Raw genomic sequence first — 57671 nt, forward strand, 5'->3', positions numbered from 1 at the left:
CACGTGGTGGGCGCGGAGGTGACCAGGCTGACCGGCGGCGACTGGTGGGCGTCGTGTCTGCGCGTCCACGGAGACAAGATCGGCTTCATCGCCGACCGGGGCGACGACCGCGACCCCCACCCCCAGGTCCACGAGGTCACCCTGAGCGGCGAGGTGACCCAGCGCACCAGCCTGACCGGCCCGGTCCTCCGCTTCACCTACACCGAGGAGGGCGACGTCGTCGCCGTCGCACCCCCGGTACGCCGCCCCACCGACTGGGACCCGGAAACCGTCTGGCACGAGACCGAGCCGCTGACCGCCCATCTGGACCGCTTCGCCGGCCAGGCCCCCACCACCGACGAACGCCTGACGGTCGTCTGCGACGACGGCCGCGAATACGCCCGCGACCTGCGAACCGGCCGCGACCTCACCCCACGGGAGCTGGACCCGGTGGTGCACGCCCTGGCGGAGGGCGGCGGCGTCGTCTGCGCCATCGCGTCGTTCGGCGGCGCCGCCCGCCCCGACCTCTACCGCCTCGACCCCCTGAAGCGACTGATGCCCTCGGGCTCGGTCTGGCTCGCTCGGCACCCGGCCCCCGTCCAACGGGAGATCGAGATCGACGGCGTCCAGGTCTTCCTGACCGCCCCGCCCGGCACCGACCTCGACACCGCCCGCGGCCTCCCCACGGTCCTGGCCCTGCACGGCGGCCCGGCGTGGGCCTGGCCGGTGGCCCCCGACTCCGACGCGCTGCTGCTGGCGTCGGCGGGCTACCTGGTCGTGCGTCCCAACATCCGGGGATCCTTCCACCGGGGCCGCGCCTGGGGCGACGCGCTCGGCGCGAACTGGGGCGGCCCGGACGCCGACGACTGCCACAGCGTCGTCGACCACCTGACGGAGTCGGGCCTGGCCGGGAAACTGGCCTGCTACGGCAACTCCTACGGAGGCTTCCTGGTCAACTGGCTCATCGGCACGAGCGACCGCTTCGCGGCGGCCATCAGCCAGAACGGGGTGACGAACCAGGTGTCGGGCTTCGCCGCCTGCGACCTCGGAGCCGTCTACGACGTGGACTCGGGCCTGGGCGACACCTGGACGGAAGAGGGGGTGAACCACCTCTGGAAGATCAGTCCCCTGCGCAACGTGGCGAGGATCAGCACACCGCTGCTGCTGTTGCAGGGAGAACAGGACTACCGCTGCCCGCCGTCGGACGCGGAGCAGATGTTCGTGGCACTGCGACGGCTGAGGAGGGAGGTGGAATACATCCTCTATCCGGACTCGGGCCACTCGATGACCCACGACGCCCGCCTGGATCGACGCATCGACCGCTCAGAGAGAATGCTCCACTGGCTCAACCGCCACCTGCGCTAGACGAACAGTTCGGCCGCGTCGTCGACCAGCGCCGCCCGGACGACCAGATCGCTGAGGTGTTCGGGCTCGGCGCACTCGGTGATGCGGGCGCGCTGCTCGTCGGTGAGCGCGATCTTCCGCGCTTCGAGCACCGCCAGCACGTCGGCGACGCCCTGCTCGACCCTGCCCACGCCGACGTACTTCTTGCCGGTCGGGCTGTTGACCGGCCAGTTGGTGAGCATGAACTCCTCCATGTTCGCCTTCACCGCCAGAGCGGCGAGTTGATGGGTGTATTCATAGTACGACGCAGCGTCACCAGGGGGCAGGTCCTTGAACCCGCGCATGATGTCGGCCACGACCTCGCGGTCGGCGCCGTGGGCCATCAGCGAGAGCACCGCGAGATGCGGGTTCTCCGCCGCCTGCACCCGACCGACCACCGGAATGCTGTCAGGCCCGACGGCGAGGGGGTCGATGTAGAAGGTCTCGAGCTCGGTGGGCATGCGGCTGGCGGCCCAGCGGGCCGTGCGCCTGTCGGGGCAGACGACCACGACGTGGACGGGACAGTCGAGGTGCAGCCACACCGCGGCCGCGTAGCGCGGTAGCTGGCGGGCCTTCGCCTCCGAGGGCTGCAGCTGCATCTCGACGATCAGCGCGGCGTAGGGCTCCCGCTCGGGACCGAGCGTGAGCAGCAGGTCGGGACGGAGCTCCTTGGAGACGCGGTCGCTCAGTTCGAGCTGGTGTGCCCGGACGGGGAGACCGTCGGGCACCTCCAGCAGTTTGGCCCGCCTGACCAGGTCGAGGGCGAGCTGAGGCCGTTCTCGGAAGAGCTGGTTGAGTGAATCGTGTTGTGTTGTGGGCACGCGTCAGGAAGTTACCGACCGATTACCGTCCGCGCATCCGATTCAGTAGAACAGGCACTCGAATTTCACAACGCCTGATAGTCAAACCAGGCAAAATGCGCCGAATTCGAGCTCTCCCGCCCCTCCGACGTCGCGTAGAGAGCGATCATGGCCCCGATGAAGCCCCCCGCCACCGTCGAGCTCAGGATGCGGCCGTCGAGCGGCGGGCCCAACGGACGCCACTCGCCCGGTGAGAGGGCGTAGCGGGCCTGGTAGTCCTGACCGTGGGCCTCGAAGCTCAGCCACACGCGGCCCCCGGTGGCGTCGGCCCACCCGGCCAGGGTGTCGACGCCTTCGGCGCGGTGGATGAGTTCGAGGCCGTCGGGCCGCCGGGACAGGCGGATGTGGAAGTCGTCGTTCTGGATCAGGGCCAGGCCCGCGTGCTCGCCCGGCCCCGGGGTGAAGGTGAGTTCGGTGTGGACGGCGAAGTCGATGTGGGCCTGCGGGCGGGCCACCAGGCTGGGGTTGCCGTGCTCGGTCAGGCCCGGCGGGCGCACCTTGAGGGTCAGGCCGTCGCCGACCGTCCAGAACGTCTCGCGCGGGGTGCGGAGGAACTGCCAGGCGGGGGCGAGCCGGTCGAAGTGGTCGCACGCGGGGGTGGCCGGCCATCGGTGGACCGGCAGCGAGGGGCCCGCGAAGTCGAGGGTCACCTGGTCGAAGACGGGCCATTCGTCTTCCCAGCGCACGCGGGTCAGGAAGGTCTCGCGGCCCAGGTTGTAGCCGTGTTCCCGGCGGACGGCCGCCATGTCGGGCGGGGTGGCGTCGGTGCCGCCGTAGGGACGGGTGGCCAGCAGGACCGACCACCACTCGCCGTCGGGGGTCTCGACCAGGTCGGGGTGGCCCGTGGAGGTGATCGGGTGGCGCAGGCCCAGGTGGCGGTGGGTCAGCACGGGGTTGCGCGGGTTGCCCGCATAGGGGCCGGTGACCGTGCGGGAGCGGGCCACCATGACGGCGTGCTCCTCGGCGGTGCCGCCCTCGGAGGTCACCAGGTAGTACCAGCCGCCCGACTTGTAGATGTGGGGGCCCTCGGCCCAGATCGCGCCGCGCAGGTGGGGCGTCCAGACGACGTGCTCGTCGCCGACGAGCTTCAGCGAGGTCAGGTCGAGTTCGCGCAGCCAGATCTCGGTGTCGCCGGAGAACTCCTTGTTCTCGCGTTCGCGGGCGCCGTGCATCCAGCAGCGGCCGTCGTCGTCGAAGAACAGGGAGGGGTCGAAGCCGCGCGTCTCGGGGAACCAGACCGGCTCGGTCCACGGCCCCTCGGGCGAGGTGGCGGTGACCAGGAAGTTGCCCGCCGTCTCCATCAAGGTCGTGATCATGTAGAAGACGCCGTCGTGGTGGCGGATGGTGGGGGCGTAGATGCCCGCCGACGGCTTGAGGCCGTCGAGGTCCAGGTCGTGGCACACGTGGCCGAGCTGCCGCCAGTGCGTCAGGTCTCTGCTGTGGAAGATCGGGACGCCGGGGAACCACTCGAACGACGAGGTCACCAGGTAGTAGTCGTCGCCGACGCGGCAGATCGAGGGGTCGGGGTGGAAACCGGAGAGGATCGGATTCGTGGACACCGGCGGGAGCCTCCGAAATGAGTGGCGCCGGGCCCCGCACGCTGCGGAAGGCGGGGCCCGGCGCCAGAACCTATTGGACCATGCACTACTTACCGAGCCGTAGCACTCCCCATCGCGCCGTGGACAGATAGCTCTGTCCGGTCGGGTCGTGCCAGGTCACCGCCGCGGTACGCGCGGTGCCGGTGGCGTCGTTGATCTGCACGTCGAAGCCGAGGACCCGGTCGCGGGACAGGGTCACCGTGGGCAGTTTGATCGCCGCCTCGACGATGTAGCCGTTGGAGGTGCGCGACACGGCGCTGGTCAGGTTGCCGCGGATCGCGAAGGCGTCGAAGGTGCCGCCGATCGACTCGGCGCCGGTGAAGGAGATCCGGTACTGGCCGTCGTCGTCGTCATAGCCCTTGGTCTTGTTGTTGCCGGGGTCGACGAAGATCTCGACGCTGTCCTCCTCCCACGCGTTCGGCGACTCCTCGCTGAGGACGGGGTCGGTGACCTTCGCCAGGACGTACAGGACGCCCGAGGGCGACCACAGCGCCCGGACTTTGGCCGTCGCGCCCGACGTGCCCTGGATCCAGGTGCCGGTCTCGACCGGAGTGGCCTTGTTCCAGACCGCCTCGGCGACGCCGTCGACGACCGGGGTCTCCTTCGGCGCGGTGAGCTCCTTCACCTCGGGGACGAAGGTCAGGGCGCCGCTCCAGGCGGCGTCCGGGCCGGTGCTCGCGTCGTCGACCGTCAGGTCGAGGGTCGCGGCCGATCCGGAGGGCAGCAGGGCCTCGGCCTGCCAGCCGGTGGCGGTCTTCCTGGTGTGCGCCTTGAAGCCCTGGGCGTGCGGGGCGCCGCGCTGGATCTTGTACGTCGCCGACCCGGCCTTCAGGGACAGGGAGTCGGTCCGGTCGTCGGTCGGGTCGGTCACGTCCGCGAAGACGTACACACCCGAAGGGGCCTTGCGCAGCTGGAAGGAGGCCGACACCGGCCCCGAGCGGGCCACGGGCTGGTCCGCCTGGCGGTCCCACTGCTCGTCGCGCCTGCCGTCGACGGTGACGGTCCCGGCGGGCACCACCAGCGCGAGCCGCGACGCGGGCAGCTTCGACGGGTCGGCGACGCCCCAGAAGGCCGGCTTGGCCTGGAGCTCGTCGTCGAAGGGCAGCGGCGCGTTCACGCGGGTGATCGGGAACGTCGACAGCCAGGTCTCGTCGTCGGCCACGCCCCAGACGGTCACCGACGTCAGCTCGGCGGCCTGGCGGCGGAAGACGTCGAAGATCTCCTTGTACCGGTGCCCCTGCCGGGCGAGGACCTCGTCAGGCACCGTCGCGTAGGTCGACACGAAGTCGGTGTAGACCGACACGTCGAGCTCGGTGACCTGCTGCTCCACGTCGAGGGTCGCGAACCGCTCGATGCTGTCCTCGATGTGGTAGGCGGGCGGCTGCTCGATGTTGACGTGGAGCTGGTGCCCGACGGCGTCGATCGGCACGCCCTCGTCGAGGAGCTGTTTGACGACCTTGTACATCGCCTCCCGCTTGCGCGGGAACTCGGTGTTGTAGTCGTTGAACACCAGCGTCGCGGCGGGGTCGACCTCGCGGGCGACCCGGAACGCGGTCCGGATGTAGTCGAGGCCGGTGATCTCGAACCACGGCGAGCGGCGCAGGCCGTCGGGCTGGTTCTCGTCGATGACCTCGTTGACGACGTCCCAGGTGCCGATGCGGCCCTTGTAGCGGCCCATCACGGCGCGGATGTGGTTCTCCACGCGCTGGAGCAGGACCTCCTTGGTGGCGCCCTCGAAGACCCACGCGGGGGTCTGGCTGTGCCAGACGAGGGTGTGGCCGCGGAACTCCAGGCCGTTGTCGGTCGCGAAGTCGACCAGGGCGTCGCCCTCGCCGAAGGTGAACTGGCCTTCGACCGGCTCGGTCGCGTCCCACTTCAGCGCGTTGCCGGGGGTGACGCTCCCGTAGTGCTTGTTGATCAGCTTGGCGTGCTCGCCGAGGGTGGCGCCCCGATGGAAGGCCGCGCCGAGCGTGAAGGGCACGGTGTCCTTGAGCGAGGGGATGTCGGTCTGGATGGGCTTCGGCTCGACGTACTCCAGCGTGAAGTCGTCGAGCTCGAACGGCAGGACGCCCTCACTCGACTCGACGTAGACGCTCAGGAAGTCGACGTCGTGGGCCGGCGTGTACGTCCCGCTCAGCCGCGTCCATCCGGTGACCGAGACGGGGGCGACGACCCGCTCGTAGGACGGCGTGCCGTTCTGCCGCCGCTCGATCGACAGGCCGAGCGACTGCGCCTCGGCGCTGCGGACCCAGACCGACAGCGTGTACTTGGAGCCCTTGGCCAGCTTGCCCAGGACGTTCAGCGACGGGCCGTCCCACGACGCCTGGCGGTTGGCGACGGCGAGGCCGTACGACCCCGCGTGCGCGGCGGCGCCCGACGCGGTCAGCGTCGCCCCGCCGCGCGGGTTCCAGCCCTGCGCGGTCCCCGTCTCGAAGTCGGTGGACAGGCCCGACTGCGTGGGATCGCTGTCCGACGTGACGACGATGTCGTCGACCGTGAACTCGGCCGTCGCGTCGGAGCTCTCGAAGTAGAGGTTCAGGGCGGAGTCGGCGGAGTAGGAGTACGACCCGGACAGTTCGGTGAACTCGCCGGGAGCCGACGTCGCCGCCCCGACCCGCTCCCAGGTCGTCGAACCGCCGGCGGGGGTCCGCTCGACGGTCAGCGCGACCGACCCCGACACCTTCGCGGTGACGTTGTAGGTCACGCCCTTCTCGAAGGGCGGGGTGATCTGGGCGCCCATCCAGGTCTGGGTCCGCCCGCTCACCCGCAGGTTCCCGGCGGAGGTGTCGAGGACGACGCCGTCGCCGCGCGGGCCCCAGCCCTGGGCGCCGGACGCGAAGTCGTAGGTGGCGATCGTGGTGACATCCGCCCTGGCCGGGACGGCCAGGCATGACAGGACGAGCAGCAGGGCCGTCACGGCTCGGAAGGAGCGACCCAGGGCCGGCCTTCGGCCGGCCCTGGGTCGCGCCCATGAATCTGCCTCGATGAGCAAGGGGGGTCTCCTAGTGCAGGTTCTCGTTGAGCAGGTCGAGCAGCGGCTGACGCCGGGCGCACGAGGCGAGCGCGAAGGAGTCGGCCAGGGCCAGCAGTTCCTCGTCGGAGCGGCCGCGGAACACCTCGGCGTACTCGGGGACGAGCGCCTGGGCGATGAGGATGTGCCGGATGAGGTCGTCGATCTGGTAGCGGGCGCCCCAGGGGTAGGGGTCCCAGGAGGGGAACTCGGTCTCCATGAGCTGGTGCAGCGGCCTCAGTTCCGCCGTGTTCTCCTCCATGGTCGAACCCCACCGGTCGGCCCCGAGACGGCCCTTCTTGGCGATGAAATCGCCGAAGACTCCGATGTAAGGTTCACCGGCCGTCACGAGTCCCTGGAGACCCACGTCCTTGTACGTCCACAGCGACCACCCCGCCGAATGCGCGTCGAAGATCTCCAGCTGGTCGCGCAGGATCTGGTAGCGCTGCGCGTCGACGTCGGGCTTGCCGGTGTAGACGGGGCCGAACTCGCCCACCCAGATGGGGGTCCCGGTCTCGCGCTGGAACACCGTGCGCTTCTCGAAGGTGGCCTCCAGGGTCGAGCGGTCGACCCATTCGCCGCGCGTCTCGCCGGGGTAGGGGCCGCCGTGGGCGAACCCGGCCAGGGCGTAGTCGTGGCAGACGAAGACCGTGTTCTCGTACACCTCGCGGAAGATCGAGAAGTCGGTCGAGTAGGTGTTGCCGTCGAGGAACAGCACGTGGCCGGGGTCGACCGCGCGGATCGCCTTGACCAGGCGGTCGTAGAACGGGCCGACGACCCGTCCGTGCACGTCGCCGGGCTCGTTGATGGGGTTGTAGCCGGCCACCCACGGGTTGTCCTTGTAGCGGTCGGCCATGGCCTCCCACAGGTGCACCGCGCGGTCCTGGAACTGGCGGAAGTTCCAGAAGTTGGCGATGTGGGTGGGGTTGTCGGAGTGCCAGTGCTGGTTCTGCGCGCCGGGCAGGGCGTGCAGGTCGATGACGCTGTAGATGCCGCGTTCGCCGAGCAGGCCGATGACCCGGTCGAGGTGGCGGAAGCCGTGTTCGATGATCTCGAACGGGCGGTCGTCCGACTCGAAGTGGTGGTAGTTGACCGGGATCCGGACGCAGTTCATGCCCAGGTCACGTAAGAGGTCGGCGTCCTCCGGGCCGAAGAACGAGGTCAGCAGGCGGTCGAAGAACAGCTCCGAGCGCTCCTCGCCGAGCACCTCCCGGACGGCCGACCGCATGGTCGACTCGTTGGCCGAGTAGCCGGTGATGAAGTTCTCCATGTTGAGCCAGCCGCCGAGCCCGACGCCACGAAGGCGCACCGGACGCCCGGACGGGTCGACGAGATGAGATCCGGACACGCGCAGGTCGGGCATCGCTTCCCCTTGAAAGTTTCGGACTGTTACCGAATATTTCGCAAGCCGCAGCATAGATATCCTGCTCGCGGACCGTCAACAAAGAGCTGGGAGCGCTACCACCGGGAATGACGCCCCAGGTACGCGTACCCGAAACCTTTCGGATACACTTCCGGCCATGCCAGCGAAAAGGCGGGTGACGATCGCCGTAATCGCCCAAGAGGCGGGTGTGTCGGTCCCCACGGTGTCCAAGGTCATCAACGGCCGCCCCGAAGTCGCGCCGGAGACCCGGCAGCGGGTGGAACGACTGCTGCACAAACACGGCTACCAGCGCCGGGTGAGTCCCGGCGACGGCCCCGTGGGGCTCATCGACCTCGTGTTCGCCGAGATCGAGAGCCCCTGGGCGATGGAGATCGTGCGGGGCGCCGAGACGGCCGCCCGCGAGGCCGAGGCCAGCGTGGTCATCTCGGTGCTGCACACCCACGCCGGGCCCGGCCGCGACTGGCTGGAGCGCATCGCCGCCCGCCGCACCGACGGCGTCGTCGTCGTCGCCTCGCGCCTGTCGGCCGGTCTGCAGAACCAGCTCGCGGCCCGGTCGATGCCCTTCGTGGTGGTCGACCCCGAGGGCGAGCCGGCCGGTGGCGTCGCCTCCGTCGGCGCCACCAACTGGCACGGCGGCCTGGCCGCCACCCGGCACCTGCTGGAGCTCGGCCACCGCCGGATCGGGATGATCGGCGGCCCGGCCGACATGCTGTGCAGCCGGGCCCGCATAGACGGCTACCGCGCCGCCCTGGAGACCGCCGGGGTGCCCGTCGAGCCGGGCCTGATCCGCTACGGCAGCTTCCTCGCCGACGCGGGCCACGACCACGGTCATGCCCTGCTGTCGCTGCCCGACCGTCCGACGGCCATCTTCGCCGGCAGCGACATGCAGGCCTTCGGGGTGTTCGAGGCGGCCCGGCAGCGCGGGCTGCGCGTGCCCGAGGACCTCAGCGTGGTCGGCTTCGACGACCTGCCGCTGGCCCAGTCGGCGTGGCCGCCGCTCACCACGGTCCGCCAGCCGCTCCAGGACATGGCCGCGCTGGCCACCCGGATGGTGCTGGCGATGGGCCGCGGGGAGCACCCCGAGGCCCGCCGGGTCGAGCTGGCCACCGATCTGGTGGTCCGCGAGAGCACGACGCCGATCACCCTTTCGTCGCCCCCGCAGTGAGGCCGCCGATGAGCTGCCGCTCGGCGACCGCGTAGAAGGCCAGCGCCGGGATCATCGCCAAGACCACGTACGCGAGGATCTTGGCGGTGTCGGCCGAATACTGGCCGCTGAACTGCTGCACGCCCACGGGGAGCGTCCACCACACCTTGTCGTTGAAGACCACCAGCGGCAGGAAGAAGTTGTTCCAGCTGTTGACGACGGCCAGCACCGACACCGTGGCCAGCGCGGGGCGGGCCATCGGCAGCAGGATCCGCCAGAAGAACCCGAACGGCGAGCAGCCGTCGAGGATGGCGGCCTCCTCCACCTCGTGCGGGATCGACCGGAAGAACGACCGCAGGATGATGATCGTCAGCGCCAGGCCGAAGGCGGCCTGGGGCAGGATCACCCCGAGCGGGTTGTTCAGCAGGCCGAAGAACCGCAGGATGATGAACAGCGGCAGGATCGCCACCGCGAACGGGAACATCAGCCCGGCCGCGAAGATGGTGAACAGCAGCTCACGCCCCCGGAAGGCGAACCGGGCGAACACGAACGCCGCCAGCGCCGAGACCGCGACCGTGACCAGCGCCGTGCTGAGCGCGATCAGCGAGCTGTTGAAGACCTGCCGCCAGAAGTCCGACGAGGCCAGCACGTTCGTGTAGTTCTCCGGCACCCACGGGGCCGGCAGCCCGATCGGGTTGTTGGCCAGCTGCGGGTTGTCCTTGAAGCCGCCCAGGATGCCGTACACGATCGGCACCAGGACGAACACGCCGATGACGATGACGATCGTGTGCAGGGCGATCGGCCGGGCGATCCTGGCCGGCGTGTTCCGGCGTTCCCGCGCGTGGACGCTCATCTGCGGCCACCTCCCATGGTCGTGGTGGCCCCGTCGAGGTCGCGCTTGAGCACGAACCGCTGGTAGCCGATGGCGAAGACCAGGCTGAGCAGGAACATCACCACGCTGATCGCGCTGGCGTAACCGACCTGGAAGCGGTTGAAGCCGATGTCGTACATCGTCACGCCGAGAGTCTCCGACGCGTGCACGGGACCGCCCCCTGTCAGCACGTACACCAGGTCGAAGAGCTGGATGGTGCCGATCACCGACAGGAAGATCGTGATCCGGATCGTCGGGCCGAGCAGCGGCAGCGTCACGTAGCGGAACACGTGCCAGGGGCCGCAGCCGTCGATCTGGGCCGCCTCGGTGAGTTCCTTGGGGATGCTCTGCCGGCCGGCCAGGTAGAGGATCACGTAGAACCCGAAGTACTTCCACGTGATCACGATGAACAGCGAGAACATGACCGTCTCGGGCTCGGACAGGAAGCTCGACGTCCCGAGTCCCAGGAAGCCCAGGACCTCGTTGGCCAGCCCGCGCTCCGGCGACAGCAGCATGCTGAACAGCACGGCCGCGATGACCTCGCTGAGCACGTACGGCGCGAAGAACAGCAGCCGGTAGAGGGCCCGCAGGCGCATCTTCTGGTTCAGCAGCAGCGCGATGGCCAGGGCCAGCGGCAGCTGCACCACCAGCGACAGCACGATCAGGAGCGCGCCGCGCCGCAGGTCGCCGAGGAAGATCTCGTTGTCCAGCAGCCGGGTGAAGTTGTCCAGCCCGACGAAGTTCGTCGGCAGCAGGCCGAAGCCGTTCCACTTGAACACGCTGGAGTACATCGCCAGCAGGATCGGCGCCAGCACCAGCAGCGAGAACAGGATGACGCCGGGGAGAAGGAACAGGATGATGGTGATCCGCTTCCGCGCCTTGCCCCGGTTCTTACTGGCCCGGGGCTGCGGCGGGGGGACCAAGCGTCGCGGGACCGGAGAGGCCGTGACGGCGCTCTCCGGTCCTTTCGTCGTCTTCACGCCGCGACTACTCCGACTGCGCGGTCTCGGTGATGGCCTTGACCACTTCTTCCGGCGACTTGGTCCCGGCGATCAGCTCGGCCACGCTGTCGTTGACCTGCGCGCCGACGGCCGGCGGGTAGGCCTGGTCGAGGTAGAGCTGGAAGCCGGTCGCCTTGGCCAGCACGTCGACGACCATCTTGCCGCGGGGGTCGGTGACGGCGTCCTCGGTGCCCTTGACGACGGGCAGGAGCGAGCCGGTGGCGATCTCCCTGCGGGCGTTCTCGGCCGACAGGATGTACTTCAGGAAGTCGACGGCCTCCTTGGGCGCGTCCACGCCGACGGCGAAGCCGCCGCCGCCGCCGAGCGCCTCGGTCGCCGCGCCCTTGCCGCCCTCGACGGCGGGGAAGGGGAAGAAGCCGAGCGCCTCGCCGAGGTCACCGGCGGTGTCCTTCTGGACGGTCGGGGCCCACTGGCCCATGAGCTCCATGGCGGCCTTGCCGCTGCCCATCGCGGCGGCCTGGCCGTCGGGGGTGTCGTAGGGGGCGCCCAGGAAGCCGTTCTGGAACGGCTTGAGGTCGGCCAGTTCCTTGAGCTTCTGGCCGGCGGCGATGAAGTCGGGGTTCTCGAACGACTTGGCGGTCGCCGCCTCCTGGAGCGCGGGCAGACCGGCGATCCGCATCGCGAGGTAGGTCCAGTAGTAGTGGCCGGGCCACTTGGCCTTGCCCGCCAGGGCGATCGGCGTGATGTTGGCGGCCTTCAGCTTGTTGACCGCGTCGAGGAACTCGGTCCAGGTCGCGGGCGGCTGCTCGATGCCGGCCTTCTTGAAGAGGTCCTTGTTGTACCAGAAGCCGACCATGCCGATGTCGTACGGGACGCCGTAGGTCTTGCCGCCTAACTGGTACGCGGCCAGGGCGGCCGGATTGAACGTGCCCGACCAGTCGGCGATGTCGGCGGTGATGTCCTTGGCGATGCCGCCGTCGGCCTGCTGCTGCAGCACGCCGCCGCCCCACGTCTGGTAGATGTCGGGGCCTTCGCCCGACTGCGCCACCGTGGTCATCTTGGCCTTGAAGGCCTCGTTCTCCAGCGGGTTGATGTTGATCGTGACGTTCGGGTGCGCGGCCATGTACTCCTTGGCCATCGCGTCCCACACCGGCAACATCGGCTCGATGTTCTGGATGTGCCACCAGTCGATGACGACCTTCTCCTGCGCCGCCTGGCCGCCCCCAGCGGCGGGGGGCGCCTCCTCAGTTCCGGTTCCGCAGCCAGCCAGCAGCAGCGCGGCGGCAGCCGCCGTCACCACTGCGCGTCGTGTCAGCGACATATCGGTGGTTCCTTCCGTCCCGGGAATGGACTCCAAGAAACTTTCGATGAAATTCCGATAGTTTCCCTTGATGGCAGGGAGGTTACATCGCGTTTTCCACGGGATCAACGGCCGTTGTGGAGCTGTTACTCGGCCCTTGCCGCTAGGGTTCTGCCGTGGTCCGGGCGGAGATCACGTGAAATCGCGTGCGATCCCCCATCAAGTGCGGATTTGGCAGTGAGGTTGACGGGTGCCCGGATGGAAGACGGCGGTGAGCCTGATCGCGGCTTCCGTCACGCTCATGGGACTTTCAGCGCCCGCGTCCGCACGGGCGCGCGCGGACATGGAGGAGCGGCCTTGCCCGGTCGCCGTGCCCGAGGGCACCACGTGCGGTTACCTGCTGGTACCCGAGCGGCGCGACGCCTATCAGAGCGACACGATCAAGGTGGGCTACGCGATCCGCAAGGCCGCCAGCCCGGTCGGTGAGCCGGTGGTCTTCATGAGCGGCGGCCCGGGATCCGCGTCGATCCCGCTGACCGAGATGATCACCTCGATCGCGCCCGACCGTGACGTCGTGGTCATCGAGCAGCGCGGCGGCCGGTGGTCGGAACCACGCCTGGAATGTCCCGAGATCGTCGACGGCGTCCTGCGCGACCTCGCGCCGCCCACCGCCGTGACGGTCACCCCCAGCCCCAGCCCCGGGCCGATCACGGCCACGCCCGCGCCGGCCCCCAACGGGGCGATGGGGCTGGCGGCCCGCACGTGCAAGGCGCGGCTGACGGTCGACCTGCGCGGCTACCGCACCCAGGAGATCGCCGCCGACGTGGTCGAGCTGCGCCGCTCGCTCGGGTACGACAAGTGGACCCTGTTCGGCGTCAGCTACTCCACCCGCGCGATGCTGCTGGCCGCCGCGATGGACCCCGAGGGCGCCAAGTCGCTCGTGCTCGACTCCTACCTGCCCGAGCGCTCCCAGTGGTACGACCAGGCGATGGCCGCCCTGCGCAGCACCCTCAACGGCCTCGGCGTGACCGACCGGTTCGACCTCGCGGTCAAGAACATCAACGCCGCCCCGGTCACCCTCGCCACCCGCGACCCGCTCACCCGCCGCCGCGTCATGGTCCGGCTCACCGGCGACGACGTCGCCACCCTGCTGGCCGAGTCGTTCGCCGACCCCGAGGCGCTGCCGATCCTGCCGGCGCTGGTCGACGGCCTGGCCGGCGGCCACACCGACCTGCTGCAGCCGCTGGTCGACGGCGCGGGCGGCTCGCTGACCAGCCACGAGTGGGGTCTCTACTACGCCGTGCAGTGCCAGGACGAGGCGCCCGCCAACACCTTCGCCGACCGCCGCCTGTTCACCGCCGACAACGACGCGACGGTGTGCGCGGAGTGGCGGCTGCCCCCCTCGGGCGAGGAGGGCGCGCTCACCCAGGCCCCGGTCCTGATCCTGGCCGGCCAGTACGACCCCACCACCCCGTCGGCGGCGGCGAGCCAGGCCACCGAGAACCTGCCGGGCGCGCGGTTCCAGGAGTTCGCCGGGGTCGGCCACGGGGTCTTCCTGAGCAGCGAGTGCGGCCGCCGGACGATCTCCGCGTTCCTGGCCGACCCGGCCGCGCCGGCGCCCTGCGACGCCGCCGTCGCCCCCCGGGCGATGATCGACCCGGGCTCGGTGCACTTCACCGGAGCCGCCTACACGGCCGCCGGAGCGCCGTGGGTGCTGGCGCCGCTGGGCGCGTTCGCGCTGCTGTCGCTCTTCCAGCTCGCCGGGGGCGCGCTCACGGTGCGCCGCGACGGGCTGCTGACGCTGCTGGCCGGGATCACGGGCGTGGTCTTCTGCGCCATCGCGACCTGGAGCGTGCTGGCGGTGGACGACGAGGTGGCCTTCGCCGTCGGCATCCCGCCGATCATCTTCTGGACGAGCCCGCTGGCGGTCGTGTCGGCCGGCCTGTCGGTGGTGGCGGCCTTCCGCGAGCGGGCGCCGGGTGTGCTCATCCTGCCCGCGGCGACCGGTCTCGTCTTCGCCGCCTGGCTCGTCGGATGGGTTCTCTGACTCTTTTCCGACTCACGGCGTTGACGAGCGCCGTGTGCAGCCTTTACGTTACCCGCAACGAAAAGTCTCGGTAATCTTATGAAACTTTCGGAACGGGTTTCCGCATGTCTCGACGTCCACGTGGAGGCCCGGCCGCCTGAACGCCCGCGTGGGCGCCCCTGGGAGCGTGGGCGCCCGCGCGGGTCACAACTGGAAAGGACGTGCCGGGATGATCCGGGTCGCCGTCGTCGGGACCGGCGGGATCGCCGGCGCATGCCACTTACCGGCACTGCGGGCCGAGGCCCATCGCGCGGAGGTGGTCGCGGTCGCCGACGTGGACCTGGGCCGGGCCTGGAGGTTCGCCCGCGAGCACGGCATCCCGCGCGCCTACTCGTCGCTGTCCGAGCTGCTCCAGCGCGACCGGCCCGACCTGGTGCACCTGTGCACGCCGCCGGGCGTGCACGCCGTCCAGGCGATCGAATGTCTCAAATCGGGCGCTTGGGTGTGGATCGAGAAGCCCGCATGTCGTTCACTTGCCGAGTGGGACGCCATCACCGCCGCCGAAGGGCCCGGCTACGCCTCCGTGGTCTCGCAGCACCGCTTCGGCTCCGGCGCCCTCCACCTGAAGGAGATCGCGCCCCTGCTGGGCCGCCCGCTGGTCGCCCAGTGCGTGACGACCTGGTTCCGCGACCACGACTACTTCACGGTCCCGTGGCGGGGCCGGTTCCGGACCGAGGGCGGCGGCCCGACGGTCGGCCACGCGATCCATCAGATCGACGTGATGCTCTCGATCCTGGGCGACTGGGCCGAGGTGAGCGCGACGACCGCGACCCTCGACCGCGACGTCGAGTACGAGGACGTCGCCATGGCCACGGTCCGTTTCACCACCGGCGCGCTGGCCTCGGTCGTGACGAGCCTGCTGTCCCGCCGCGAGGAGAGCTACCTGCGCTTCGACTTCACCGACGCGACCGTGGAACTCCGTCACCTGTACGGCTACCGCAACGAGAACTGGACCGCCACGACCGACCTGTGGCAGCCCCCCGACGACCGCCCCAGCTCCCACGAGGCCCAGCTGGGCGCGCTGCTCGACGCCTACCAGAAGGACGAGCGCCCGCCCATGAGCGCCCGCCAGGGCCGCCAGGCCCTGGAACTGGCGACCGGGATCTACGCCTCGGCCCACCGCAGGCGCCCCGTGACCCGCGCCGAGCTCACCCCCGACGACCCCTTCTACCACCGGCTGGACGGCGGCGCATGGACGAGCTGATCTACGACGAACGCGGCGTGGAGATCCTGCGCTACGTCTACGACGACCGGGGCGCCGCCGTCTTCGAGTCGCCCAAGCCCTACTTCCACCCGATCAGGACGCTCGACGGCGATCTGGTAAGCGCCTTCCGCCCGCACGACCACCGCTGGCACAAGGGCCTGGCCATGACGGTCTCCGACCTGTCGGGGCAGAACTTCTGGGGCGGCGGCAGCTACGTGCGGGAGAGGCAGGGCTACGTCGACCTGCCCAACACCGGCACGATCCGGCACGACGGCTTCGAGCGTCCGGGCGTCCAGCGGCTCAGCTGGCACACCTACGACGGTGAGCACTGGATCGACGAGCTGCGCGAGTTCCGGGTGACCGACGTCGAGGACGACTCGTGGGCGCTGGAGTTCGCCACGACGCTCCGCAACGTCAGGGGGGCCGACCTGGTGTTCGGCAGCCCGACGACCAACGGCCGCCCGATGGCGGGCTACTGCGGCCTCTTCTGGCGCGGCCCGCGCTCCTTCGAGCACGGCGACGTGCTCGCCGAGACGGGAGAGGGGCCCCAGATGATGGGCCGCACCTCCCAGTGGCTGGCCTACGTCGGCCGCCACGACGGCGTCGACCGATCGTCGACGCTGCTCTTCCAGTGTCCCGCCCCGGTGACGTGGTTCGTGCGGACGACCCCGTTCGCGGCGGTCAACCCCTCGATCGCGTTCGACGACCTTGTTAACCTGCCGCCTGGAGAGAGCATGCGGCTTGGCTACCGCGTCGTCGTCTGCTCGGGGGCCTGGGACAGGTCCCGGCTGGTCGCGTACGTGAAGGAGCACGCATGTTCGGCATAGGCGTCACCGCCCTGAGTGTCTACGACTGGCAAGGCGCCGACGGCCGCTGCGGGGGTTCACCACACCTGCACACGTTGTGCGCGGAGGCCTACGTCGTGGTGGCGGGCAGCGGGTCGGTGCAGACCCTGACCTGGGAGGGTTTCCACGAGACCCCGCTGGTGCCGGGGGCGGTGGTGTGGTTCACGCCGGGCACCGTCCACCGGCTGGTGAACGACGGCGGGTTGAAGATCGTGGTGGTGATGCAGAACAGCGGCCTGCCCGAGGCGGGCGACGCGGTCTTCACCTTCCCCAACGCGGTGCTGAGCGGCGACTACAACCGGGCCGCCGGCATGGCCCCGCGCTGGCGGCGCGACCTGGCGCTGGAGGGCTTCCGCCAGCTCAAGGAGGCGGGCCGGCCGGGCTTCGAGAAGTTCCTGGAGCACGCCGTGCGGATCGTCGGCGACCGGCTCGACGACTTCGAGGACCTGTGGCGGGAGGGCCCGCTCAAGGCCGTCGAGGACACCGAGAAGCAGCTGGCGTCGCTGCGGCGGGGCGACTACGACTACCTGCGCGAGGCCCGCATCCAGGAGGCGTCCGGCGAGCCGCGCGACGGCATGTGCGGGCATCTGTTCACCTATCCCGGATAAGCGCGGCTTAAGAGCGGCTTAAAGCCGCACTATCAGTAAACTTTCTTAAAAGAGGACATTGACTCACCTGATCACGCGGCTTAGGTTCACGGTCATCGGGGCGGAACGACTCTGCCCTTCGAGGCGTCCGGGCCGCGTGAGAAAGGTGACGCTCACGCGGCCCGGGCTTACCCTGCCATTCGTGCGATTTCTCACCGTCCCGCTGGTCCTCCTGGCGGTCCTGCTGCTGCCGCTCCCGGCGTCGGCCCACAACGTGCTGAAGAGCAGCGACCCCGCCGACGGCGCGACCGTCTCCCGCCTCGACCGGGTGACGCTGACCTTCGACCAGCCGGTCCGCCCCGACTTCGCCGAACTGGCGCTGACGGGCCCCGACGGGGCGCGCTACGAGGCCGGCCTGACGGTCCGCGACGAGGTCGTGACCGCGACGGTGAAACCCCTGCCCTCCGGGGGCGCGTACGTCATCGGCTGGCAGATCGTCTCCAACGACGGCCACCCGGTGACGGGGACCATCCGGTTCACCTACGCCCCCAGCGGCGCCGGCACCCCGACGGGGGCCGCGGCGACGCTCGCGCCCGCGCCCGGCGCGGTGTCGGCCCCGATCCCGGCCGCCTCGGGCGGCAGCTGGGTCTGGGGCCTGCTGGTCTTCGCCCTCCTGCTGCTGGCCCTGTCGACCTGGGTGCTGCACCGCCACGAGTCCCGCCCGCGCGGCGCCGGCTCGGCCTCCCCCGCCCACGACCGGACCCTCGCGTGATCCCCCGCACGACCCTGCTCGCCAGCCGTCCCGCCGCCGTCGACCGGCGGCTGCGCGCGCTCCCCATGGCGGGGCTGATCGGCGCCGGGCTGACCGCCGTCGTGGTGGCCACGTGGGCCACACTGCCGGAACCACCCTTCGGGCTGCCCACAGCGGGCCCCTGGGTCGAGTTCGGGCTGCCCGTGACCCGATTCGTCCTGGATGTCGCCGCGCTCGTCACCGTCGGTCTCAGCCTCTTGCCGAAGCTGCTGGGGTTCGACCACCCGGAGGCCACCGAACCGGCGGCGTCGCGGGCGCGGCGCTGGGCGGTCTACTCGGCCGTCGTGTGGGCGTTCGCGGCGATCGCCTCGACGGTGCTGAGCGCGGCCGAGGTGATGCCCGACCGGTTCCCCGACGTCCCGCTGTTCGTCGACGCGATCGGCTCGGGACAGGGGCTCGTGGTGAGCGCGGCGGCGGCCACGCTGAGCGCGGCCATCGGGATGTTCGCCGTCAGGTTCGGCGAGAAGGTGCCCGCAGAGCTCCGGGTCGGCGCGGCCGTGTTCGGGCTGCTGCCGCTGCCGGTGACCGGGCACGCCACGAACTGGTACTGGCACGACCTGAGCATGGTCGCGATGGAGCTGCACGTCATCGGCGCGGCCCTGTGGACCGGCGGGCTGCTCGCGGTCGCGCTGCTGCTGGCCGCCGACCGCGAACTGCTGGGCCGGACCCTGCCGAGGTTCTCGCGGCTGGCCACCTGGGCGCTGCTCGTGGTCGCCGCGTCGGGCCTGTTCAGCGGGATCGTCGAGCTGCTGCTCTCCCCCGCCGAACCGTTCCCCGCCTCGCTGGTGACGACCCACTACGGCCTGCTGGTGCTCGTCAAGGCCGCGCTGGCCGCGATGATCGCCCTGCTGGGCGCCAACATCCGCTACCGGCTGCTGCCGGGGGTGGTCGCCCGCCGCCCGACCGCGTTCGCGGCCTGGGCGGCGGTGGAGCTGACCGTTCTGGGCCTCGCCTACGGCGTGGCCGTCGTCATCACGCGGACGGGCGGCTGAGCCGTCGTCCGGCGAGCTCGACGACGAGCCACGCCACCGCGAGCCCGCCGATCGCGTAGGGCCACGCCCAGGGGGCGTACGGCGGCGCGACCAGGTAGGCGTCCTGGAGCCAGAGCCCGCCGAACACGGCGCCGGTGACGATCAGGGCCCCCACGACCACCCGTGCGTAGAGCACGGGCACCAGGAACGCCAGGTCGACGCAGATCGCCCCCAGCAGCAGGAAGAAGGGGATCGCCGAGGTCGGGAAGCCGACCCCCGCGAGCAGCGGCCAGATCAGCATCCGGTAGGCCACGTAGCCCACCGCGACCAGCGTCGCGGTGAACCGGTAACCGGTCGCCGCCCGCGCCGCGACCAGGATCGCCATGCCGACGATCCCGGCCCACAGCGAGTAGACCTGGTCGGGGACCGGCAGCGCGAAGTTCTGCACCGCGATCAGGTCGACCGGCCGCCCGAGGTCCGCGGCCGCGAAGGCGAGCAGCGAGGGCTCGGCCTCCGGCTCGCCGCGCACCCAGGCGGCGAGCCCGATCACGCCGTACTCCTGGTGCTCGCTCGGGAAGATCGCGTTCTCCAGGAAGAAGCCGAAGAACGTCGCCAGCACGACGGTCCGCCGCCGGCCGGGGGTCGCGCCGACGTACCAGCCCCGGATCACTCCCGCGATCATGAACGCGGTGCCGATGAACAGCAGCGCGTGCGACGGGCTCCACGCGGTGATGTCGAGGCCGTTGATCCGGTGGTTGATCAGGTCGAGCGGGATGGCCACCAGGAAGGTGCCGGTCCCCCACAGGATCAGCCGCTGGGCCGCCTTGTCGACGCCGTAGCCGGTGTACCAGTGCACGATCGTCAGGCCGACCACGATCATCGTGCCGACCGTGTTGATCAGATGGGGCGGCGCGAGGTCGTCGCGCAGCCAGCGGAAGTGCCACGACACGTCCCAGGACGCGCCGAGCACCTTGAGGCAGAAGGCCACCAGCCAGGCCGTGTAGAGGACCCGGAAGAGGTCGGGCGGGGTCGGGCGGCCGGGCAGGCCACGCGACCAGAGGGGCAGGCCCCAGGCCACGACCTGGCGGGGCACCCGCGTGAGCATCGTTGTTCCAGTCGCCACGCGCGAATTGTGCCGTTCTCTTTACTCGCGGCGCAATCAAGAGATGAGGTAGCGCAATGGACCTCGATCGCAAAGCCGCCCTCATCGGCGGGCAGGACATGTGGACGCTCCCCGCCGCGCCCGAGATCGGCCTGCCGTCGCTGGTGACCTCAGACGGCCCGATCGGGGTGCGCGGCCACCGGTGGATCGCCGGCGACCCGGCGATCGCGCTGCCGTCGCCGACCGCCCTGGCCGCCACGTGGGACGTCGGGCTCGCCCGCCGCGTCGGGGAGCTGCTGGCCGCCGAGTGCCGCCGCAAGGGCGTGCACGTGCTGCTCGCGCCGACGGTCAACCTGCACCGCTCCCCCTTGGGCGGACGCCACTTCGAGTGCTTCTCGGAGGACCCGCTGCTGACCGGGGAGCTCGGGGCGGCGTACGTGGCCGGGGTGCAGTCGGGCGGGGTGGGCGTGACGGTGAAGCACTTCGTGGCCAACGACTCCGAGACCGACCGGATGACCGTGGACGTCCGGGTGGACGAGCGCACCCTCCGGGAGGTCTACCTGGCCCCCTTCGAGCTCGTGGTGCGCAGAGCGCGGCCGTGGGGGGTGATGGCGGCGTACAACGGCGTGAACGGGGTGCCGATGTGCGAGCACACCGAGCTGATCGAGGGCGTGCTGCGCGGCGAGTGGGGGTTCGACGGGGTCGTGATGTCCGACTGGGGGGCCGCCCGCGACGCCGTGAGGTGCGCGCTGGGCGGGCTCGACCTGGCCATGCCGGGGCCGGGGAGCGTCTACGGGGAGCCGCTGGCCAGGGCGGTGCTGGAGGGGCTCGTACCGGAGGAGCTCCTCGACCGGAAGGTGGCCGGGCTCGGGCGGCTGCTCGAACGGGTGGACCTGTCGGCGGCGGAGTCGCCCGACGGGGTCGCGCTCGCCCGGGAGGTCGCGGCGCGGTCGGCCACGCTGCTCGCCAACGACGGCGTGCTGCCGCTCGCGCCGGCCGCGAGGGTCGCGCTGATCGGGGGCCTGGCCGCCGACCCCCGGATCCTGGGCGGCGGGAGCGCCCTGGTCTTCCCCGAGCACGCCGTCTCCCCGCTCGAGGGCCTCACCGCCGCCGGGGTCGACGTGACCTTCAGCCGGGGCGCGGACGCGGGCGACAGGGTCGCCGCCGCCGTGATGGCGGCCACCGCGACCGCGCGCGACGCCGCCGGGCGGGTGCTCGGCGAGTTCCCGCTCCGCGACGGCTCGCTCGTCTGGCTCGGCGACGTCCCCGTCCCGTACGAAGACCTGCACACCGTCGAGATCAGCGGCATCCTGAACGCGGCCCCCGGCTGGAACACCCTGGCCGTCGAGGGCGCCGGCCGGTTCGTCCTGGAGGCCGACGGCCAGACGCTGTTCGACGGCGTGGTCCGCCCGGCCGGCGACGACCCGATGGAGGCGTTCTTCCTCCCCCCGCAGCACGAGGTGCTCGCCGACCTGCCCGGACCGGTCGTCGTCAGCCTGATCCACACCGTCGTGCGCGCACCGGCCCCGCCGGCGTTCGTCGGCTTCGCCCTCTGCCACCGCCCGCCGAGGCCCACCACCGGCCGGATGATCTCCGAGGCCGTCGCGGCGGCCGAGGCGGCCGACGTGGCCGTCGTCGTGGTCGGCACCTCCAAGGAGGTCGAGAGCGAGGGCTTCGACCGCACGTCGCTGCGGCTCCCCGGCCGCCAGGACGAGCTCGTCGCGCGGGTCGCCGCCGCCAACCCGCGCACGGTCGTGGTGGTCAACGCGGGGTCGCCGGTCGAGATGCCGTGGCGCGACGAGGTCGCCGCGATCCTGCTGACGTGGTTCCCCGGCCAGGAGGGCGGCCACGCCCTGGCCGACGTCCTGACCGGCGCCGCCGAACCGGGCGGCCGCCTCCCCACCACCTGGCCCGCCGCCCTCGGCGACTGCCCCGTGACCAACGTCACACCAGCGGGCGGAGTCCTCTCCTACGACGAGGGCCGCTTCATCGGCTACCGAGCCTGGGACCGCCACGACACCGCCCCCGCCTTCCCGTTCGGCCACGGCCTCGGCTACACGACGTGGTCCTACGACGAGATCGCCGTCGACGGCATGACGGTGACCGTCACCCTGACCAACACCGGTGACCGGCCCGGACGCGAGGTCGTGCAGGTCTACCTGGCCCCCGAGGACCCGGGCGACCGCCCGGCCCGCTGGCTGGCCGCCTTCACCACGTGCGCGGCCGACCCGGGCCAGACCGTCTCGGTCACCGTCGAGATCCCCCGGCGGGCCGTCGAGATCTGGACGGAGCAGGGCTGGCAGGCCGTCCCCGGCGCGTACCGCGTCCTCAGCGGACTCTCAGTCAGCGCCACTAAGCTCGCGATATGACGTTTCGCGGGGGCCGGCGCGGCCTCGCCGTGCTCGCCGCCGTGCTCGTGGCCGTCGCCGGGATCGCCTGGATCGCCTGGCCCTCCGACGGGCTCCCTCAGGGACAGGACGTGGTCATCCCCGTGGTCGACGGCCCGGCCGACGACCAGAAGGTGCTGATCGACGCCTCCTACTTCCCGCCCGAGGGCGGGGGCAGGGCCCCCGCGGTGCTGCTCGGGCACGGGTTCGGCGGGAGCAAGAACAGCGTCCGCGACCAGGCCGGGCAGCTCGCCGAGCAGGGCTACGCGGTGCTCACCTGGTCGGCGCGCGGGTTCGGCCGCTCGACCGGCGAGATCGCGCTCAACTCGCCCGACTACGAGGTCAAGGACGTCCGGCAGCTCATCGACTGGCTGGCGAAGAAGCCCGAGGTGCTGCTCGACGCCGCCGGCGACCCCAGGGTCGGCATGGCGGGCGGCTCCTACGGCGGCGCGATCGCCCTGATGACCGCCGCCCACGACCCCCGCGTCGACGCCATCGCCCCCTCGATCACCTGGTACGACCTGGCCGACGCCCTGTTCCCGGAGGCGTCCGGGGCCGGCCCGGCCGCGGGCGTGTTCAAGAAGATGTGGGCCGGGATCTTCTTCAGCGCCGGAGGGTCGGGGCTCAACCCCGCCTCCCAGGCCGACGGGCTGGCCCGGCTGCTGACCGGCTCCACCGGGCAGCCCGCCCCCGCCGACGTCACCCCCGACCAGGCGCAGTGCGGGCGCTTCCTGCCCGCGATCTGCACGGTCTACCAGCAGATCGCGGCCACCGGGAAGGCCACCCCCGAGGCCGTCGACCTGCTGCGCAAGTCGAGCCCCGTCTCGGTCCAGGGCCGCATCAAGGTGCCGTCGCTGATCATCCAGGGGCAGCGCGACTCGCTGTTCCCGCTCGGCCACGCCGACCTCAACGCCAAGGCCATCGCCGCCACCGGCGCCCCGGTCGAGGTCGCCTGGATCGCCGGGGGCCACGACGGCGGCGACGCCGAGGCCGACTTCGTGTTCGCCCAGACCCTCAACTGGTTCGACGCCTACCTGAAGAAGGACGGCGCGGCCACCGGTCAGGCGTTCACCGTCTCCCGCGACGGCGGCCGCGACCCCGGCACCCGGCAGAACGTCCTGCTGCACGCCGAGGGCCCCGCCTACGCCGGGCTCGGCGGCACCGTGACGTCCGAGCTCGACCTGCTCGGCCCCGACCAGGAGGTGGCCACGCCGCCCGGCGGCAGCCCCGCCGCGATCTCCTCGGTGCCCGGCCTGAGCGGCCTGCTCGGCGGCGGCGCGCAGGGCGGCGGCTCGGCGGGCGCCTCGCTCGACCTGCCCGGCCAGGTCGCGGTCTTCCAGACCCGCCCCCTCGACACCGCCCTCACGGTGACCGGTTCGCCCACCGCCGAGATCAAGGTGTACGGCGAGGGCGAGGTCACCCTCTTCGCCAAGCTCTACGACGCCGCCTCGGGCCAGCTCGCCGTGCTCCCCGGCGGCCTGGCCGCGCCGCTGCGCGTCACCGCGACCCCGACCGGCACGCCGGTCAAGGTCACCCTCCCGGCCATCGACCGCCGCGTCGAGGCCGGCCACGTGCTGCGCCTGGCGATCACCACGACCGACATGGCCTACGCGCTCCCGGCGCAGCCGAGCGTGCACAAGGTCGGCCTGGCGTCCACGACGCTGACGATGCCGGTCGACGCCGGGCTGGCCGCCCCGGCGCAGGGCCCCGCCTGGTGGACGTGGGCGTTCCCGCTCGCGTCGGTCCTCGCGGCGGCGGTGATCCTGCTGACCGGCCGTCCGCGCCGCGCCGACGTCGCGCCCGACCCGGCGCTGGCCGAGGTGCCGCTGGAGATCACCGGCCTGGCCAAGCGCTACAAGAACGGCCACAAGGCCGTCGACGACCTGTCGTTCCGCGTCGAGAAGGGCCAGGTCCTCGGCCTGCTCGGGCCCAACGGCGCGGGTAAGACGACCACGATGCGGATGATGATGGGCCTCATCCACCCCGACGGCGGCGAGATCCGCATCTTCGGCGAGAAGGTCGTGCCGGGCTCGCCGGTGCTGTCGCGGCTGGGCTCCTTCGTCGAGGGCGCGGGCTTCCTGCCGCACCTGTCGGGCCGCGACAACCTCACGCTCTACTGGCAGGCCACCGGCCGTCCGGCCGGCGAGGCCCACCTGGAGGAGGCGCTGGAGATCGCCGGTCTCGGCGCCGCCGTCGAACGCGCCGTCCGCACCTACTCCCAGGGCATGCGGCAGCGCCTGGCCATCGCCCAGGCCATGCTGGGCCTGCCCGACCTGCTCGTGCTCGACGAACCCACCAACGGGCTCGACCCGCCCCAGATCGCCGAGATGCGGCGGGTGCTGAAGGCGTACGCCACCGAGGGCCGGACCGTCATCGTCTCCAGCCACCTGCTCGGCGAGGTCGAGCAGACGTGCAGCCACGCCGTCGTCATGCACCGGGGCCGCCTGGTCTCGGCCGGCCCGGTCGCCGAGCTGCTCCGGCGCGGCGAACTCAACGGCTCCACCCGCCTGGAGGACGTGTTCCTCGACCTGATCGGAGAAAAGGCATGACCGCGACCGGCTACGCGCCCGGACGCACCCTCCCGCTGCGGGTCGAGTTCGTCCGCCAGTTCCGGCGCCGCCGCACGATGGTCATGTTCGGCCTGCTCGCGGCGCTGCCGTGGATCCTGGTGATCGCCTTCCAGTTCGGCCCGAACAACAACCGGGCCGGCAACGGCCTGCGGATCTCCGACCTGGCCATGGAGGGCGGCCTCAACTTCGCCGCGTTCGCCCTGTCGGTCTCGGCCAGCTTCCTGCTGATGGTCGCGGTGGCGCTGTTCTGCGGCGACACCGTGGCCAGCGAGGCCAACTGGTCGTCGCTGCGCTACCTGCTGGCCGCGCCGATCCCCCGCGACCGCCTGCTGCGCCAGAAGCTCGTCGTCGCCCTCGCCTACTCCGCCGCCGCCGTCACGGTCGTGCCGGTGATGGCGGTGCTGGCGGGCACGCTGGCGTTCGGCTGGAACGACGTGCGGGTGCCCGGCACCGGCGAGGTCATCCCGGCCCTCGACGTGCTGCCCAAATTCGGAATCGTCATCCTGTACGCCATGGTCACCAACCTGGTCGTCGCATCACTGGCGTTCCTGCTCTCGGTGAGCACCGACTCCCCGCTGGGCGCCGTCGGCGGCGCGGTCGGCCTGGTCATCGTCAGCACCATCCTGCAGGCGGTGGAGGCCCTGGGCGGCCTGCGCGAATTCCTGCCGACCTTCTGGAACACCGCCTGGCTCGACGCCCTGGCCCCGGTGCCCGACTACAGCGGCATGATCAAGGGCACCGCGATCGCGGTCACGTACGCGGCCGTCCTGCTGGCCTTCGCGTTCCGCCGGTTCCGCCGTAAGGACGTCGTTTCCTGACATTGACAGGCCTCCGATTTCGTGTAGGAATCGATGGGACAAAAAGCTCAATTAAGCTCGGACGCTTTAATTAAGCGCAATCACGCCCACTCAACGCACCGGGCCGAAAACTCCTGCGCCCCTGGGACCGTGCCATTTGCCGGTTCACTTTTGTCGCGCCCGGCCAGACGAACCGGAAGGACCTGCTCGTGACCAGTGTCGTTTCGTCGCCCCGGTTGGATGTCCCCTCCTTCTACTGCCCCTTCCCGTACGCCATCTCCCCCGAAGCCGACGATGTGGACCGTGCCACGGTCAAATGGATGGACGACTTCGGCCTCTTCCGCTCGGCGGAACAACGTCAGTACCTCGCCGCCCAGCGCATCGGGCACTGCGCCGCCCTGGCGCTGCCGCACGGGCGCGGAGAAGGGCTGCGGCTCGCGGCCGACTACGTCTTCTGGCTGTTCACCTTCGACGACATGTATTGCGACGAACGCGTCCACGAGATGTCGCTCGACGCGTTCGTGCAGTTCGTCAGCAAACTGACCCGGATCGTCGAGGCGCCCACCGCCAAGATCCTCACCGACGACCCGTGGGCCGAGGGGCTGCGCGACATCCGGTTACGGATGGAGCGGACCGCGACCCCGGTCCAGCTCGCGCGCTGGGTCGAAGAGCAGCGCAAGTACCTGTTCGGGCTGATCTGGGAGACGGCCAACCGGCTGGAGGGGCGGATCCCCCCGGTCGACGACTACGTGACCATGTGGCTCAACGCCAGCGCGTGCGGCGCCAGCGTGATGTTCGTGGACATCAGCGCCGGCTACGAGGTCAGCGCCGACGACATGGCCGACTCGAGGGTACGGGCGCTCACCGAGATGGCCAACGCGATCATCGCCTGGGACAACGATCTGATCTCGTTCAACAAGGAGTCGTACCGGCAGCACCGCTACGGCTACCCGCAGATCCAGAACCTGGTCAGCGTGCTGACCTCGGGCGGCATGTCGGTCGAGGAGGCCTCGGCCGAGGCGGTGCGCATGCGCGACCGGGTGATGACCCTGTTCCTGAAGGTCGGCGACGAGGTGCGCGCCGACGCCTCACCCGAACTGGACCGTTACGTCTACGGTCTGGGCGAGTGGATCAGGGGCTATCTGGCCTGGGCGATGAGCACGGGCCGCTATCTCGACCCGCGCAACCCGACCGACCGAGTCGCGGCCGATCCGGTCACGATGCCGGGTGCGTGGAAGGAGCGGGCCAGCGACGACCGCCTCGACCCGCTGCCGCTGCCCGCCATAACGTGGTGGTGGGATCAGCTGGCGACCGGCTGACTCACCAGTGGGGCGGGCGGTCTTCGAGGAAACGGGCGTCGTCGTCGGACTCCCGCCAATCGCCCCACCCGTGATCGGTGTCGTCGAGGGTCTGGTCGGGGAGCACCGGCAGGCCGTCGTCGGACAGGTCGACCGGGCGCAGTTCATCGGGCTGCGGCTCTGACATGGCTCCCAGCCTAGCGAAGCGGGGGAGCCGGATGAGGTATCTCCACCACGCTCCCCACGGCCAAAAGCTACTAAAGGTACGATGCCGGAGCAGGTGTAAGCCGGAACGCGACACCCCCGTGAGGCGGCATGGCGACCCCAGCAGGTTGGCGAAGAGACGGCAATCTCCCCGCGGAGCTCACCAGCTTCGTCGGGCGGTCGCGGCTCCTGACGCAGATCAGACAGCGCATCCAGCAGTCGCGCCTGGTCACGGTGACCGGGATCGGCGGCGTCGGGAAGACCCGCACCGCTCTGCGGGTCGCCCATCAGCTGCGCTCGCAGTTCGACGACGGCATCTGGTACGTCGACCTGGCCCGCCTCCAGGACCCGTCGATGCTGCACCACACGGTCCGCACCGCGCTGGGCCTGGCCGACCAGTCGAGCCGCACCAGCGGCGACTCCCTGGCCGACTGGCTGGGCGATCGCACCGTGCTGCTCATCCTCGACACGTGCGAGCACATGGTCGAGGCGTGCGCCGAGCTGATCGAGGACCTGCAGAGCCGCAACCCCAATCTCAAGGTGCTGGCCACCAGCCGCCGGTCGCTGAACGCGGCCGGCGAGTCGGTGATCCCGATCCCGCCGCTGCCGGTGCCGGGTGACGATCCGGCCGAGTCGCCCTACCACAACGACGCGGTCGAGCTGTTCCGGCAGCGGGCCACGGCCGTGGTGCCCGACTTCACGGTCGAGGAGAACAACGTCACGTCGGTCGCCGAGCTGTGCGTGCGGCTCGACGGCATCCCGCTGGCGATCGAGCTCGCGGCGGTCCGGCTGCGGGCCCTGTCGGTCGACCAGATCCTCGGGCTGCTGACCGACCGCTTCTCCCTGCTGGCGGGCGCCTCCCGCACCGCGTTACCCCGGCACCAGACGCTCCGGGCCGCGATCGGCTGGAGCCACGAGCTGTGCGAACCGGCCGAGCGCCTGCTGTGGGCCCGGCTGTCGGTGTTCGCGGGCGACTTCGAGCTCGACGCCGCGCGCTACGTCTGCGCCGGCGACACGCTGCCGCCCGACCGCATCATGGACGTCATCACCGGCCTGGTCGACAAGTCGGTGCTGCTCAGCTACAACACCGTGTCGGGCCAGCGCTACCGCCTGATCGACACCCTCCGCCAGTACGGCGAGGAGTGGCTCGACAAGCTCGGCGAGACCGACAACCTCAAGCGCCGCCACCGCGACTACTACCTCCAGCTGGCCGAACGCGGCGAGCACGCCTGGTCGGGCCCGCGTCAGGTGCACTGGTTCGTCCGGATGCGCCAGGAGCACGACAACGTCCGCACGGCGGTCGACTACTGCCTGACGGCGCCAGGTGAGGTCCGCATCGGCCTCGAACTGCTGTCGTCGCTGTGGTTCATGTGGGTGGCCTGCGGCTTCATGCGCGAGGGCCGCCACTACCTCGAGCGAGCCATCCGGGAGTCCCGCACCGCCAGCAAGGAGCGCTGCCGGGCGCTGTGGACGCTCGCGTACGTCTGCAACATGCAGGGCGACCACGACGCCGCCACCGAGGCGGCCGAGAAGTGTTCGTCGGAGGCGCTGGAGGTCGGCGACTCGAGCGCGGTGATCTTCGCGACCAAGATGCTCGGCACCAGCGCCATGCTGAAGGGCGACTTCAAGCGGGCCACCGCGCTGCTCGGCGTGGCGATCGAGTTCCACAAGAGCGGCCGGGAGCTCAACCCGGGTCTGCTCCCGGCGGTGGCCGAGCTCGCGCTCGTGCTCACCTACCAGGGCGACTACATGGAGGCCGAGACCCTCGTCCAAGACTGCCTGAAGATCTGCAACGAGCGGGGCGAGCTGTGGATCCGCTCGTACGCGGTCTGGATCCAGGCCCTGATCGAGATCGAGACCGACCGGCCCGACCAGGTCAAGACCAGCGCCCGGGAGGCGCTGCGGATCAAGCGGCACTTCCACGACGTGCCCGGCGTGCTGCTGTGCCTGGAGACGATGGCCCGGCACGCCGCCTCGTCGGGCGAGGTCGCCCACGCGGCCTATCTGCTGGGCGCCTCGGAGCACAACTGGCGGGCCTCGGGCCTGGCCCAGCTGGGATCGCCCTTCCTCAGCGACGACTTCAAGCGCACCATCAAGGAATGCCGCGAGACCCTGGGCCAGCCCGAGTTCGACCGCCTGTTCACGGCCGGGCAGGCCCTGTCGCTGGAGGACACCATCGCGGTGGCGCTCGGCGAGCTGGAGATCTCCGACTCGCTCTAGGCCTCTCCGAAGATCTCCAGGGCGGTCGTGTCGCCGAACATCCGCGCGGTGTCGGCGGCCGACGGCCGGCCGTCGTGGGGGTCGGCGCCCGCCTCGAACAGGGCCCTGACCACGTCGTGGTTCTTCTTGAACACGGCCCCGGCCATGGGCAGCTGGCCCTTGTCGTTGGGCCGCCCCGGGTCGGCTCCCCGGTCGAGCAGGGCCCGCACGGTGTCGGCGTGGCCGTGGTAGGCGGCCAGCATGAGCAGGGTGTCGCCGTTCTCGTTGTGCAGGTCGACCGGCACGCCGGCGTCGACGTAGGCGACCAACTCGGCGGTCTGCCCGTCGCGGGCGTAGCCGAACAGGCGGGTGGCGAAGTCGACGAGTTCCTGATCCGGCTCCATGCGCCCTATTGTCCAACGGTAGGGTCCCCGAAACGGCGTGGAATCGATTCACCTCGCCGTAGGTTCTGTAGATGAGACAGACCGTGAGAAAGGCTGCCAGTCGTGTACGACCCGACGGATCTCTACCGGCTCGACGGTGACGTCCCCGAGCTGACCGATCCGGTGATGCTCTACCACTTCGAAGGCTTCGTCGACGCGGGCGGGGCCGGCCGGCTGGCCCTCGGGCACCTGATGGCGGAGCTGGACCACCGGGTCGTGGCCACCTTCGACGTCGACCGCCTCATCGACTACCGCTCGCGACGGCCGATCATGGTCTTCGACACCGACCGCTGGGTCGAGGCCGACATGCCGGAGCTGACGCTCCACCTGGCCCACGACCTGACGGGCACCCCGTTCCTGCTGCTCACCGGCCCCGAGCCCGACCGCGAGTGGGAGCTGTTCACCGAGGCGATCGGCATGCTGGCGACCCGGCTGAACATCGGCAAGATGGTGACGATCCACGGCATCCCGATGGGCGTGCCGCACACCCGCCCGATCGGCCTGACCGCCCACGGCAGCCGCCCCGAGCTGATCAACGGGCAGGTGAGCCCGTTCGGCAAGGTGCAGGTGCCCGGCAGCGTGGCGGCCCTGCTCGAACTGCGCCTGGGCTCCAAGGGCCACGACGCCCTGGGCTACTCGATCCACGTCCCCCACTACCTGGCCCAGGCGGAATACCCGCAGGCCGCGGTGACCGCCCTGGAGGCGATCACGCGGGGCACCGGCCTGGTCTTCCCGATGGACGCCCTGCGCGACGCCGCCGACAAGACCACCGCCGAGATCGAGGAGCAGATCCAGGCCAGCGCCGAGCTGTCGGGCGCCATCACGGGCCTGGAGCAGCAGTACGACGCCTTCACCGCCGGTAAGGACAACCTGCTGGCCGAGTCGACCCCGATGCCGACGGGCGACGAACTGGCCGCCCAGTTCGAGGCGTTCCTGGCCGAGCGCGACGACCGCGATGGCTGACGAGATCAAGGTCGGGCTGGTCGGCTACGGCCCGGCCGGCGAGTTCTTCCACGCGCCGCTGATCGCCGCCACCCCCGGCCTGCGGCTGGCGGCCGTGGTGACGGGCGACCCCGAGAAGGCGGCCCGCATCGGCCCCGGCGTCGCCGTGGTCCGGCACGCCGCCGACCTCCATCCCCTGGTCGACCTGGTCGTGGTCGCCTCGCCCAACCGCACCCACGTGCCGATCGCCGGTGAGGCGCTGCGCGCCGGGCTGCCGGTCGTGGTCGACAAGCCGCTGGCCGCGACGGCCGAGGAGGCGCTGGAGCTGGCCGCGCTGGCCCGCGAGCGGGGCCTGATGCTGACGGTCTTCCAGAACCGCCGCTGGGACGGCGACTTCCTCACGATCGAGCGCCTGCGCCCCCGGCTGGGCGAGATCCGGCGCTTCGAGTCGCGCTTCGAACGCTGGCGGCCGGTCCCGAAGGGCGGCTGGCGCGAGCAGGGCGGCCCCGAAGACCTCGCCGGCCTCCTCTACGACCTGGGCAGCCACCTGGTCGACCAGGCCCTCCAGCTGCTCGGCCCGGTGGCCTCGGTCTACGCCGAGGCCGACGTCCGCCGTGCGGGCGTGCGGGCCGACGACGACAGCTTCATCGCCCTGACCCACGCCAACGGCGCGCGCTCACACCTGTGGGTGAGCGCGGTCGCCGCCGACCTCGGCCCCCGGTTCCGGGTGCTGGGCTCGGAGGCGGCGTACGTGAAGTGGGGCATGGACCCGCAGGAGGACCGCCTGCGGGCGGGCCGCAGCCCGGCCGAGCCGGGGTTCGGCGACGGCGAGCCCGGCTTCGTGGGCGACGAGCGGGTGCCGACCGAGCCGGGGAACTACCGCGCCTTCTACGAGGGCGTGGTCCGGGCGCTGTGGGGCGAGGCCCCGCCGCCGGTGACCCCGGAGTCGGCGGCCGAGGCCCTGGTCGTGCTGCGCGCCGCCCGCGTCTCGGCCGACGAGGGCCGCGTGATCGCTACCAGTTAGGGAACAGCGGGGCGTTCGGGTCGGCGGCCGGGGAATAGGAGTTCGGGCCGTGGTACCGCTCGGCGGCCCGCTTCAGTTCCTCGGGCAGGACCTCGTGGATCTCCCCGTAGTAGAACCCGAGCGATTCGAGGATCACCTCCCGGGTCATGCTCTCCAGGTAGTCCATGCCGGGGACGCTGATCAGGTCGATGACGAGCCCGGAGATCCGGGTGAGCGTGGCCGTGTCCCTGCGTTCGATCGACGGCCACAGGATGCTCTCCCACAGCAGTTGCAGATACTCGCGGTGGGTCGGCGGAAAGCGGTCGTCGAGCTCGGCCTCCTTCTCCAGGACGTCGACCTCGTCGTCGATTTCGGGCGTCCAGCGGGCCAGCGCGCCGCGCAGATAGGCGGTCTCGGCCGCCATCGCCGCCACGACCTCAGGGGGCGGGACGTAGTTCAGGGCCAGCTCGATCAGGGGACCGTGCACCGGCCGCAGGCCCAACCAGCCGCGAACGCGGTTGCGGATGTCCCTGAGGGTCATGGCAGCCTCTCAAGTGGCCGGGCCTGGTCGGGTGGCCGGCCAGGCGGAGCCGTAACGGAACAAGAGCTTTTTAGTCTCTGAGACGGGCGCGGAGGGCGGCGGTGTCGTCGGCGGTCCAGCCGTGTTCGGTGAGCCAGCCCATCGGGCCGCCGTAGCGGGTGTCGAGGATCTCCAGGAAGTGCTCGATGTACTCGGCGCGCGGGACGTGGCTGTCGGCGGGCTTGGAGTCGAGGTCGACGCGGTAGGTGTCGCTGGAGCGGAGCCGTTCGATGATGGCGGCGATGCGTTCGCCGGTCGCCACGTAGTCGGCCACGATGGCCTCGCGGGTCACGCCGGCCACCTCTTCCGCCAGGGCGCAGAGCACGCCGGTGCGGTCTTTGCCGGCGGCGCAGTGGACCAGCGCGGCGCCGTCGCCGTGGGCCATCACGCGGAGGGCGGCCACCACGGAGTCGGGGCGGTCGCGCAGGTAGCCGTAGTAGTGGCCGGTGACGCGCAGTTCGGGGTCGAGGCGTTCGGCGTCGGCCCAGGGGAGGGCGCGCTCGTCGAGTTCCTCCTCGGGCGGGTCGTCACTGGCCGCGTCGGTGAACAGGCCGCCCTCGGCGAAGAGCGTGTGGTGGTGGATCTCCACATCGGTCTCGTCGGTGAGGGGGCCGGGGCCCTCCAGCCGGACCTCGGTGTTCGACCGCAGGTCGATGACGTGGCGCAGCTTCAGCTCCGCCACCAGCAGGTTCACGTCGGCCGGAGTCAGGCTCTGCAGGTTGTCGCCGCGCAGCACCCGGCCGGAACGGGTGACGCCGCCGTCGACGGTCGGCAGGCCCCCCAGGTCCCGGACGTTGACCGCGCCTTCGAGAACTATCCAACGCCCATTCTCATTCATCACGTATGAGCCTATCTGTCTGAGCGAGACGCGCACGGCCGGAGGCCGGGTGTGGCTCGCGCCTCGGAATCTGCCCGATCAACACGTCGGCGGCGTGGCCCCCGCATGAACTCCGTACCCGGTTCAGCGCGGGGGTCGGGCCCGGTCGAGCGCCTCCCTCGCGCGGCGGGCGCCGGCCTCGTTTCCGAGGTGCAGGTAGATGTCCAGCGCCTGGCGGGCGGGGTGGTAGGCCTCGGCCGGGCGGCCGGCCCGGATCAGCACCTCGGCCTCGGTGCGCAGCCCCCGCGCCTGCCACCACCGGTCGCCGAGGGCCTCGAAGTCCTGTACGGCCCCGCGCAGCATCCCCACCGCCTCGTCGACCCGGCCCAGGCGTTCCAGCACCCGCCCCTCGCTGACCTCCGACCGGGCGACGCCCCAGGAGTCGCCCAGCTTGGCCAGCATCTCCTTGGCGTCGCGCACGTTGGCGTGCTCGGTGAGCATGTTCGACGGGTCGCCGATCTCCCCTGCGGCGCGCAGGCTGCGGGCCTGCTCCCACTCCTCGCCCCGGTCGCGGAAGGAGCGGATGGCGAACCCGAGCGCGTTGCCGGCCAGCACGAAGTTGCGTTCGGCCGCGTGGACCTCGCCCCGGGTCAGCAGCATCCGGGCCTCGGCGCCCAGCACCTCGCCCAGGGCCCGCTGGGTCTGTGCCTCGGAGTAGCGGTTGCCGGCCCGCTGGAAGGTGGTCAGCGCCTCCTCCAGCAGTTCGCGGGCCTCGGTGTAGCCGCGCTGGGCCAGGCGGAGTTCGGCCAGGTTGCGCTGGGTGCGGGCGGTCCACCAGCCGTCTCCCCCGGCCTTGAAGGCGGTGATGGCGCCGATGAGGTAGTCCTGGCCCCGGTCGAGGTGGCCGCTGGTGAACAGGGTCATGCCGACCGCGCGCATGGCGCGGGCCGCCCACCAGGCCTCGTTCTGCTCGGTCAGCAGGTCGAGGGCGCGCTGGGCGTCCTTCAGGGCCTCCTCGCCCCGGCCCACTCCCCCGGCGACGGCCGAGCGTTCGAGCAGGGCGATGCCGAGGGCCCGGGGGTCCTCCATGCGTTCTGCGGCGGCGCAGATGACGTCGGCGACGGCCTGCCAGTCGGACCAGTAGGCCCGCAGCGAGTGGCACAGGGAGCAGAACGCGCGGCCGATGCCCCAGGCCAGGTCCCACATCTCTTCCGACTGGGCGGTGTGCACGGCCGACAGCAGCGACAGGCGTTCGGCCGAGAACCAGGTGCCCGAGGTGACCTCGGGGCTCTTCAGCACGCGGATGGCCGAGCCGGTGGCCTCGATGCGGGGCCAGGTGATCTCGTCGGGCGTCTTGCCGCTCACGTGGGCGGCAGGCTCGCGGACGGTGGCGCGGGGGCGGGGACTCCAGTCCTGCGGCCAGCGGATGGCCGCGGCTGCCTCGGCGCGGCGGCGGTAGCCGTACAGGACGCGTTCCATGGCGGCGTGCCGGGCGGGGCCGTGGTCGGCGCGCTGTTCCTGGGCGAACAGGCGGACCAGGTCGTGGAGGCGGTAGCGGGTCTGGCCGGTCAGGTCGCGGCCGGTCACCTCGGCGAGGTGGCTGGCCACCAGCGCCTCGATCTGGTCGGCTCCGTCGGTCTCCGAGACGTCGAGCAGGTCGCCGGCCACCCAGTCGGGGACGTCGGGGGCGGGGAAGCGGGCCAGCAGGCGTAACAGGCGGCGCTGGGTGCCGGTGCACTCGTCGTAGGACAGCTGGACCGAGGCGCGCACGCTCTTGTCGATCTCACGGCCCACTTCGAGCTGGTCGAGGCGGCGGCGTTCGTCTTCGAGGCGGGCGTACAGGTCGGAGAGGGTCCAGTGGGTGCGGGTGGCCAGGCGGCCGCCGCAGATGCTGATGGCCAGGGGCAGCCGGTCGCAGGCCCGGACGATGCCGAGGGCGGCGTCGAGGTCGGCCGCGACCCGCTCGGAGCCCGCCAGGCGGGCCAGCAGTTCGACTCCCTGGGCCTCGGTGAACGCCTGGACCTGGGCGTCGTAGGTGTTGCGCAGCATCAGCGACTTGCGTGAGGTGACGATGACGGCGCAGCGCGGCTCGGTCGGGATCAGGTCCTTGATCTGGTCGCCGTCCTGGGCGTTGTCGAGGAGGATCAGCAGGCGGCGGCCGGTGGTCCACGTCCACCAGAGTTTCTGCAGTTCCGGCAGGCTGCCGACGTCGGTGGTGAGGCGGGCGCCCAGCGCCCGCAGGAAGGCCATCAGCACCTCCTCCGGCCGCACCGCGCCGTCGGCGCCGCGCAGGTCGAAGTAGAGCTGGCCGTCGGGGTAGCGGCCGACCGTCTCGTGGGCGAAGCGGGCGGCCAGCGCCGACTTGCCGACGCCGCCCTGGCCGTAGAGGGAGGCCACCGTCGGGGAGTCGCCCTCACGCCGGCCGAACAGCTCGCGCAGCTCGGCCAGGATGTCGGCGCGGCCGGTGAAGTGGGCGATGACCGGCGGGAGTTCGGCCGGGACGGGGGTGCCGCCCGGTTTGGCCTTGCGGTCGCGGCGGTTCGAGGGGTCGGCGGTGGCCCAGGCGAGCACCCCGGCGAGCACGGCGGCGACCCCGGTGATGCCGATCCCGGCGGCGACCGGGAGGTCCCAGATGTTGGTGACGGCCGCCATGGCGCTGGCGACGGCGGCCACGATCCCGATGGCTGCCGGGGCGGCGGCGGACGAGCGGCGCTTCGACGGCAGGCGATCGTCGTCGTCGCGGGAGGCTTCCGACATCCAGGGGTCCCCTCACGAAAGTGATCTAGTCAGGATTCAAGCACGCCTGTCACCATTCATCCGCAACTCAGGGTCTACTGAGCGAAATGGCCGTAATGTATGGCGTCTCAGAGATCGAACGTTCAGGGGAGAGGGATGTCGCGGCCGGTCGTCCGGATGATCGTTCTGGTATCGGTGCTGGTCGCGGGGTTACTCGCCCCAGGGCAGGCCGTCGCCGCGACCAAGACCCACCTGGTGGGCACCTGGTCGGCCGCGACCGACCGGCTGCCGACGGCGATCGGCGGGCAGACCGTACGCATGATCGTGCGGATCTCCGCGGGCGGCTCGGGGCTGCGCATCCGGCTGTCGAATCTGTACGGTTCGGCCCCGATCGTCCTGCGGTCGATCCACGCCGGCCTCCAGGCCTACGGGGCGGAGATCGAGACCGGCACCAACGAACGGGTGCTGTTCGACCGCCGGAACTACGTCCGGATCCCGGCCGGCAAGGCGGTGTGGAGCGACCCGCTGCCGAAGAGGTTCACCGCCGGGAGCGACCTCGTCGTCAGCGTGTTCGTCCCCGGCACGCACTCCCGGGTGACGGGCCACGAGCGGGCGTACGCGACGACCTTCCTGTCCGACCCGGGCGACCACGCGGCCAAGGACGACGGGTTCCAGTTCAGCTACACCAGCACGCAGTGGTACTTCCTGGACCGCGTCGCCGTCACCGTCCCGGCGAAGGTGCCCGCCGTGGTCGCCATCGGCGACTCGCTCACCGACGGCGCGGGCCAGCCGACCGACTCCAACCGCCGCTGGACCGACTTCCTCAGCCACCGGTTCAGGGGCCGGATCTCGGTGCTGAACGTGGGCATCTCGGGCAACCGGCTGCTGCAGCCGGTGACGGGCGCGAGCGTGGTGCAGCGGTTCGGCCGCGACGCGCTCGGCCAGCCGGGCGTGAAGACGGTCGTGGTGTTCTCGGGCATCAACGACATCTGCAAGGGCGACTACACCTCGGCGGGGCCGCTGATCCACGCGTACAAGAACCTCATCAGGCTCGCCCACCGGCGGAAGGTGCGCGTCGTCGGCGCCACGCTGACCCCCTTCTACGGCTACCCCGCGTGGACCGAGGAGCGGGAGGCGGTGCGGCAGCAGGTGAACAAGTGGATCCGCACCAGCGGGGCGTTCGACGCGGTGGTCGACTTCGACGCGGCGCTGCGCGACCCCACCTATCCCGACCAGCTGGCCGCCTCCTATGACTCGGGCGATCACATCCACCTGAGCGACGCGGGCCGGCGGAAACTGGCCTATTCGATCCGGCTGTCCCAGATCGTCTGAGACATCCGGTTCATGCGCGGGCCACCGCGCATTCAGCGCCGCGTCACCGGGTGTCGCCACGCTGTCGCGCATGCACAACAGGACCCTCCTCGTCACTGGCGCGCTCGTCGCCGGGCTGCTCGCCGCCACCCCCGCGGCGGCGACCCCCCACAAGGGCATCACGCTGCAGTTCCTCGGCCGGTACACCACCGGCGCCTTCGACGCCGGCGCGTCGGAGATCACCGCGTACGACGCGAAGACCCGCCGGGTCTTCGTCGTCAACGCCCAGGACGGCACCGTGGACGTGCTCGACATCCGCGACCCCAGGGCCCCCAGGAAGGTCGGCACCCTGCAGACCCCCGGCGCCAACAGCGTCGCCGTCAAGAACGGCGTCATCGCCGTCGCCCAGCAGGCCGGCGACAAGACCCGGCCCGGGACGGTCGGCCTCTTCTCGACCACCGACCTGCGCAGGCTCCGCTCGGTGACCGTCGGCGCGCTGCCCGACATGCTGACCTTCACGCCCGACGGCTCGACGGTGCTCGTCGCCAACGAGGGCGAGCCGGCCGGCTACTGCGACGGCGACGTCGACCCCGAGGGCTCGATCAGCATCGTGGACGTCCGCCGAGGGTCGGTGAAGACGGCCGACTTCAGGAAGTACGTCGGCAGGGAGGACCGGCTGCGCGCCCAGGGCGTGCGGATCTACGGGCCGAAGGCCAACGCCGCCCAGGACTTCGAGCCCGAGTACATCACCACCGACAGGCACGGCCGCACCGCCTGGGTCTCGCTCCAGGAGAACAACGCGTTCGCGATCGTCGACCTGCGCTCCGGCCGGGTCGAGGACGTGGTGCCGCTGGGCCTGAAGGACCACGCCCGCCCGGGCAACGGCCTGGACGCCTCCGACAAGGACGGCAAGATCAACATCGTGCCGCGCCCGGTCAAGGGCATGTACCAGCCGGACGCGCTGGCCTCCTACCAGTCGCGCGGCCGCACCTACATCGTCGCCGCCAACGAGGGCGACGCCCGCGACTGGGAGTGCTTCGCCGAGGAGGTCCGCGTCAAGGACCTCAAGACGACCCTCCCCGACGCGCTGAAGGCCGACGCCGAGCTCGGCCGGCTGACCGTCACCTCGACCTCGCCGAAGAACGCCGAGGGCGTCACCACCGAGCTGCACGCGATCGGGGCCCGCTCGATCTCGATCCGCGACGCCGGCGGCCGCCTGGTGTGGGACTCGGGCGACCAGATCGAGCAGCTCGTCGCCAAGGAGCTCCCGGCCGAGTTCAACGCCGACCAGGAGAACAAGACCTTCGACTCCCGCAGCGACAACAAGGGCCCCGAGCCGGAGGGCGTGGCCGTCGGCGACGTCAAGGGCCGCACCTACGCCTTCGCCGGCCTGGAGCGCGTCGGCGGCGTCGTCGCCTTCGACGTGACCGACCCCCGCCACCCGACGCTCGCCGACTACGTGAACAGCCGGAACTTCGCCGGTGACGTGGAGGCCGGCACCGGCGGCGACTCCGGCCCCGAGGGCGTCCTGTTCGTGCCCGCGTCCGACAGCCCGACCCGCAAGCCGCTGCTCGTGGTGGGTCATGAGATTTCCGGTACGACCGCGATCTACGAGATCCGCTGACGGTCTACCGTTTGCGGCATGGTGACCCCGCTCGACCCCGACGACCCGCGCTCCCCGGGCGATGACCCGGCGGCCCGTGGCGGTCCCGGACTCGACGACCTTGCCGCGTCCGGTGCCGGGCCGAACGATCCTCGTGGGTCGAGTGACCCGGCGCCGGGCATCTGGGCCGACGACCCCGATCGGCGGCGGTTCACGCGGCCGCCCGCGTGGGCGGGGCATCCGACGCAGAGACGGGCCGCGTCCGGTGCGCCTCAGCGGCCCACGATGCCCGCCAAGCGCAAGGTGCTCGCGTTCGCGTTCGCGGCGCTCGGGGCGGCGCTGTTCGCGGTGGCGGTCACCCTCCTGCCGCCGCTGCTCGCCCCCGATCGGGCATCGAATCCGGCCCCGGAGGCGTCCTGTTGCCGTTAGCCGCAACTCGAAGAGGAATTCCCCGGCCGATCGGGCAATTGACATGCGGCAATGTTGACAATCTTGCGCACTCAGATGACAGCGGCTATTGTCATGGGCGAAAGGGCACGATTCCGCACCATACTCCCGTTAATACGGGAGAAATACGGAGGAGGCTTCTTGAAATTCCGGGTCAAGATCGCGGCGATTCTGGCGATGGCCATCGGCATCCCTGTCCTCATCGGCTCGACGACGCCGGCTTCCGCTGCCGGCAAGGCGGAATACTGCCGGCTCCTCATGTCCTCCATGGGCTACAGCGTCGGACCCAAAGTCACCGACGCCTGCAATTACGCCGGCACGATGACCTGCTATTCGAAACTGCGCCTCCTGGGCGTCAACGCCAACGACGCGAGCTTCGCCTGTCAGATCTGATGCATTTCACAGAATTCCCCCTGCCGGTCCTCCCTAATGGCGACCCGGCAAGGGGAATTCGCGCTTTCTCACCTCACGCGCGGTGGAGCCGCTCCGCCAGTTCGGTCAGGCTGTCGACGATCATGTCGGCCTTCGCCGCGTCGTCGCGGCGCGCGTGCAGGTAACCCCAGGGCCCCCTTCGGAGCAGGGCCGTCTTCATCCCCGCCGCCAGGGCCGGCAGGACGTCGTTGTCGACCCGGTCGCCCACGTAGAGGATCTCGTCCGGCGCGTGGCCCGCGACGGCCAGGACCTTGGCGAAGAACTCCGGGTCGGGCTTGGAGACGCCCCAGCCGGCGCTGGTGTAGATGCCGTCGTGGGGCAGGTCCATGGCGGCCAGCTGGTCGTAGGCCTGGATCGGCTGGTTCCCGGCGATGATCACCTGGTAACCCGCGTCGCGCATCGCCGCCAGCGACGATCGCACGTCGGGGTAGAGGTCGTCGGCGTCGAAGTTCTCGCGCAGGCCGTCGGGGTCGTCCTTCTTCCAGGCGGCCAGTTCGGCGGAGATGTCGCGGCCGGGGGCGACCAGTTCGAACGCCTGCCGGTAGGAGCCTCCGGTGGCGGCCATCGCGCCCAGGGCGCCCATGAACGTCAGCGGGGTGACGCCGAGACGCTTGGACCAGCGCCACCAGATGCGCGACTCGTCGATCAGGGTCTCGCCGACGTCGAGCACCACGGAGCGGATCGTCATAGCTGGGCCATCGCCTTTCTGATGCGTTTCTCCGACACGGGGGTCGGGGTGCCCAACTGCTGGGCGAAGAAGCTGACCCGGAGTTCCTCCAGCATCCACCTGATCTCGCCCACCGCCGCGGCGTTCCGGCGGGCCGGGGGCAGGCCGGCGACCAGGTCGCGGTAGTCGTCTTCGAGGTCGTGGAGCTGGTGCATGAGGGCCCGGTCGCGGTGGACGTCGTCGGCCAGTTTCTCCAGGCGCCGTTCGACGGCCCGCAGGTAGCGGTGCAGGTCGGGGAGGCGCTGGTAGCCGGTCTCCAGGACGAAGCCGGGATAGACGAGCGACGAGAGCTGGTCGTTGACGTCGGCGACGATGTCGGGCGGGCCCTGGAGCCGGTTCTGGACGGTGTGCCAGACGCCCAGCACCTTCTCGACCCGGGTCACGGTCTCCCAGGTCACGGCGTAGAGGTCGGCGCGGACCTGGTCGAGCAGGGCGGTGAAGGCCAGTTCGTCCCAGGCGGGGCCCTTGGCGTCGGCGATGAGCTTGTCGGCGGCGCAGGCGACGCAGTCGTCGAACAGGGCGGGGGCGCCGCCGTGGGGGCTGCGCGAGAGCGACAGCTTCTCGGCCGTCGACAGGCCGCGCAGGATCTGCTTCGCCGGGTTCACCACGTTGAGCAGCACCAGTCTGCGGGTGCCGGCCCACATGGCGCGCTCCTGTTCGGCCGCGGTCTCGTACATGCGCACCGAGACGCTGGTCGTCTGGTCGGTCAGGGCCGGGTAGGCCTTGAGGCGGCCCTGTTCGAAGACCTTCGGGAGGGTGCCGATGGTCCAGGACGTGAGGCCGGTCCGTTCGAGCGTGTCGGCGGCCTCTGAAAGGGTTTCGCGGATCTTCGGGGCCAGGCGGCGCTTGAGGCCCTGGAGGTCCTTGTCCTCGGCGACCATGCGGCGTTTGTCGTCGACGACCCGGTAGGTCACCCGCAGGTGGTCGGGCAGGGCCTCGACGTTCCACGCGTCGCGGGGGACGGCGACGCCGGTCTGCCGCAGCAGCTCCCGTTCGAGGGCGTCGAGGAGCGGCTCGCTGCCGGGTTTGACCTGGGCCAGCACGGCCTTGGCGTAGTTGGGGGCCGGCACGAAGTTGCGGCGCAGGTGCTTGGGCAGCGACCGGATCAGGGCGGTGACCAGTTCCTCGCGCAGGCCGGGGATCTGCCAGTCGAGGCCCGCGTCGGTCACCTGGTTCAGCACCGACAGCGGGACGTGCACGGTCACGCCGTCGGCCTCGGTGCCGGGTTCGAACTGGTAGGTCAGCTTCATCCGGTGGCCGCCCTGGCGGACGGCGTCGGGGTAGTCCTGCGCGGAGACGCCGGAGTTCTCGTTGACCAGCATCTCGGGCGTGAAGGTCAGCGACGACTTGTCGGGCTGCTTCTTCCACCACGCGTCGAAGTGGGCGCCGGAGACCACGTCGGACGGGATCCGCTGGTCGTAGAAGTCGAACAGGGTCTCGTCGTCGACCACGATGTCACGGCGCCGGGCCTTCTCCTCCAGCTCGGCGGCCTCGGCGAGGAGTTTGCGGTTCTCGTGGAAGAACCGGTGGTGGGTGCGCCAGTCGCCCTCGACCAGGGCGTTGCGGACGAACAGCTCGCGGGCGAGCTCGGGGTCGATGCGGCCGTAGTTGACCTTGCGCTCGGTGACGATCGGGACGCCGTAGAGGGTGACCTTCTCGTAGGCCATCACGGCGGCCTGGTCCTTCTCCCAGTGCGGTTCGCTGTAGGTGCGTTTGACCAGGTGCTGGGCGAGCGGCTCGATCCACGACGGCTCGATCTTGGCGTTGACCCGCGCCCACAGGCGGCTCGTCTCGACCAGCTCGGCCGACATGACCCACTGGGGCTGCTGCCGGGCCAGCGCCGAGCCGGGGAAGATGGCGAATCTGGCGTTGCGGGCGCCGATGTACTCGGTCATCGGGCGGCGGCCGCCGGGCTGGTCCTTCTTGGCGACGTCCTTCACGCCGATGTGCGACAGCAGGCCGGCGAGCAGCGACAGGTGGACGCGCTGCGGGTCGGCGTCGGCCGTGTTGAGCACCACGCCCAGGGTGCGGGCGACCGAGCGGAGCTGGGAGTCGATGTCCTGCCACTCGCGTACGCGCAGGTAGTTGAGGTATTCGGCCTTGCACAGCCGCCGGAACGCGCTCGACGACAGCTCCTTCTGCTGCTCGCGCAGGTAGCGCCACAGGTTCAGGTAGGTCAGGAAGTCGGATTCCTTGTCGGCGAACCGGCGGTGCTTCTCGTCGGCGGCCTGCTGCTTGTCGGCCGGGCGCTCGCGCGGGTCCTGGATCGACAGCGCCGCCGCGATGATCATGACCTCGCGGGCGCAGCCGTTGGTCTGGGCCTCCAGCACCATCCGGGCCAGGCGGGGGTCGACCGGGAGCTGGGCCAGCTTGCGGCCCATCGGGGTCAGCCCCTTGGCCTCGCCCTTGTTGTCGAGCGCGCCGAGCTCCAGGAGCAGGTTCACGCCGTCGCTGATCTGCCGCTTGTCGGGCGGCTCGACGAACGGGAAGGCCGCGATGTCGCCCAGGCCGAGGCTGGTCATCTGCAGGATGACGCTGGCCAGGTTGGTGCGCAGGATCTCGGGGTCGGTGAACTCCGGACGCCCGGTGAAGTCGTCTTCGCCGTAGAGACGGATGCAGATGCCGTCGCTGGTACGCCCGCAGCGGCCCTTCCGCTGGTTCGCGGACGCCTGGGAGATGGGCTCGATGGGCAGGCGCTGCACCTTCAGCCGGTGGCTGTAGCGCGAGATGCGCGCGGTGCCGGGGTCGATGACGTATTTGATGCCCGGCACGGTCAGCGAGGTCTCGGCGACGTTGGTCGCCAGCACGATCCTTCTGCGCGAGCCCCGCTGGAAGACCTTGTGCTGCTCGGCGGCCGACAGGCGGGCGTACAGGGGCAGGACCTCCTCGCGGCGGCCCTTCAGCGCCTCGGCCGTGTCGCGGATCTCGCGCTCGCCGCTGAGGAAGACCAGGATGTCGCCCGGCCCCTCGGCGACCAGTTCGTCGACGGCGTCGACGATGGCCTGGGTCTGGTCGTCTTGCTCGTCTTCGATCGGGCGGTAGCGGACCTCGACCGGGTAGGTGCGGCCGCTGACCTCGATGATCGGGGCGTCGTCGAAGTGGCGGGAGAAGCGCTCGGGGTCGATGGTCGCCGAGGTGATGACGACCTTGAGGTCGGGGCGCTTGGGCAGCAGCTGCTTCAGGTAGCCGAGGATGAAGTCGATGTTGAGGCTGCGCTCGTGGGCCTCGTCGATGATGAGGGTGTCGTACTGGCTGAGGAACCGGTCGGTCTGCATCTCGGCCAGCAGGATGCCGTCGGTCATCAGCTTGACCAGCGTGTTGTCGCTCGAATGGTCGGTGAACCTGACCTTGTAGCCGACCGCCTCGCCCAGCTCGATGTTCAGCTCTTCCGCGATGCGCTCGGCGACCGTGCGGGCGGCGAGGCGGCGTGGCTGGGTGTGCCCGATCTGCCCCTGTACGCCCCTCCCGAGCTCCAGGCAGATCTTCGGGAGCTGGGTGGTCTTGCCGGACCCCGTCTCCCCCGCGACGATCACGACCTGGTGGTCGCGGATGGCTTCGAGCAGGTCGTCTCTGCGCTGGCTGACCGGCAGCTGCGCAGGGTAACCGATCGACGGCATCGCCTCGCGGCGGGCGGCGACCCGTGCCTCGGCGGTCTCCACCTCGCCGGACAGTTCGGTGAGAATCTTCTGGCGGGCCTTGGGGTCGCGTACCTTGCGCACGCCGTCGACACGACGGCGCAACCGCCGTTGGTCGCGCAGCATCAGGCCGGACAGGCGGGTCTGGAGATCGGAGAGCGTGTTCATCCCATCCTCAAGGATAGGCAGCTTGCCCGGCCCTCCAGCCAATGGTTTTTACCCGGCGTACTTGTAACCCACGTTACGCACCGTGACGATCCGGGCCGCGTGCCGCCCCAGCTTGCGGCGCAGGCGCAGGATGTGGACGTCGACCGTCCGGGCGCCGGCGTCGTCGTAGCGGTCCCAGACGGCGGCGAGGAGCTGGCGGCGGTTGTAGACGCGGCCGGGAGCCGCGGCCAGGTAGTCGAGGAGCTCGAACTCGCGGTAGGTCAGGTCGATCTCGGCGCCGTCGGCGGTGACGGTGCGGCTGTCGCGGTCGATCTGGATCTCGCGCTGGGGGCGGGGGACCTTGCCCGTGTCGCCGACCAGGTAGCCGACGACGACCAGAGACGCGCCCGTCTCCGGCACGGGGATGACGCCCAGCACGGCGCCTTCGCCGGGGTCGGCTCCGGCTATGTCGCGCTGGCGAGCCATGAGATCGATGACTGTCGCATGGGTCATGGTCGTCCCCTTTCCTCGTAGTTACCGAGAACAATACCACCTATACAAGTAGGAATTGAGGGTTAGCTGTGTCTCAGTCCTCGGGAAACCAGGCGATGACGAGCACAGAGCCGGGGTCGTGGTCGTATTCGGCGAGGAAGACATCGAGGCGGCGGCCGTCGGCCACCGTCCCCAGGCCCGCCAGCCGGTCCTCGTCGCCCTTCTCCTCGGCGAGCCGGGCGGCGGAGACCGGGGTCCATCCCCGCGTCCGGAACGCGGCCGTCAACTCCCCGGTGGTCGTGCCGTCGACGTGGACGGCGATCGAGGGCTCCTCCCTCGGCCGCTCGCAGCCGCTGTCCGCGTCGACCTGGCTCCGCCCCTCCGCAGGGAGGACCGCCAGCACGATCTCGGTCAACCGGTCCGTCTCCGGCCGGCGGTCGGCCACACAGTCCGGGTCCTCGGACTTCAGCACGTATTCCACGTATCTCAGCGCCCCGGCCACCGCCGTGAAATAGACGCCGAGCACCGCAGTGGCCAATGCGAGCATCACGGCCAATAATCGTCCGCCCCTCATGATCGCCACATCATAGGCAAGCCGCGCGCTTCCGGACTGAGGGCCGCGATGGCGGGTAGCAAGGCGCTCTGTGAAGACGATCGCTGTTGTCGCGCATCAGAAGAAGACGCTCGGCGGGGGTCTCGACCGCCTCCGGTCGCTGCTGGCCGAGCACCATGACGGTGAGCTGCTCTGGTACGAGGTCCCGAAGAGCAAGAAGGCTCCGAAGGCCGCCAAGGCCGCCCTCGACAAGGGCGCGGAACTGGTCTTCGTGTGGGGCGGCGACGGCACCGTGCAGCGCTGCGTCGACGTGCTGGCCGGGTCGAAGGCCGCTGTGGCCATCCTGCCCGCCGGCACCGCCAATCTGCTGGCCCGCAACCTGGGCGTGCCCGCCGACCTCGATGAGGCGGTCCGGATCGGGTTCCACGGCCGGCGCGCGCGGCTCGACCTGGGCAGGCTCAACGGCGAGCACTTCGCCGTCATGGCCGGGGCCGGGTTCGACGCCGAGATGATCGCCGACGCCGACCGGGGCCTGAAGGAGCGGATGGGCAAGCTCGCCTACTGGTGGACGGGCCTGCGGCACGCCGGTTCGAGCGTGGTGGCCACCAGCATCGACCTCGACGGCGAGCGGTGGTTCGAGGGCGACGCGTCCTGCGTGCTGTTCGGCAACGTCGGCACGGTCGGCGGCGGCATCGAGGCCTTCGACGACGCCAAACCCGACGACGGGTGGCTGGAGGTCGGCGTGTCGACGGCCAAGGGGCCGATCGAGTGGGCGCGGACCCTCGGCCAGATGTCGTCGGGGCGGTCGGACGAGTCGCCGTTCCTGCGCATCACCCGGGCGCGGAAGGTGACGGTCCGGTTCGCGGCGCCGACGACGTACGAGATGGACGGCGGCGCCCGCGGCCAGGCCACCAAGCTCAAGGTCAAGATCGTCCCGAAGGCGATCACCTTCTGCGTGCCGGACGCGGCGCCCTTCGCGAAGAGCGCCTGAACACCCTGCGGGGTGCTGCCTGCTCTCCAGGTCAGCACCCCGGTGCCGTCACCTCATACGTAATAACGGCCCGGCCGGCTCCATCTGGCCGGGCCCCCGGATCAGCCCGTCATCCGGCGCGACCCGGACGAGCCGGACGAGCCGGACGACCGCTTCGGCGTCGCCGAGCGGCGGGTGGTGCCCCCGGCGGACCGGGTGGTGCGGCGCGCGGCCGGAGTGCCGTTCGAGCGGCTCGTCGAGGTCTTGCCGGAACCGGTCGCGCGGGCCGGTGAGGTCCGCGTCGAGCGCGACGAGGTCGACCGGCTCGGGGTCGCCGACCCGTTCGAACGCGACGCGGAGGTCTTCGACGTCGCGGTCGAACGGCTCGTGGTCGAACGGCTCGGGGTCGTCTTGCGGGCCGTGGTCGAACGGCTCGTGCCCGTGGTCGAGCGGCTCGGAGTCGTCTTGCGGGCCGTGGTCGAACGGCCGGTTCCCGTGGTGGAACGGCCAGTGGTGGAACGGCCCGTGGTGGAACGGCCCGTGGTGGAACGGCCCGTGGTGGAACGGCCCGTGGTGGAACGGCTCGTGCCCGTCGCGCGGGCCGTGGTCGAGCGTGAGGTGGCGGTCCGGCCCGTGCCCGTGCGGGCGGTCGAGCGGCCCGAGGTGCTCTTCGACGTACCGGAAGAGGCGGTTCGGCGGGCCGTCGTGGTGCCGGACCTGGATGACGTGCCACGGTTCGGGGTGGTCGCGGCGGACCTGCGGGCGGCACTGCGGGTCGCGCCCGTGGTGGCGCGGGCGCCGCGCGGCCTCGACGTCGTCGTGGTGGTGCGGCGTGAGGTGGTGCGGCGCGAGGTGCCGCGCGCCGGCTTCAGGGCCATGGTCTCCTCGGCGGCCAGGGCCGCGCCGACGATGCCGGCCTCGTTCAGGAGCATGGCCGGGACGACCGGGGTCCGCAGGTCGACCATGGGCAGGTACTTGTCGCTCTTCTTGCTGATGCCGCCGCCGAGAACCATCAGGCCGGGGCTGAAGAGCATTTCCATGTGGCGCAGGTACTGGCCGATGCGCTTGGCGTATTTGTCCCATGACATGTCGCGTTTGTCGCGGGCGGCGTCGGACGCCCTCGACTCGGCTTCCTTACCCTTGAGTTCGAGATGGCCGAACTCGGTGTTGGGCACCAGCTTGCCGCCCACGAAGAGGGCGCTGCCGATGCCGGTGCCGATGGTGAGGACCAGGACGACGCCCTGGTTGTTCTTGCCCGCGCCGAAGGCCATCTCCGCCATACCGGCGGCGTCGGCGTCGTTGATGACCATGACGCTGTCGAGGTTCTTGCCGAAGAGCTTGTTGGCGTTGACGCCGATCCACGACTTGTCGACGTTCGCGGCGGTCCGGATCTCGCCGTCGACCACCACCCCCGGGAACGTGATGCCGACCGGACCGGTCCACTCGAAGTGGTCGACGAGTTTGGCCACGACCTCCGCGATCGCCTTCGGCGTAGCCGGCTGCGGGGTCGGAATTCGGTGGCGCTCCGCCATGAGTTCGCCCGTTTTCGTGTCAACGGGCGCGCCCTTGATTCCGGAGCCGCCGATGTCGATGCCGAGAACGTTCATACTCGGAGCGTTACCCGGAGGAATCACCCTCATTCCCCCATACCGGCGTCTCTAGCTCGGGCAACGGCCGCCGCGCGGTCGGTCACGCCGAGTTTCGTGAAGATGTTGGAGACGTGATTTCTGACTGTTTTCTCGCTGAGTACGAGCTTTCTGGCGATGGCGTGGTTCGTCAGCCCGCGCGCGAGGAGGGCGAGCACCTCGGTTTCGCGTTCGGTCAATTCCGGGAACGGGCTTGACCTTTTCGATGGGTTCGAAAGCGCGGCCAGGACGCGCGTTCCGGCCCCGTGGCCGAACACGACCTGCCCGGCGGCGACCGCGGCGACCGAACGGGCGATCTCTTCCGGGGTGGCCTCCTTGAGCAGGTAGCCGCGCGCGCCGGCCCGGACCATGTCGTGGATGGTGGCGTCGTCGCCGAGCATCGTCAGGGCGAGCACCGCCACGTCGGGCAGGTCCCCCACGATGACGCGGGTCGCCTCGACGCCGCTCATCCCGGGCAGGTGCAGGTCCATCAGCACGACGTCGGGCCGGGTCGCGCGCGCTAACTCGACGGCGCGCTCGCCCGTCGCGGCGTGCCCGGCGACCTCCACGCCGTCGAGGTCGCCGAGCAGGGCGACCAGGCCGTCGGCGAACATCGGGTGGTCTTCGACGACGAGGACCTTCATGGTTTTCCCCATGGTTCCTCCAGAGGCAGGACGACCCGGACGGACGTGCCGCCGCCGGGCTCGGTGACCAGGTCGAACGTGCCGCCGAGGTCGGTGGCGCGGCGGCGCATCGACGACAGTCCGACCCCCGGTCGCACCGGCTCGGGCAGCCCGGAACCGTCGTCGTCGATCCGGAGTCGCAAGCCACCATCGCAGACGTCCAGGTCGATGGCGCAGCATGACGCGCCCGAATGGCGGGCGGCGTTGTTCATCGCCTCGGCCGCGATCCGGTAGGCGGCCAGTTCGACCGGGGCGGGCATGACGGGCAGCGCGCCCGCGGTGCGCACGACCACGGCCAGGCCGCCGGTGAAGTTCCCGGCCAGCTCCTCCAGCGCGCCGGTCAGCCCGAGGTCGTCGAGGGGCGGCGGGCGCAGGTCGTTGACGATCGCCCGGACGTTCACCACGGTCGCCCTGATCTGGGTCGCCAGCCCGGCCAGCAGCTCGGCCGCCTCCGGGGCCCGGCGGCGGGCCCGGTCGGCCTGGAACGCCAGCGCGGCCAGCGTGGGGCCGACGCCGTCGTGGAGCTCGTGCATGAGGCGGGCGCGCTCCTCCTCGCGGGCCGCCAGCAGCCGCCGGTGCGACCGTTCGAGGTCGGCGGCCAGGCGGTGGGCCCGCACGGTCACCGCGATGTGCGGCGCGAGTTCGGTCAGCACCGTCCGGTCGCGGCGGCGCAGCGGCTCCCCCACGACGAGCGTGCCGGTCTCCGCGCCCCGGTGCCGGAGCGGGACGCGTTCGAGCGGGCCGCCGGGCTCGCCCCAGGCCGCGACGACCACGCCGTCTTCCTCGACGGCGACGTACCGCACGCGCAGCGCCCTGCCCAGCGACTCGGTGACCTGTTCGAGCAGCTCGGAGGGGTGCCCGGCGCCCGCCAGCCGGTCGCCGAGCCGGCGCAGCGCGGCCACCGGGTCGTCGCGCTCGCCGAAGACCACCTGGTTGGCCCGCCGGTGGATCCTCGTGTACGCCGGATGCGCCAGCACCGCCGCCACCGCAAGCGCCAGCGGGGAGAGGTTGCCGAGGAGGAGGGCGCCGGCGGCGTACACGACCACGAGGGTCACCACCAGGGCGGCGACGGTGAGGGTGCGTACCAGCAGCAGGTCGATGTCCCACAGCCGGTGCCGCAGGACCGCGACGGCGAGCGCCACCGGCAGCGGGATCGGCGCCAGGACGATCAGCTCGGGGCTGTCCAGCACCGGCGGCGCGGCCGCCGCGACCACCGCGAGCGTGAGCAGACCCCCCGCCAGCACCCACTGCACCTGCCGCCTGACCTCCCCCGACGCCCGCCGGTAGCGCCGGCCGAGCGACCCGATCGCGGCCACGGCGGCGGCCAGCCCGAGGATCTGCCCGGCCGTCTGGAGGGGCGGCGCGAACTGCTGGAACGGCGGCACCACCCCGGTGTAGCCGGGCGGGAACAGGTGCGGCACGTCGACGTCCTCCGCCGGGGCCAGCGCCCACCCGGCCGCGCCGGTCACCATCGCCGCCACCGCCAGCGCCGCCACCGGCCACCAGCGGCGCGAGGGCAGCCGCCCGTCGGGCAGGAACAGCGGGAACAGCGTCGGCACGGCCAGATAGGGCGGCACCCACAGCCAGTTCGACACCCACATGAGCTCGTCGTCGAACGGCAGCGCCCGGTCGTTGATCCCGACGAGCCCGTAGGCGCCGATGGCCAGCGAGAACCCCTGCGCGAACCCGACCGCCAGCAGCAGCCACCCGACCCGCAGCTCCGGCCGCCGGGTGACCACGAACGCGCCGGGCACCCCGAACGCGACCGCCGTGACGGCCCGGAACGCGTCGAACCGCTCGACGAACCCGGCCACGTTCCGCTCGCGGAGGAGGGGTTCGACGGCGAGCGCCCCGGCCACGAACAGCAGGATGAGCCCGGCGACCGCGAACCCGGAATCGCCGAGGATCCGTCTGTTCCTGCTGTTCATCCGGCTTATCGTCGCATTCGGGACGTCCCGGCGTCATGGGACGAGAAGTCCCGGGTCTCGACGTGATCAGCGCCTCATGCGGGGATGGCGCAGGGCCCGTCAGGCTGGGCCGCATGACGACTCCGCCAGGCGTGACCGGCAGCGGCTCATGCGCCCGCGATGAACGCATGGTGGTGAGACCTCGCCGGCCAGGAGTGACCAGCCGGCCAGGCGCCGCGTGGCCGCTCGGGCGAGACGCATGATGTCGTCGGCCGAGAAGCTGACCCCGTTCGCCGTCGCGGGGGCGGTGAGCGCGCTCGGCTGGTTCGGCCTGGGAGCCGAGTCGATCGTCCGGCCGGAACCGGCGGACTTCCGCGACGCCCTGGTCCTGGTGCCGTGGACGCTGCTGACGGTGACGCTGCTGGGGGTCCACCTGGCCCAGCGCGACCGGACCGGCCGCGTCGGGGTCGCCGGGCTCGGCCTCATCGTGGCCGGGGCGGCGGTCGCGATCGCGGGGAACGTGGGGCTGGTGCTCGGGACGGAGGCGCTGACGTTCCTGTCGTTCCCGGTCGGGCCGCTGGTGTTCTGCGCCGGGCTGGCGGTGCTCGGGGTCGCGACCTGGCGCGCGGGGGTGTTCCCCCGGTGGACGGCGGCGCTGATCGCGACGAGCCAGGTCATGACGGTCGCGGTGGGGCTGGCGCTGTCGGCCTGGGCGCCGCTGAACGCGCACGGGAGTTACTCGGGCGTGGTGTGGCACGGGGTGACCATGCTGGCCGTGGCCGTGCGCCTGAGGCGGGTGCGCCCGGCGACATCATGAAATTTCCGGATCCATCCACACGCTCTTTAGGCCCGACCGATTGTCCATAATCGTTGCGCGACTAAACGATCAACTCCTCCGTTAGGCGACGATCTGCGATAGAACCAGCCCAGACACCCCCACCCACGGGAGCGATCTTGGACCAGGCGCCGCTCGAAGCACTACTCCCCTACGGCGGCGGATTGCTGGCCCTGTTCGTTCTTTTGTGGGCGGCGGACAAGTTCACCGGCGGCATCGTCGAGGAACTCGGAAAACAACTTCTCGGTCGCTTCCAGTCCAACCGTCAGCAAGACGTCCTGAAACCCAAGGCGCTGAGGGCCTACACCGCGGCGGTCCGCCAGAATTACAGCAGCCACACGATGGGGTTCCGTCGCGACGACGCCCCGATCATGGTGGAGAAGGTCTACGTACCGGCCCGCTACGAGGTCGACGGTGAGCGTCTGGCCCTCGAAGAGCGGTTACGCGACGCGGATCGCGCGGTGATCGTCGGGGAGCCCGGCGCCGGCAAGTCGATGCTGCTGAAGAGCCTCATGCTGCAATGGGCCAAGAATCCCAGCGGCAGGTCCATCCCGGTTCTCATCGACCTTCACCTATACGGCACGAACAGGTCGAACCTGACCGATTTGATGGTCCGTTCGCTCAGCCACGGCAAGTGGCAGTTCACCCCAAGACAACTCGAGAGCGCCTTGGCCGACGGGCGGCTGCGCCTCTATTTCGACGGCCTCGACGAGATCCTGCAGGCCCACTACAACGCGGCGCTCTCCGACATCAAGAATCTGGCCAGGCAGTATCACGGTTGCCCGATCTTCGTCACCTGCAGGGACGAGGTGTACGACGGCGAGCTGGCCGCCGAGTTCGGGCCCCCCATAGCCGTGGTCGACCTCGACGACGAAACCCTGCGGCTGCTCCTGCGGCACCTCCTTGAAAGCGACCAGCGGGTCGAGGCCCTGTTCAGGTCTCTGCAGGAGAACCGGCCCGTCCTGGCGCTCGCCCGCAGCCCGATGCTGCTGACCATGATCGCCTACCTCTACGCCGAGGGGGTGTTCGGCGGGCGGGGAGAACTCATGCCCCGTTCCCGCTGGGAGTTCTACGAAAGGCCATCGCCTATCTGCTGCGCCGCGACGAGGCCAGAGGGCTCGGCGAGATCACCCGGCACGGCCCCGCGATCAAGCTCGCGATCCTGCGGAAAGTCGCCCTGCTGCTGATGGACCGGCAGGCCTCCGACGACGCGAACGACCGCCGGGTGATCACCCATCTGGAGCTTCTCCGGGTGATCCGGAGCGAGGGCGACGACTTCAACCTCGACCCCGGCGAGGCCGACGGCCTGATTCGCGAGATCGTCGAGCGGAGCCGGCTCCTCATCCGCTTGGAGGGCAAGAACGACACCTACGGATTCCGGCATCTGACGCTGCAGGAGTATCTCGTCGCCCTGGAACTGCGTGCCGACTGGCACGGGCTGCTCCGTCGCTATTCCCGCCACCCGGAGGTCTGGCACGAAGTGGTCCGGCTGTGGTGCGGCCTCTCCTCGGACGACTCCACCCCCCTTCTCCGGAGGATCTACGAACTCGGCAGCGGAGACGGACGGCTGCTGACCCTCCGCTGCCTGGCCGAGGCCACCCGGGTCGACAGCGCGTTCGCCGGCGAGGTGATCGGCCACTATGTCAGCGCGCTGGAGTCGAACGCCAAGCTCTCCGAGCCCACCATCCGCGCGCTCGGGGCCCTGGGCAGCAGCGGCGGGCCGCGCGGCGACCGTCTGATGAATCACCTGCTGTGGATGGCGTCGAGAGATCCGTCGGCGGTCAGCCGGAACTTCATGGCCAGGCGCCAGATGTTCAGAGTGCTCGCCGCCACCGGCCGCGCGGACGCGGTCGACACTCTGATCAGTCTGACCCCGACGGAATCGGCCGCCCGGACCGAACTGAGGTCGATGGGAGAACTGGCGATTCCGGCCCTGGCCAGAGCGGCTCGCGACGGCAGCAGGTGGGCGATCAACCACATCGGCCGGATCGGCACCCCGGCCGCGGCCGAAGCCCTGGTCCCGCTGCTCGATACGCCGGAATCCACCTGCGTGCCGGCCGCCTGGTGGCTGGCGGCGTTGCTGAACAGCGACGACGTCCTGACCACATTGAACAAGGGCAAGGAGGTGATCCCCGGTGATCGGATCGACTGGATCACGGAACCCTTCCACCGGGAGACCTCGCCCCGCCTGAGGTCGATCATCAGCCGAACCGCGTGGCTCATCAGAGAAAATCTCGACAAAGGCGTGCCGGACACCTTGCCACCCCTGAGCCCTCTGATAGTTCTTCCCTTGCACGTCGAGCTACAGCCGAAGGTCGAGGCGCGGCTGTTCACCATCGATTCGGAGCTGAAAGAACTGGCACGGAAGATCGCCGCCGAAGATCCGGCGCTTCCCTCTCTGCCCCATATCACCGTCATCGCCGCGGACGTCTACAGGCTGATCGACAACATCGGTACGGCCGCCCAAGCGGGGGCGATCGAGAGTGGGACGGTGCGGCAGGCCGAGCGGCTCATCGGAGAGGTGCTCCGGAGGGCGTTCGGCGAATCACCCGATCGGTCGGCCGTCGATCGGTATGAGCGTCTGCTGAGCACGCTGGACTTTCCGGTCAAGTCGGGACTCGTCGCCAGCCTCGCGATGAGGGTGTGCCGCCGCGACGACTGGGAGCAGCTCGCACGGCCGACCCCGAAACCGCTCCTCCTCGGCGTGCTCACCAGAACCGTCTGGAGCTGCATCGGGCTGGCCCTGGCGATTTCAGGCGGAATTCAGCTGATCAATACGATCAGAGGGGTGGATGCCTGGGGGCCGTCCTGGCTGGCGATCACGGTGGTCATAGCCCTCGTGATCGCCGTCATATCATTTCCGATCGCCCTGGCGATGGTGCCCGAATCCATCGAGAGCGACACGGCCTATTTCTTTTTCGGCATTTCCGCGATAGTCGGAGCCCCCGTATTGATCGGCAACGGGTTCGCGGCCACCCAGGCTTTCCTGCGCGTGTACATCGGCACCTCGAGCTGGATGCTCATCATAGGCGTGCTCATCTTCGCCGTCTGGCTGCTCTTCGCCTACGTGGGCCGGTTGGAGCGATTCGAGAACCCGTTCCGGAGCCTGTTGCACAAATACGCGCCGCACCTCCTTCCGGCCTAGGTTCGCCCGGCCCCCGAACCGGGCGAACCTGCCGTCACAGAGTGCGGATCAGACGTAGACGCCGAACTCCCAGAGCGAGTAGCCCCACGGCGTCCCGCGCTGGGTCATCTCCACGCGGACATACCGGGCCGTCGCCGTCAGGTTCAGGCTGTCGAAGCCGCCGTCGCCCGTCGTGGTGGCGAAGGACTCGGTCCAGGTGGTGCCGTTGGTGCTGGTCAGGACCTTGTACGACTTCCCGTACGCCCCCTCCCACGCCAGCTGCACGTGCTTCACCGCCTGGTTGGAGCCCAAATCTACCTGGATCCACTGCGGGTCGGCCCACTCGCTGGCCCAGCGGGAGGTGTAGCTGCCGTCGGTGGCCCGCGCGGCGTTGAAGGGGCCGCCGTCGCCGGTCGCCTGGAAGGTCGAGGCCGTCGTCGTCTTCCCGACGGCCACGTTGGTGCCGGGAGCGACGGGCGGCACGACGCGGAACGACTTGGTCTCGATGCCGACGTTGCCGTGGCCGTCGTAGGCGTACACGTACACCTTCCAGACGCCCATGGCCTGCGGCGCGGTCACCGAGAAGCGGCCCGGCGCCGTCTCGGTGAACCGCACGTGGTCGAAGCCTCGGTTCCCGTTGACGTGCTTGTTGGAGAACATCAGGTTGTAGCGGATCAGGTCGCCGTTCGGGTCCGTGGTGCCGGTCTCCACGACGAACTGCGAGCCCGCCGGGACGGCCGTCTGGTTCTGGACCGTCATCGAGTTGATCTCCGGCGGGGTGTTGGCCGAGGCCGTGCCGGTGTACGCCCGCTTCAGCGAGTGGTAGCCGTGCCGGCGCCAGCCGCCCGTGAGGGTGTTGAGCCACACGCCGCCGAAGTCGTTCTCCAGGCCGTAGTGGAACTGGGTCGCCCCCAGCGCCACGCCGGTGTGGCCGTGGATGGCGTTGTAGCTGGCCGTGTACATGTCGCGTTTCTGCAGGTCGGTCGGCTCGGTCGGGACCCCGTTGACGTCGTTGGGGACCTCCCACTCGCCGTCCGGACCCGCTTCGGTGACGATGTACGGCTTGGTGTACCCGCCGTTGATCCAGTCGGTGCGGACCGTGTGGATCGCGCCGTAGGAGTTGACCGCCAGCAGGTCGAGGGCCGGCGAGTGAGCCTTGTAGTAGGTCCAGGCGAAGGTGTAGGCGTCGGTCGAGGTCACCGGGTGGTTCGGGTCGGCCGCCTTGACGGCGACCGCGACCTCGTTGACGAACTGGGCGTAGGCGATCCGCCGGGCCTCGACGGTGGCGGCGGGCAGGCCGTGGTCCTGCATCGTCAGGATGACCTCGTTGCCGACGTCCCACATCAAGACGCCCTGGCGGCCCTTCAGCGCGTTCACCCGGGCCACGATCTCGGCCTTCACGGCGGTCTTGTAGGCCGTGTCGTTCACGTAGTCGGCGCCCTGGTTGAGCCAGTGGCCGACGATCACCTTGATGCCGTGCTGGGCGGCCTTGTCGAGCAGGGCGGGGGTGGCGTCGTCCACGCCCCAGATGCGGATCGTGTTGACGCCCATGTTCTTCAGGTCGCGCATGTAACCGTCGCCGGCGCCCTGCGGGGGGCCGTACGTGAGGCCCTTGACCTCCCACGGCTTGCCGTTCACCTGAAGCTGCCAGTTGCCCTGGGCGCCCGTCACCCGGACGACCGACGGCCCGGCGGGGGTCGCGGGGTCGGTCATCGCGGCGGGGGTGGCGCCGGTCTGGCGGGCGACCTGGACCCAGTCGACGCTCAGCACGCCCCCCGGCGTGGTCGCGGCCGTCGGGGTGGTCTGACCGGCCAGCGCGTTCGGCAGCGAGCCGCCGATGGCCAGGTCGAGGCGCAGGTAGAAGCCATGGTGGATGGCCGCCTGCCAGGCCGCCACGCCGACCTGGGACTCCCTGACGACCCAGGTCTGCCGGCCGTCGAGGTAGAAGCGGACCTCCTCGTCGGTCTTGGTGCGGTCGATGATCTGCGTGTACTCGTGGTAGCCGGTCTGGCAGCCCGTGCACGACGCGAAACCGCTGGTCCGGCCGTCGTACTCGTTGCAGACGCCGCCGGGCGCGGTGCCGCAGTGGAGGGTCTGGGCGAGCTGGCTGCGGCCGTTGACGTTGGTCATGATGTCGGTCTCGCCGACACCGGGCCAGTTGGTGTAGTTGCCCCGGTAGGCGGCTCCAGTGGCACGGAAGCCGGGCCAGTAGCCGAGGGCGTTGGCGACGTCGGGCTGCTTGAGGCGGGCGCTGAACCTCAGCAGCTGACCGGGCTGCGGGGCGAAGTCGGTGCGCTGGGTCTCGACGCGGCCGGAGGTCCAGTTGCCGGCGCCGTCGCGCAGCGCCTTGATCTCCAGGAAGCCCTGGCCGTTCAGCGACACGTTGGCGGTGGAGGCGCTCATGGTCTCGACCTCGCCGGTGCCCCAGTTGGCGGCGCCGCCGGGGTAGGAGGTGCCGGTGCGCAGCAGCCAGTTGGCGGCCGACGGGGAGGTGCCGGAGCCGCCGGTGAAGTCGTCACGCCAGACCTCGGTCCAGGTGCCCGGGTCGGGATCCGGGTCGGGGTCGGCGCCGCCACCGCTGTACACCGCCATCTCCCACAGGCTGTAGCCCCAGCCGGAGTTGCGGGCGGTGCCGTGCATGCGGATGTAGCGGCCGGTCCCGCTCACGTCGATCGTCGTGGTGCCGCCGGCGCCCGTCGTGGTGCTGTGCAGGTCGGTCCAGGTCGTGCCGTTCGTGCTCGACTGGATCTTGTACGCCGTCGCGTACGCCCCCTCCCAGGTCAGCACCACCTTGCAGACCGGCAGCGACGACCCCAGGTCGACCTGGACCCACTGCGGGTCGCTGTAGGCGCTGGACCACCGGGTGGTCGCCGAGCCGTCGAAGGCGGCGCTCGCCGGGGTCCCGGCGTTCTCGAGGCTGGACGCCGTCGCGGTCTTCCCCTGGGCGACGTTGGCGGTGCCGCACGCGCCTCCGGGGTCGCCGGTCCCGCCGCCCGGCCCGAAGACCTGGAACTCCCAGAGGGAGTAGCCGTAGCCGGTGCCGCGCTGGGTGCCGTAGAGGCGGACGTACCGCCCCGAACCGGTAACGTTCAGGGTCTGGACGCCGC

At 70.7% G+C, this 57671-nt stretch carries 44 protein-coding genes (2 of these 44 only partly in view); 23 read left to right on the top strand and 21 right to left on the bottom strand.

Going from position 1 to position 57671, the window contains the following annotated elements:
- On the top strand, positions 1-1344 hold the 3' portion of the coding sequence (locus tag FDA94_RS24845; RefSeq protein WP_170991108.1) for a S9 family peptidase. It extends 441 nt beyond the left edge of the window; the window shows 1344 of its 1785 coding nt (coding positions 442-1785); its start codon lies beyond the left edge, outside the window; it ends in the stop codon at positions 1342-1344.
- Here FDA94_RS24845 and FDA94_RS24850 read toward each other — a convergent pair.
- From FDA94_RS24850 to FDA94_RS24865, 4 genes are all read right to left on the bottom strand, one after another.
- The gene (locus tag FDA94_RS24850) at positions 1341-2183 is read right to left on the bottom strand and encodes a hypothetical protein (protein WP_137249492.1); all 843 of its coding nucleotides are present in this window, start codon (positions 2181-2183) and stop codon (positions 1341-1343) included. The genes FDA94_RS24845 and FDA94_RS24850 overlap by 4 nt on opposite strands.
- Before the next feature lie 65 nt (positions 2184-2248).
- Positions 2249-3781 carry a glycoside hydrolase family 43 protein gene (locus FDA94_RS24855; protein ID WP_137249493.1) on the bottom strand — a complete coding sequence of 511 codons (1533 nt, stop codon included), beginning with the start codon at positions 3779-3781 and terminating at the stop codon, positions 2249-2251.
- Positions 3782-3866: 85 nt separating this feature from the next.
- On the bottom strand, positions 3867-6737 hold the full coding sequence (locus tag FDA94_RS24860) for an endo-1,4-beta-xylanase (RefSeq protein WP_170991109.1): 2871 nt from the start codon (positions 6735-6737) through the stop codon (positions 3867-3869).
- Between the two features lie 85 nt (positions 6738-6822).
- On the bottom strand, positions 6823-8193 hold the full coding sequence (locus tag FDA94_RS24865) for a glycoside hydrolase family 5 protein (protein WP_137249495.1): 1371 nt from the start codon (positions 8191-8193) through the stop codon (positions 6823-6825).
- A gap of 157 nt (positions 8194-8350) precedes the next feature.
- On the opposite strand from FDA94_RS24865, the gene FDA94_RS24870 reads away from it, so the two are divergent.
- A complete protein-coding gene (locus FDA94_RS24870; protein WP_030454448.1) occupies positions 8351-9379 on the top strand; it encodes a LacI family DNA-binding transcriptional regulator in 1029 nt (342 codons plus the stop codon).
- Here the strand turns inward: FDA94_RS24870 and FDA94_RS24875 are convergent.
- Genes FDA94_RS24875 through FDA94_RS24885 form a run of 3 tightly spaced genes read right to left on the bottom strand, consistent with a single transcriptional unit; the run spans position 9354 to position 12512 of the window.
- The gene (locus tag FDA94_RS24875; RefSeq protein WP_137249496.1) at positions 9354-10211 is read right to left on the bottom strand and encodes a carbohydrate ABC transporter permease; all 858 of its coding nucleotides are present in this window, start codon (positions 10209-10211) and stop codon (positions 9354-9356) included. The genes FDA94_RS24870 and FDA94_RS24875 overlap by 26 nt on opposite strands.
- On the bottom strand, positions 10208-11209 hold the full coding sequence (locus tag FDA94_RS24880; RefSeq protein ID WP_212735498.1) for a carbohydrate ABC transporter permease: 1002 nt from the start codon (positions 11207-11209) through the stop codon (positions 10208-10210). The genes FDA94_RS24875 and FDA94_RS24880 overlap by 4 nt, the downstream gene beginning before the upstream one ends.
- A gap of 7 nt (positions 11210-11216) precedes the next feature.
- Positions 11217-12512, bottom strand: coding sequence for an extracellular solute-binding protein (locus tag FDA94_RS24885; protein WP_137249497.1), 1296 nt, complete (start codon positions 12510-12512; stop codon positions 11217-11219).
- A gap of 229 nt (positions 12513-12741) precedes the next feature.
- Between FDA94_RS24885 and FDA94_RS24890 the strand changes: the two genes are divergently transcribed.
- From FDA94_RS24890 to FDA94_RS24915, 6 genes are all read left to right on the top strand, one after another.
- The gene (locus FDA94_RS24890) at positions 12742-14538 is read left to right on the top strand and encodes an alpha/beta fold hydrolase (protein WP_170991110.1); all 1797 of its coding nucleotides are present in this window, start codon (positions 12742-12744) and stop codon (positions 14536-14538) included.
- Between the two features lie 208 nt (positions 14539-14746).
- A complete protein-coding gene (locus FDA94_RS24895; RefSeq protein ID WP_137249499.1) occupies positions 14747-15781 on the top strand; it encodes a Gfo/Idh/MocA family protein in 1035 nt (344 codons plus the stop codon).
- Positions 15769-16608: a DUF6807 domain-containing protein gene (locus tag FDA94_RS24900; protein ID WP_137249500.1), complete on the top strand. Its 840-nt coding sequence runs from the start codon at positions 15769-15771 to the stop codon at positions 16606-16608. Before FDA94_RS24895 ends, FDA94_RS24900 begins: the two co-directional genes overlap by 13 nt.
- Positions 16596-17234 carry a cupin domain-containing protein gene (locus tag FDA94_RS24905; RefSeq protein ID WP_137249501.1) on the top strand — a complete coding sequence of 213 codons (639 nt, stop codon included), beginning with the start codon at positions 16596-16598 and terminating at the stop codon, positions 17232-17234. The genes FDA94_RS24900 and FDA94_RS24905 overlap by 13 nt, the downstream gene beginning before the upstream one ends.
- 181 nt (positions 17235-17415) lie before the next feature.
- The gene (locus tag FDA94_RS24910; RefSeq protein ID WP_170991111.1) at positions 17416-17985 is read left to right on the top strand and encodes a copper resistance CopC family protein; all 570 of its coding nucleotides are present in this window, start codon (positions 17416-17418) and stop codon (positions 17983-17985) included.
- Positions 17982-19016 carry a copper resistance D family protein gene (locus FDA94_RS24915; protein WP_246060138.1) on the top strand — a complete coding sequence of 345 codons (1035 nt, stop codon included), beginning with the start codon at positions 17982-17984 and terminating at the stop codon, positions 19014-19016. The genes FDA94_RS24910 and FDA94_RS24915 overlap by 4 nt, the downstream gene beginning before the upstream one ends.
- Here the strand turns inward: FDA94_RS24915 and FDA94_RS24920 are convergent.
- On the bottom strand, positions 18997-20118 hold the full coding sequence (locus FDA94_RS24920) for a hypothetical protein (RefSeq protein ID WP_137249503.1): 1122 nt from the start codon (positions 20116-20118) through the stop codon (positions 18997-18999). The two genes, FDA94_RS24915 and FDA94_RS24920, sit on opposite strands and share 20 nt — an antisense overlap.
- 56 nt (positions 20119-20174) lie before the next feature.
- Here FDA94_RS24920 and FDA94_RS24925 point away from each other — a divergent pair, with 56 nt between their 5' ends.
- The 4 genes from FDA94_RS24925 to FDA94_RS24940 all read left to right on the top strand — a co-directional run bounded on the left by FDA94_RS24925 (position 20175) and on the right by FDA94_RS24940 (position 27170).
- Positions 20175-22466, top strand: a complete 2292-nt coding sequence (locus FDA94_RS24925) for a glycoside hydrolase family 3 C-terminal domain-containing protein (RefSeq protein WP_137249504.1) — start codon at positions 20175-20177, stop codon at positions 22464-22466.
- Positions 22463-25033: an alpha/beta fold hydrolase gene (locus FDA94_RS24930; RefSeq protein WP_137249505.1), complete on the top strand. Its 2571-nt coding sequence runs from the start codon at positions 22463-22465 to the stop codon at positions 25031-25033. Before FDA94_RS24925 ends, FDA94_RS24930 begins: the two co-directional genes overlap by 4 nt.
- Positions 25030-25872 carry an ABC transporter permease gene (locus FDA94_RS24935; protein ID WP_137249506.1) on the top strand — a complete coding sequence of 281 codons (843 nt, stop codon included), beginning with the start codon at positions 25030-25032 and terminating at the stop codon, positions 25870-25872. The genes FDA94_RS24930 and FDA94_RS24935 overlap by 4 nt, the downstream gene beginning before the upstream one ends.
- Positions 25873-26060: 188 nt before the next feature.
- Positions 26061-27170 carry a terpene synthase family protein gene (locus FDA94_RS24940; protein WP_137249507.1) on the top strand — a complete coding sequence of 370 codons (1110 nt, stop codon included), beginning with the start codon at positions 26061-26063 and terminating at the stop codon, positions 27168-27170.
- A gap of 1 nt (position 27171) precedes the next feature.
- On the opposite strand, the gene FDA94_RS39430 is transcribed toward FDA94_RS24940, so the two are convergent.
- Positions 27172-27336: a hypothetical protein gene (locus tag FDA94_RS39430; protein ID WP_170991112.1), complete on the bottom strand. Its 165-nt coding sequence runs from the start codon at positions 27334-27336 to the stop codon at positions 27172-27174.
- 128 nt (positions 27337-27464) lie between these two features.
- Here FDA94_RS39430 and FDA94_RS24945 point away from each other — a divergent pair, with 128 nt between their 5' ends.
- Positions 27465-29573, top strand: a complete 2109-nt coding sequence (locus FDA94_RS24945; protein WP_137249508.1) for an ATP-binding protein — start codon at positions 27465-27467, stop codon at positions 29571-29573.
- Here the strand turns inward: FDA94_RS24945 and FDA94_RS24950 are convergent.
- Positions 29570-29956 carry an ankyrin repeat domain-containing protein gene (locus tag FDA94_RS24950; protein WP_137249509.1) on the bottom strand — a complete coding sequence of 129 codons (387 nt, stop codon included), beginning with the start codon at positions 29954-29956 and terminating at the stop codon, positions 29570-29572. The two genes, FDA94_RS24945 and FDA94_RS24950, sit on opposite strands and share 4 nt — an antisense overlap.
- Positions 29957-30058: 102 nt before the next feature.
- Here FDA94_RS24950 and FDA94_RS24955 point away from each other — a divergent pair, with 102 nt between their 5' ends.
- Both FDA94_RS24955 and FDA94_RS24960 read left to right on the top strand, forming a co-directional pair.
- The gene (locus FDA94_RS24955; RefSeq protein ID WP_062429587.1) at positions 30059-30958 is read left to right on the top strand and encodes a proteasome assembly chaperone family protein; all 900 of its coding nucleotides are present in this window, start codon (positions 30059-30061) and stop codon (positions 30956-30958) included.
- A complete protein-coding gene (locus FDA94_RS24960; RefSeq protein ID WP_137249510.1) occupies positions 30951-31961 on the top strand; it encodes a Gfo/Idh/MocA family oxidoreductase in 1011 nt (336 codons plus the stop codon). The genes FDA94_RS24955 and FDA94_RS24960 overlap by 8 nt, the downstream gene beginning before the upstream one ends.
- Here FDA94_RS24960 and FDA94_RS24965 read toward each other — a convergent pair.
- From FDA94_RS24965 to FDA94_RS24975, 3 genes are all read right to left on the bottom strand, one after another.
- Positions 31951-32481, bottom strand: coding sequence for a hypothetical protein (locus tag FDA94_RS24965; protein WP_137249511.1), 531 nt, complete (start codon positions 32479-32481; stop codon positions 31951-31953). The genes FDA94_RS24960 and FDA94_RS24965 overlap by 11 nt on opposite strands.
- Positions 32482-32551: 70 nt before the next feature.
- Positions 32552-33358 (bottom strand): tyrosine-protein phosphatase, encoded by an 807-nt coding sequence (locus FDA94_RS24970; RefSeq protein WP_137249512.1) that lies wholly within the window; start codon positions 33356-33358, stop codon positions 32552-32554.
- Positions 33359-33481: 123 nt separating this feature from the next.
- The gene (locus FDA94_RS24975) at positions 33482-36094 is read right to left on the bottom strand and encodes a tetratricopeptide repeat protein (protein WP_137249513.1); all 2613 of its coding nucleotides are present in this window, start codon (positions 36092-36094) and stop codon (positions 33482-33484) included.
- Positions 36095-36250: 156 nt separating this feature from the next.
- On the opposite strand from FDA94_RS24975, the gene FDA94_RS24980 reads away from it, so the two are divergent.
- From FDA94_RS24980 to FDA94_RS24995, 4 genes are all read left to right on the top strand, one after another.
- Entirely contained in the window at positions 36251-37405 is a 1155-nt protein-coding gene (locus FDA94_RS24980) for an SGNH/GDSL hydrolase family protein (protein ID WP_170991113.1), read from the top strand.
- 70 nt (positions 37406-37475) lie between these two features.
- A complete protein-coding gene (locus tag FDA94_RS24985) occupies positions 37476-39008 on the top strand; it encodes a choice-of-anchor I family protein (protein ID WP_137249515.1) in 1533 nt (510 codons plus the stop codon).
- Positions 39009-39026: 18 nt separating this feature from the next.
- Entirely contained in the window at positions 39027-39416 is a 390-nt protein-coding gene (locus tag FDA94_RS24990; RefSeq protein WP_137249516.1) for a hypothetical protein, read from the top strand.
- Between the two features lie 159 nt (positions 39417-39575).
- On the top strand, positions 39576-39827 hold the full coding sequence (locus tag FDA94_RS24995; RefSeq protein ID WP_137249517.1) for a hypothetical protein: 252 nt from the start codon (positions 39576-39578) through the stop codon (positions 39825-39827).
- Between the two features lie 73 nt (positions 39828-39900).
- Here the strand turns inward: FDA94_RS24995 and FDA94_RS25000 are convergent, their stop codons facing one another.
- The 4 genes from FDA94_RS25000 to FDA94_RS25015 form a co-directional block, all read right to left on the bottom strand.
- Positions 39901-40554: an HAD family hydrolase gene (locus tag FDA94_RS25000; protein WP_137249518.1), complete on the bottom strand. Its 654-nt coding sequence runs from the start codon at positions 40552-40554 to the stop codon at positions 39901-39903.
- Positions 40551-44396, bottom strand: coding sequence for an ATP-dependent RNA helicase HrpA (gene hrpA / locus FDA94_RS25005; protein ID WP_137249519.1), 3846 nt, complete (start codon positions 44394-44396; stop codon positions 40551-40553). The genes FDA94_RS25000 and hrpA overlap by 4 nt, the downstream gene beginning before the upstream one ends.
- 48 nt (positions 44397-44444) lie before the next feature.
- Positions 44445-44888, bottom strand: coding sequence for a winged helix-turn-helix domain-containing protein (locus tag FDA94_RS41175; RefSeq protein WP_137249520.1), 444 nt, complete (start codon positions 44886-44888; stop codon positions 44445-44447).
- Between the two features lie 73 nt (positions 44889-44961).
- Positions 44962-45417 (bottom strand): hypothetical protein, encoded by a 456-nt coding sequence (locus FDA94_RS25015; RefSeq protein WP_137249521.1) that lies wholly within the window; start codon positions 45415-45417, stop codon positions 44962-44964.
- Positions 45418-45511: 94 nt separating this feature from the next.
- Here FDA94_RS25015 and FDA94_RS25020 point away from each other — a divergent pair, with 94 nt between their 5' ends.
- The gene (locus tag FDA94_RS25020; protein ID WP_137249522.1) at positions 45512-46411 is read left to right on the top strand and encodes a diacylglycerol/lipid kinase family protein; all 900 of its coding nucleotides are present in this window, start codon (positions 45512-45514) and stop codon (positions 46409-46411) included.
- A gap of 101 nt (positions 46412-46512) precedes the next feature.
- Here FDA94_RS25020 and ppgK read toward each other — a convergent pair whose 3' ends face one another.
- Genes ppgK through FDA94_RS25035 form a run of 3 tightly spaced genes read right to left on the bottom strand, consistent with a single transcriptional unit; the run spans position 46513 to position 50626 of the window.
- Positions 46513-47997: a polyphosphate--glucose phosphotransferase gene (gene ppgK / locus FDA94_RS41370; RefSeq protein ID WP_212735499.1), complete on the bottom strand. Its 1485-nt coding sequence runs from the start codon at positions 47995-47997 to the stop codon at positions 46513-46515.
- A 29-nt stretch (positions 47998-48026) separates the two neighbouring features.
- A complete protein-coding gene (locus FDA94_RS25030) occupies positions 48027-48671 on the bottom strand; it encodes a response regulator transcription factor (protein ID WP_212735500.1) in 645 nt (214 codons plus the stop codon).
- Complete coding sequence (locus FDA94_RS25035) at positions 48656-50626, bottom strand: sensor histidine kinase (RefSeq protein ID WP_137249523.1); 1971 nt, start codon at positions 50624-50626, stop codon at positions 48656-48658. The genes FDA94_RS25030 and FDA94_RS25035 overlap by 16 nt, the downstream gene beginning before the upstream one ends.
- 238 nt (positions 50627-50864) lie before the next feature.
- Here FDA94_RS25035 and FDA94_RS25040 point away from each other — a divergent pair, with 238 nt between their 5' ends.
- From FDA94_RS25040 to FDA94_RS25050, 3 genes are all read left to right on the top strand, one after another.
- Entirely contained in the window at positions 50865-51422 is a 558-nt protein-coding gene (locus FDA94_RS25040; RefSeq protein ID WP_137249524.1) for a hypothetical protein, read from the top strand.
- Positions 51423-51559: 137 nt separating this feature from the next.
- Positions 51560-52627: an NACHT domain-containing protein gene (locus FDA94_RS25045; RefSeq protein ID WP_137249525.1), complete on the top strand. Its 1068-nt coding sequence runs from the start codon at positions 51560-51562 to the stop codon at positions 52625-52627.
- Positions 52627-54585, top strand: coding sequence for a hypothetical protein (locus FDA94_RS25050; RefSeq protein WP_137249526.1), 1959 nt, complete (start codon positions 52627-52629; stop codon positions 54583-54585). Before FDA94_RS25045 ends, FDA94_RS25050 begins: the two co-directional genes overlap by 1 nt.
- Positions 54586-54633: 48 nt before the next feature.
- Here the strand turns inward: FDA94_RS25050 and FDA94_RS25055 are convergent, their stop codons facing one another.
- On the bottom strand, positions 54634-57671 hold the 3' portion of the coding sequence (locus FDA94_RS25055; protein ID WP_137249527.1) for a discoidin domain-containing protein. 355 nt of this gene lie beyond the right edge of the window; the window shows 3038 of its 3393 coding nt (coding positions 356-3393); its start codon lies beyond the right edge, outside the window — the gene reads right to left on this strand; it ends in the stop codon at positions 54634-54636.

It is taken from the genome of Herbidospora galbida, from assembly GCF_005233835.1.
Lineage (GTDB): Bacteria > Actinomycetota > Actinomycetes > Streptosporangiales > Streptosporangiaceae > Herbidospora > Herbidospora galbida.

Excerpts from the sequence above, each read along its gene's own strand:
- FDA94_RS24865 (WP_137249495.1), bottom strand. The coding sequence starts at position 8,193 with ATGCCCGACCTGCGCGTGTCCGGATCTCATCTCGTCGACCCGTCCGGG.
- FDA94_RS24870 (WP_030454448.1), top strand. The coding sequence starts at position 8,351 with ATGCCAGCGAAAAGGCGGGTGACGATCGCCGTAATCGCCCAAGAGGCG.
- FDA94_RS24875 (WP_137249496.1), bottom strand. The coding sequence starts at position 10,211 with ATGAGCGTCCACGCGCGGGAACGCCGGAACACGCCGGCCAGGATCGCC.
- FDA94_RS24885 (WP_137249497.1), bottom strand. The coding sequence starts at position 12,512 with ATGTCGCTGACACGACGCGCAGTGGTGACGGCGGCTGCCGCCGCGCTG.
- FDA94_RS24895 (WP_137249499.1), top strand. The coding sequence starts at position 14,747 with ATGATCCGGGTCGCCGTCGTCGGGACCGGCGGGATCGCCGGCGCATGC.
- FDA94_RS24900 (WP_137249500.1), top strand. The coding sequence starts at position 15,769 with ATGGACGAGCTGATCTACGACGAACGCGGCGTGGAGATCCTGCGCTAC.
- FDA94_RS24905 (WP_137249501.1), top strand. The coding sequence starts at position 16,596 with ATGTTCGGCATAGGCGTCACCGCCCTGAGTGTCTACGACTGGCAAGGC.
- FDA94_RS24925 (WP_137249504.1), top strand. The coding sequence starts at position 20,175 with ATGGACCTCGATCGCAAAGCCGCCCTCATCGGCGGGCAGGACATGTGG.
- FDA94_RS24930 (WP_137249505.1), top strand. The coding sequence starts at position 22,463 with ATGACGTTTCGCGGGGGCCGGCGCGGCCTCGCCGTGCTCGCCGCCGTG.
- FDA94_RS24935 (WP_137249506.1), top strand. The coding sequence starts at position 25,030 with ATGACCGCGACCGGCTACGCGCCCGGACGCACCCTCCCGCTGCGGGTC.
- FDA94_RS39430 (WP_170991112.1), bottom strand. The coding sequence starts at position 27,336 with ATGTCAGAGCCGCAGCCCGATGAACTGCGCCCGGTCGACCTGTCCGAC.
- FDA94_RS24945 (WP_137249508.1), top strand. The coding sequence starts at position 27,465 with ATGGCGACCCCAGCAGGTTGGCGAAGAGACGGCAATCTCCCCGCGGAG.
- FDA94_RS24950 (WP_137249509.1), bottom strand. The coding sequence starts at position 29,956 with ATGGAGCCGGATCAGGAACTCGTCGACTTCGCCACCCGCCTGTTCGGC.
- FDA94_RS24960 (WP_137249510.1), top strand. The coding sequence starts at position 30,951 with ATGGCTGACGAGATCAAGGTCGGGCTGGTCGGCTACGGCCCGGCCGGC.
- FDA94_RS24965 (WP_137249511.1), bottom strand. The coding sequence starts at position 32,481 with ATGACCCTCAGGGACATCCGCAACCGCGTTCGCGGCTGGTTGGGCCTG.
- FDA94_RS24970 (WP_137249512.1), bottom strand. The coding sequence starts at position 33,358 with ATGAATGAGAATGGGCGTTGGATAGTTCTCGAAGGCGCGGTCAACGTC.
- FDA94_RS24975 (WP_137249513.1), bottom strand. The coding sequence starts at position 36,094 with ATGTCGGAAGCCTCCCGCGACGACGACGATCGCCTGCCGTCGAAGCGC.
- FDA94_RS24980 (WP_170991113.1), top strand. The coding sequence starts at position 36,251 with ATGATCGTTCTGGTATCGGTGCTGGTCGCGGGGTTACTCGCCCCAGGG.
- FDA94_RS24985 (WP_137249515.1), top strand. The coding sequence starts at position 37,476 with ATGCACAACAGGACCCTCCTCGTCACTGGCGCGCTCGTCGCCGGGCTG.
- FDA94_RS24990 (WP_137249516.1), top strand. The coding sequence starts at position 39,027 with ATGGTGACCCCGCTCGACCCCGACGACCCGCGCTCCCCGGGCGATGAC.
- FDA94_RS25000 (WP_137249518.1), bottom strand. The coding sequence starts at position 40,554 with ATGACGATCCGCTCCGTGGTGCTCGACGTCGGCGAGACCCTGATCGAC.
- hrpA (WP_137249519.1), bottom strand. The coding sequence starts at position 44,396 with ATGAACACGCTCTCCGATCTCCAGACCCGCCTGTCCGGCCTGATGCTG.
- FDA94_RS41175 (WP_137249520.1), bottom strand. The coding sequence starts at position 44,888 with ATGACCCATGCGACAGTCATCGATCTCATGGCTCGCCAGCGCGACATA.
- ppgK (WP_212735499.1), bottom strand. The coding sequence starts at position 47,997 with ATGAACGTTCTCGGCATCGACATCGGCGGCTCCGGAATCAAGGGCGCG.
- FDA94_RS25030 (WP_212735500.1), bottom strand. The coding sequence starts at position 48,671 with ATGGGGAAAACCATGAAGGTCCTCGTCGTCGAAGACCACCCGATGTTC.
- FDA94_RS25035 (WP_137249523.1), bottom strand. The coding sequence starts at position 50,626 with ATGAACAGCAGGAACAGACGGATCCTCGGCGATTCCGGGTTCGCGGTC.
- FDA94_RS25040 (WP_137249524.1), top strand. The coding sequence starts at position 50,865 with ATGATGTCGTCGGCCGAGAAGCTGACCCCGTTCGCCGTCGCGGGGGCG.
- FDA94_RS25050 (WP_137249526.1), top strand. The coding sequence starts at position 52,627 with ATGGACCGGCAGGCCTCCGACGACGCGAACGACCGCCGGGTGATCACC.